Raw genomic sequence first — 57,671 nt, 5'->3', positions numbered from 1 at the left:
CCGGTTGCACGCCGAACATCGGGCGAGTGGCGCAGCCCGGCTTGATCCGGCTGGCGCTGACCAGCGGGCTGAGCATGATGCCGCCGGTTTCGGTCTGCCACCAGGTGTCGACGATCGGGCAGCGCTGCTCGCCGACGGCATTGAAGTACCACTCCCAGGCTTCCGGGTTGATCGGCTCGCCAACGCTGCCCAGCAAGCGCAGGCTGCTGCGCGAGGTCTGCTGCAGCGGCCCGGGGCCTTCGCGCATCAGGGCGCGCAAGGCGGTGGGCGCCGTGTAGAAGATATTCACCCGATGCTTGTCGATGACCTCCCAGAAGCGCGAGCTGCTCGGGTAGCTGGGCACGCCCTCGAAGATCAGGGTGGTCGCGCCGTTGGCCAGCGGGCCGTAGACGATATAGCTGTGGCCGGTGACCCAGCCGACATCAGCGGTGCACCAGAAGACTTCGCCGTCGCGGTAGTCCAATACGTATTTGAAAGTCATCGCCGCTTGCAGCAGGTAACCGCCGGTGGTGTGCAGCACACCTTTGGGTTTGCCGGTACTGCCGGAGGTATAGAGGATGAACAGCGGGTCCTCGGCATCCATCGGCTGTGGCGGGCAGTCGTCTTCGACCCCGCGCAGGGTCTGGTGGTACCAGAGGTCGCGGCCTTCGATCCAGTTCACCGGGTTCTGGCTGCGCTCGACCACCAGTACCGTGCTGACGTCCGGGCAGCTCAGCAGGGCTTTGTCGACGTTGTTTTTCAAGGGTACGAATTTGCCGCCGCGCACGCCTTCGTCGGCGGTGATCACCGTGCGGCAGTCGGCATCGAGAATGCGGTCGCGTAGCGCGTCCGGGGAGAAACCGCCGAAGACCACCGAATGCACAGCGCCGATGCGGGTGCAGGCGAGCATGGCGTAGGCCGCCTCGGGAATCATCGGCATGTAGATGCACACCCGGTCGCCTTTCTTCACGCCGCGACTTTTCAGGACATTGGCCAGGCGACAGACGTAATGGTGGAGTTTCTTGTAGGTGATTTGCAGGGATTCGGCAGGGTCGTCGCCCTCCCAGATGATCGCTACCTGATCGCCGCGTTTTTCCAGATGCCGATCGATGCAGTTGTAACTGACGTTCAACTGGCCGCCGGCGAACCAGGTGGCGGCGCCGGTCTTCAGGTCATAACGCTGCACGGTTTGCCAGGGGGCGCTCCAGTCGAGAAAGCGTGTGGCCTGCTCGGCCCAGAACGTGCTGGGGTGCTCGATGGATTCGCGGTAAAGCCGCTGATAGTCGTCTTGACTCAGTTGCGCAGCCCGGCGGACGGCATCGGCTTTGGGGAACGTGCTGATATCGAACATGACGGTTCCTTATTCTTGTTTTCGCGACAAGTAATAAAGATGCGCCTTGCTGGGGAGGGGTTCAAGGGGGGGCGGTCGCGGGCGACCGATCGCGAGCAAGCGTGCTCCTGTAGGAGCGAGCTTGCTCGCGAAGCGTGTTTCAGCTCGTGATCAACCGCGATGGCGACCGCGGAAGTAGTTGATCAGGCCCTGGGTCGAAGCATCTTCGGCCGGAGTTTCCTCGCTGCCGACCAGGCGGTTGTAGACGCCCTTGCCCAGTTCCTTGCCCAGCTCCACGCCCCATTGGTCGAAGGCGTTGATGCCCCAGATCACGCTCTGCACGAACACCTTGTGTTCGTACATGGCCACCAGCGCGCCCAGGCGGCGCGGGCTGATGCGCTCGACCACCAGGGTGTTGCTCGGGCGGTTGCCGGGGATCACCTTGTGCGGCGCCAGCTTCTGCACTTCGGCTTCGCTCAGGCCTTTTTCACGCAGCTCGGTTTCGGCTTCGGCGCGGGTCTTGCCGAGCATCAGCGCCTGGCTTTGCGACAGGCAGTTGGCATACAGCCACTGATGGTGGTCGGCGACCGGGTTGAAGCTGACGATCGGCACGATGAAGTCCGCCGGGATCAGTTGAGTGCCCTGGTGCAGCAACTGGTGGTACGCGTGCTGGCCGTTGCAACCCACGCCGCCCCAGATCACCGGGCCGGTATCGGTGGAAACCAGCGTGCCGTCCTGGCGCACGCTCTTGCCATTGGATTCCATGTCCAGTTGCTGCAAGTGCTTGGTGATGTTGCGCAGGTAGTGGTCGTACGGCAGGATCGCGTGGCTTTGCGCGCCCCAGAAGTTGCCGTACCACACGCCCAGCAGCGCCAGCAGGACCGGCATGTTCTGCTCGAACGGCGCGGTCTGGAAATGCTGGTCCATGGTGTAGGCGCCGGACAGCAGTTCCTTGAAGTTGGACATGCCGATGGCCAGGGCGATCGGCAGGCCGATGGCCGACCACAGTGAGTAGCGCCCGCCGACCCAGTCCCACATCGGGAAGATGTTCTCTTCGCGGATCCCGAAGGCCACGGCGGCGGCGTTGTTGCTCGATACCGCGATGAAGTGGCGATACAGCTCAGCCTCGGAGCCGCCCTGGGCCAGATACCAGGCGCGTGCGGCCTGGGCGTTCTTCAGGGTTTCCAGGGTGTTGAAGGACTTCGACGAAACGATGAACAGCGTGGTTTCGGCGCGGATCTTCGACGACAGTTCGTGGAATTCGCTGCCGTCGATATTGGCCAGGTAATGGCAGCGAACGCCTTTCTGGGCATAAGACAGCAGGGCTTCGGACACCAGCTCAGGGCCGAGGAACGAGCCGCCGATGCCAATGTTCACCACGTCGGTGATCGGCTTCTCGGTGTAGCCGCGCCACAGGCCGTCATGGATGCGCCCGACCAGCTCGGTGATCTGATTCAGCACCTTGTGCACTTCCGGCATCACGTTGACGCCGTTGACCGACAGCTTGTCGCCCACCGGACGGCGCAGGGCGGTGTGCAGGGCCGGGCGGCCCTCGGAAGAGTTGACCAACTCGCCGGCGAACAACGCCTTGATCGCCTCCTGCAGGCCGGCTTCGTTGGCCAGGCCCACCAGCAGGTTGCGGGTTTCGGAGGTGATCAGGTTCTTCGAGTAATCGAGAAAAAGCCCGCAGCCGCTGAGGCTGAATTGATGAAAGCGTTGCGGGTCGGCAGTGAAGGCCTCGCGCATGCTGAAATCCTGCATGGCTTGGCGGTGGTCATTCAACGCTTGCCAGGCGGGCAGAGCGGTAACGTCGTGAGGAGTGCGGTAGTACGCCATCGCTGCGGTTTTCCTTTTACTTGAACTGCCTGTTGGACACTGAAAAGCCCGGAACGTCCTGCTCGAAGGATAACGTTCGGTCAAGCTGCGCTGACACGATTAAGCACGCAGGGCGTTTACAGTAACTCTCGCGTGCTGATCTGTCTTGGCTTTGTCTGACCTGTGGCCGGTACTTTTTTATATTGGCGCCTCGGAACCGCGTACGCGATCGAAACTGCACAGGGAGAAATGACTGTGCCGCAGGGCCCGCAGCATGGCTGCAGGCCCCGGGCGGCGGCAGTTTGCCCGAAGGTTGGACTTCGGGCAATCGGCCTTTGGGGGCTAGGCGTCGAGGTCCAGATGCAGGTTGTCGATCAGACGGGTAGCGCCCAGATACGCAGCCGCCAGGATCACCAGGTCGCGGTCGCCCGCGGTGGCCGGGCGCAAGGTCAGGGCATGCCGGACTTCCAGGTAGTCCGGACGGAAACCGGCCGCTTCGAGTGCCTGTTTCTGCGTGCCCAGTAGCTGTGCATAGTCGCGTTCACCCCGGCCGATGGCTTGGGCGATATGGCTCAGGCTGCTATAGAGGGCGGGGGCGATGGCACGCTGTTCGTCGCTCAGGTAGCCGTTGCGCGAAGACAGCGCGAGACCGTCGTCGGCGCGTACGGTAGGTTCGCCGATGATCTGGATCGGCATGTTCAGGTCATGCACCAGAGCGCGGATCACCGCCAGTTGCTGGAAGTCTTTCTGACCGAAGACCGCGAGGTCCGGCTGCACCATGTTGAACAGTTTGCTGACCACCGTGGCCACGCCTTCGAAATGCCCGGGACGGCTGGCGCCGCACAGGCCTTCGGAGAGTTGCGGCACGCTGACGCGGGTCTGGCCGGCCATGCCGTCGGGGTACATCTCTTCGACGGTCGGGGCGAACAGCAGATGGCAACCGGCCTGCAGGAGTTTTTCCTGGTCGGCGGCGAGGGTTCGCGGGTACTTGTCGAGGTCTTCGCCGGCGCCGAACTGTAGCGGGTTGACGAAAATGCTTGCGACTACGAAATCCACGCGTTGGGCGGCCTTGGTCACCAGGGCGGCATGGCCGCTATGCAGGTTGCCCATGGTCGGCACGAAGCCGATGCGCTTGCCCTCGCTGCGGGCACGAGCCACGGCGGCCCGCAGTTCGCGGACGGTTTTTACGGTATTCATGCAGAGAACCCGTGTTCGGCGCCAGGGAAGGTCACGGCCTTGACCTCGTTGACGTAGGCGCTCAGGGCTGCCTGGATGTTGTCCTGGCCGGCCATGAAGTTCTTCACGAACTTCGGCGCCCGCCCGGTCAGGGACAGGCCCAGCATGTCGTGCAAGACCAGCACCTGGCCGTCGGTAGCGCTGCCGGCGCCGATGCCGATTACCGGGATCTTCACCGCCTGGGTGATTTCCGCCGCCAGCTCGCTCGGGACGCATTCGAGCAGCAGCATCGCCACGCCGGCCTGTTCCAGGGCAATGGCGTCGGCGCGCATCTGCCGGGCCTGGTTCTCGTTGCGCCCCTGGACCTTGTAGCCGCCGAGGATGTTCACCGCTTGCGGGGTCAGGCCCATGTGGGCGCAGACCGGAACGCCGCGCTCGGCCAGCAGGCGGATGGATTCGGCCAGCCAGACCGCGCCTTCGACCTTGATCATGTGCGCGCCGGCCTGCATCAACTGGGCGCTGTTGTTCAACGCCTGTTCGGTCGTCGCGTAGGCCATGAACGGCAGGTCGGCGAGGATCAGCGCGCCACTGTTACCGCGCTTGACCGCGGCGACGTGGTAAGCCATCTCGGCGGTGGTGACCGGCAGGGTGCTGTCGTGCCCTTGCAAGACCATGCCGAGGGAGTCGCCCACCAGCAATACTTCGACGCCGGCCTGGCAACAGGTGTGGGCGAAGGTCGCGTCATAGCAGGTCAGCATGGTGATCTTTTCACCTTTCTGCTTGAGGCTTTGCAGGGTGGTCAGGGTAATGTCTGGCATGAAAAAAGATCCTCATTCAGGCGCTCTGGAAACTACTGCGAGTAACGCGCGTGATTCTTTGTGGTCTCAGGCGCACGCTCTGTGGTCGTGCTTATAAGGCCTGGATTGCGCCCTTTAGTGCCGTGTTGGCGGCAACGGGACGCCTATAGTCGTGAGGAGAACTCGGGAAGTCAATTGCATGTGTTACCGCATTGTTACGGCGTGAGTGTTACCGCCGTAACTGATGCGTTTCAGCAGTCAGGCCAGACGTTCCAGGCCGACAAATGGGCAGGCGGCGAGCAGGTCGCGCAGGTGGCGGCCGTCGGCCAGTTGCAGGTCGGGGGGGGCCAGTTCGGCGAGGGGATAGAGGACAAAGGCCCGGGCCTGCATGTGGTAATGCGGAACCTTGAGCCGCGGTTCGTCGATCAACCGATCGCCGAACAGCAGGATATCCAGGTCCAGCGTGCGCGGGCCCCAGCGCTCGAGACGCTCGCGGCCCTGGCCGTTCTCGATGGCTTGCAGGGCATCCAGCAGGTCGAGAGGCGCAAGGCTACTGTCCAGCGCGGCCACGGCGTTGGTGTAGCGCGGTTGGCCGGGCAACAGAGAGTCGCTTTGATAGAAGGCCGAGACGCCTGCCAATTGGCTGTGCGGCAACTGCGCGAGCGCGTCGACCGCGTTGCGCAATTGCTCTGCCGGGGCCGCCAGGTTGCTGCCCATGCCGATGTAGATACGTTCCATCGGCTTATTCGTCGGACTCGCTCGTGGCCCGCTTGCGCTTGGCGCCGCTGCTGCGACGACGCTTGCGCGGCCCGGTACCGGCTTCGTCCTTGCCGCTGAGATCGCGGATCATGTCGCGGCGCCCGGCGTCGTTGGCGTCCTGGTAATCGGTCCACCATTCGCCCAGGCCGTCGGTCTGCTCGCCGGCGCTTTCGCGCAACAACAGGAAGTCATAACCGGCGCGGAACCGCGGGTTGTCCAACAACTGGTCGGCGCGCTTGCCGCTGCGGCGCGGCAGGCGTTCCTGCATGTCCCAGATTTCGCGGATCGGCATGGTGAAGCGTTTTGGAATGGCGATGCGCTGGCACTGTTCGCTGATCAGCTCGTGAGCCGCTTCCTGCATGGCCGGAATCGGTGGCATGCCGCGTTCCTGAAGGCGCAGCACGCGCGCCGGGAGGGCAGGCCACAACAGCGCGGCGAACAGGAAGGCCGGGGTGACCGGTTTGTTCTGCTTGATGCGCAGGTCGGTATTGACCAAGGCTTCGCTGATCAGCGTATGGGTGTAGGTCGGGTTGTACTCCAGGGCCTCGGCGCTGGCCGGGAACAACGGGTCGAACAGTTGCAGGTCGACCAGCATCTCGAACGTGTCGGCGGCATGCCCGGAGAGGAACAGCTTGAGTACCTCCTCGAACAGGCGCGCCGAGGGGATTTCCCGCAGCATGGGGGCCAGGTCGCGGATCGGCGCGGCGGTGTGTTTCTCGATGCCGAAATCCAGTTTGGCGGCAAAGCGCACGGCCCGCAGCATGCGCACCGGATCTTCCTGATAGCGCTGACGCGGATCGCCGATCAGGCGGATCAGGTGATTACGGATGTCGTGCACGCCATTGGCGTAGTCGAGGATGCGCTCGCTGACCGGATCGTAATACAGGGCATTGATGGTGAAATCGCGGCGCTGAGCGTCCTCTTCGAGGGTGCCGTAGACGTTGTCGCGCAGGATGCGCCCGCTTTCGTTGCGCGAAGACTGGTTGCTGTCTTCCTCGTCATCGTTTTGCGGGTGATTGGCGCGGAAGGTCGCGACCTCGATGATTTCCCGGCCGAAGTGGATATGCACCAGCTTGAACCGGCGGCCGATGATCCGCGCGTTGCGGAATTCGGCTCGCACCTGCTCCGGCGTGGCGCTAGTGGCGACGTCGAAATCCTTGGGAGTGATATTGAGCAACATGTCGCGCACGCAACCGCCGACCAGGTAAGCCTGGTAACCGGCGTTCTGCAGGCGTTCGACGATGTTCACCGCATAACGGCTGAACTGGGCGCGTTGCAGCGAATGTTGGCTGCTGTTGAGCACTTCAGGCGTGCTGCGTTTGTGTTGCGTACGACGCAAGGGAGAACGGAATGACTGGAACAACTTCTTCAGCATGGGATGCACTGTTTGAAGGAATGTTCGGCCATAACGAAGAATGACCGCATGATGGCCGGGGATTCTAGCATTTAGTCGGGGGATGGTGTAGGAGGCTGCGGCGAGTCGTGCGCGGCGCTTTGGAACGCGGGTTTGCCGGGTAAAACCGTAATCGCGGAAACCACAAGGGGAGCCGAAGCTCCCCCAGAAGTAGTTGCGTGCTCTATTTTTATTATTGGTTTCGGGCTTCTTGTTTTTGTTTAACGCCCTTGTCACCTGGTTAACCCAGAATGACCCTCCCAATCGGGAGCCAAGAGCAAACGGATTGCTTTGGTCGCTGTGCTGTGATGATCGACGATCCAACCAGTTCAGGCTCTGCCTTAGGGCAGTTTTTGTTGTTCTCGGCCTGGTTGTGGGGCAAGCCCCAATGACAACGCCTCTCCAAAAGAATCAGTTAGCTGCGCCTCCGCCGTGTTGTTTTTATTGTGCGTGAGTCGATTCGTCTTATTTTTATTGTCTTGTGCATTGCTTGTTATTGTTCTTGTACCAGAGATATAGCAGGTGCCGTGCCAACTTTTGCGAAGCCCAGTAAAACAAGGGGTTAGGCGCGACAATGAGGTTTTGGCAGGCGAAAAAAAGCCGGGGTTTCGTTACCTTTAGCCCCGGCTTTTGTTACGTGAAATGACTGAGGTAACAGTTTTTTCACAACTTCGCGTGTTACCCACGCAGGTTTTCAGCTTTCGCTAGCCACACCGGTCTTGCGCCGCGGGATGCCCAGGCGCTGGCGACGTTCCCACAGGCATTTGCGGCTGACGCCCAGTTTGCGTGCCAGCTCCGTCTCGGTCATGTGGTCCTGGTGCTCGAGAACGAAATGCTGGAAATAATCCTCCAGCGACAGATCTTCGGTCGGCTCATGGCTGGTGTTGTTGCCATTGGCGGCCTGAGGCGTCAGGTTGGTGAATTCGTCGTCTTCCAGATCGCTCAGTTCGATATCGATACCCAGCAGTTCCGCAGAGATTTCCGGGCTTTCGCACAGGATGACCGAGCGCTCGACGGCGTTCTCCAGCTCGCGGACGTTGCCCGGCCAGGAGTAGTGGCGAATGGCTTGTTCGGCGTCCGGGGCGAACTTCAGGTCCGTGCGACCCACGCGCGCGCTCTGACGGGCGAGAAAGGCATTGGCGATTTCGTTGACGTCGGCGCCGCGCTCGCGCAGGGCTGGCAGTTTCAGGGCAATCACGTGCAGGCGGTAATAAAGGTCTTCACGGAACTGGCCAATCTTGGCCAGGCTCTTGAGATCGCGGTGGGTCGCGGCGATCAGGCGTACGTCGACTTTCTGCGATTGCACCGAGCCGACCCGGCGGATTTCGCCTTCCTGCAGAACGCGCAGCAGGCGGGCCTGTGCTTCAAGGGGCAATTCGCCAATTTCGTCGAGGAACAAGGTGCCGCCGTCCGCCGCCTCCACCAGGCCGGCACGCCCGGCGCTGGCACCGGTAAAGGCGCCTTTTTCGTGGCCGAACAATTCGGACTCGATCAGGGTTTCCGGAATGGCCGCGCAGTTCACCGAGATCATCGGCGCCTTGGCGCGCCGGGACAGGTTGTGCAGGGCCCGGGCCACCAGTTCCTTGCCGGTACCGGACTCGCCCTGGATCAGTACATTGGAGTCCGTCGGGGCCACCTTGCGGATCTTGCTGTACAGATCCTGCATCGGCGGGCAGGAGCCAATGATGCCGATTTCGCCGTTGCTGTTGTTGGCGCCCACCTTGTCCGCGCCATTGCCGGCCTTGGTGGTCGGGCGCTCGGCCGGGCTGCTCTGCGCGGTCTGGCGATCGCGCAGGATGCGTGCCACGGCCTGGAGCATTTCGTCGTGGTCGAAAGGCTTGGCGATGTAGTCCACCGCGCCCATCTTCATCGAGTCGACCGCCGAGCGCAGGCTGGCGTAGCTGGTCATGATCAGCACCGGAGTACCCTGGCCGAGCTTGATCAGCTCCGTGCCGGGGGCGCCCGGCAGGCGCAGGTCGCTGACGATCAGGTCGAACGTGGGAATGCTGAAACGCTCTTGTGCTTCTTGCACGGAACCGGCTTCGCTGACCTGGTACTGGTTGCGTTCCAGCAGGCGGCGCAAGGCGGAGCGGATAATTGTTTCGTCTTCGACGATCAAAATGTGCGGCATTGATTCAGTTCTCTCGACGGTCTCAGTTCACAGCGGACGTCGCTTCGACATGACGCGGTAAGGTCACCCGGATGCGGGTGCCGCGTTGGCTTTCGGTGTCAGCCGGGCTGTCGATGGTGATTTGTCCATAATGCTCTTCAACGATGGAATAGACCAGTGCAAGGCCCAGTCCGGTACCTTCGCCAGGATCCTTGGTGGTGAAGAAGGGTTCGAACAACCGGTCCATGATGTTCTTCGGAATACCGCTGCCTTCGTCTTCGACGATCAGGTCGATCGTGTGTTCGCCGGCTTCGCTCTTGACCCGTACCGCGCTGCCCGCCGGGGAGGCGTCGCGGGCATTGGACAGCAGGTTGATCAGCACCTGGGCGAGCCGCTGCGGATCGCCGTCGACCCAGTGGTCCGGGTCGCACAGGTTGAAGAACTGCACTTCGAAATTGCGCCGGTTCAGCGCCAGCAGACCAATGGCATCCTGCGCCACCTCGGCCAGGCATACGGCCTCGTCGTTGTGCTGATGGCTGCCGGCGTGGGCGAAGCTCATCAGCGACTGGACGATGCGTGACACCCGCTTGGTCTGTTCCAGGATCTGGCCGCTGATTTCGGTGAGTTCGCCGTCCTCCTCGCGCTCTTCGCGCAGGTTCTGCGCCAGGCAGGCGATACCGGTGATCGGGTTGCCGATTTCGTGGGCTACGCCGGCCGCCAGGCGGCCGATGCTGGCCAGGCGCTCGGAGTGCACCAGTTTGTCTTCGAGTGTCTGGGTTTCGGTCAGGTCTTCGACCAGTAGCACCAGACCGCTGTTGCCCGGGGCCAGGGGTTCGTCGATGGCGGCCTTGTGCAGGTTCAGCCAGCGGGTCTGGCCGTCGAGGGCCAGGTGCTGTTTATGCAGGTGCTCGTCGGGAATGTTGATGAAGCCTTGGAGCAGCTCTTTCCAGGGATCGGCGATGGTGCTCAGGCGCGACCCGACCACATGTTGCGCCGGAATGCTGGTCAGTTCCTCCATGGCTTTGTTCCACATCAGGATTTCCTGATCCTTGGCCAGGGAGCAGACACCCATCGGCAGTTCCTGCAGGGTCTGGCGGTGATATCGGCGCAAGGCGTCGAGTTCGGCGGCCAGGCCGGTCAGGCGCGAGTGGTAGTCCTCAAGACGACTTTCGATGAAGTGGATGTCTTCGGTTACATAGTTTTCGCCGCCTGCCTTATAGGGCAGGAAGGTTTCCACCATGTCCTGGGCCACGCTGGGGCCCATCAGGCCGGACAAATTAGCCTCGATCCGGTCGCGCAAGCGGCGCAGGGCATAAGGCCGGCGTTCGTCGAACGGCAGGTACAGATCGCGCAGCGCCTGCTCGACTTCTTTCTGCGCCGCCTTGGCGCCCAGGGGCTTGGCCAGTTGGGTGGCGAACTCCTGGGGCGAGGCGGCATGCAATTCCCGGCGTTGCGGCCGACGCACGTTGTCCACCGCACAGGCTTCGGCGGCGCTGGCTTCTTCGGCGCTGGCGTTGGTGAACAGCGAGATCAGAGTGAACATCAGGACGTTGGCGGCCAGGGACGCGATGGCTGCCATGTGCCAGCTGGTGTCGTCCAGGACGTAGATCATGTTCAGCAGCGGTATATAGAAGCCCTGCAGATTGCCGACCAATGGCAGCAACATGGTCACCAGCCAGACCAGCGTGCCGGCCAGCAGCCCGGCGATGAAGCCGCGGCGGTTGGCGGTCGGCCAGTACAGTACCGAGAGCACGCCGGGGAGGAATTGCAGGGTTGCGACAAAGGCCACGATGCCGAGGTTGGCCAGGTCCTGTTCGGCCCCCAGCAACAGGTAAAAGGCATAGCCGGCCATGATGATCGCTACGATCAGCGCACGGCGGGTCCATTTCAGCCAGCGGTAGATGTTGCCTTCGGCCGGAGGCTGATACAGCGGCAGTACCAGGTGGTTGAGGGCCATCCCCGACAGCGCCAGGGTGGTGACGATGATCAGGCCGCTGGCGGCGGAAAGCCCGCCGACGTAGGCCATCAGGGCCAGGGCCGGCTTATTGGCGGCGATCCCGATGCCGAGGGTGAAATATTCGGGGTTGGTGGTGGCGCCCAGCTTCAGGCCCGCCCAGAGAATCAACGGCACCGCCAGGCTCATCAGCAACAGGAACAGCGGCAGCCCCCAGCTGGCGCTGACCAGCGAGCGCGGGTTGAGGTTTTCGGTGAAGGTCATGTGGTACATGTGCGGCATCACGATCGCCGAGGCGAAGAACACCAGCAGCAAGGTACGCCACGGTCCTTCCTGCAGTGGCGTATGCAGGGCCGCGAGGGCGGTCTGGTTTTGCAGCAGCCAGAGCTCCAGCTGTTGTGGGCCGTCGAAGACGCCGTACAGGGCGTAGAGGCCGACGCCGCCGATGGCGATCAGTTTGATCACCGACTCGAAGGCGATGGCGAACACCAGGCCTTCGTGCTTCTCCCGGGTAGCGATATGCCGGGAGCCGAAGAAGATGGTGAACAGGGTGATCAGCGCGCAGAAACTCAGGGCCACCCGATGTTGTACCGGTTCGCGGGTGAGGATGCCGATGGAGTCCGCCACCGCCTGGATCTGCAAGGCCAGCAGCGGCAGCACGCCGAACAGCATGATGACCGTGGTCAGCGCGCCGGCCCAGGTGCTGCGAAAGCGGAAGGCGAACAGGTCGGCCAGCGACGACAGTTGGTAGGTCCGGGTGATTTTCAGGATCGGGTACAGCAGCACCGGGGCCAGCAGGAAGGCGCCGGAAACCCCGAGGTAACTGGAAAGAAAACCGTAGCCGTACTGATAGGCCAGGCCGACCGTGCCATAAAACGCCCAAGCGCTGGCGTAGACCCCCAGCGACAGGGTGTAGGTCAGCGGGTGGCGGATGATCGAGCGCGGAATCATGCCGCGTTCACTGATCCAGGCCACCCCGAACAGCACCAGCAGGTATGCGGCACTGATCAGGATCATCTGGGTCAGGCTAAAGCTCATCGGCATCTTTTTGGCTCTGCAGGATGAAGGTCACGACGATCAGGATCAGCCAGAGCAGATACGGGCGATACCAGGCGCCCGTAGCGTCGATCCACCAATCCATGATGGCGGGGGAGAACAGATAGATCCCCACTACCAGGAGCAGGACCAAGCGATAGATGTACATCTCGGTCTCTCTTTATTGTGTGCGTGCCCGAAAACGTGCGGCGATGGTAACGGATGGGCGCCAACCTGCAAGGGGCGTCAGTGTATTTGCGCTTCGGGCATGCTCAATGTCCGTGGGATCAGTAAAGCATCCCAGTGTTCGATGCCCCAACGCAGCACTTCCTGCGGGCTGGCGTGGAGCAGGGCGCTGTCGGTCTTCTGTCCGAGGGCGCGCAGGGCCCGCAGTAACAGAGGGGTGGCCTGGTCAGCGGCCAAGGGCGGGGAACGGTAGGATTTTCCCAGTTTGTGCCCGTCGGGCTGAGTGATCAGCGGTACGTGTAGATAGCGCGGTTGCGGCAGGCCGAGCAGCTCCTGCAGGTACAGCTGGCGCGGTGTGGAGTCGAGCAGGTCGGCGCCGCGCACGATATCGGTCACGCCTTGCCAGGCATCGTCGAGTACCACCGCCAGTTGATAGGCATACAGACCATCGCGGCGACGGATCACGAAGTCGCCGACATCCCGACCCAGGTGCTGACGGAACTCGCCCTGGACCCGATCGGTGAAGCGATAGTCCAGCTCCGGCACGCGCAAGCGGATGGCCGCATCCTCCTGAGGGTGGCCGGCATTGCGGCACAAGCCCGGATAAATGCCGTGATAGGGCTCCAGCTGTTTGCGCGAGCAGGTGCAGGCGTAGGCCAGGCCCTGGCTGAACAGGCGGTTGAGAACTTCGGCGTAGGCCGCGTGCCGATCGCTCTGGCGGACCATCTCGCCGTCCCACTCGAAGCCGTAGCTTTCCAGCGCCTTGAGGATCGCAGCCTGGGCGCCGGGTTCTTCCCTGGGCGGATCGAGGTCTTCCATACGCACCAGCCAGCGGCCGCCGACGGCACGGGCATCGAGATAGGAAGCCAGGGCGGCGACCAGCGAGCCGAAATGCAAGTGTCCGCTGGGGGTTGGGGCGAAACGCCCGATGTAGGACGAGCTAGGGGAGGCGGTCATGGCGAGGAGATTACTGGGTCTGGTCTTGTAGGCGCGAGCTTGCTCGCGATCGCGTTCTTGAAATCGTCATCGCGAGCAAGCTTCGCTTCTACAGGGATGAGGCGTCAGAAACAAAAACGGAGCGTTCGCACGCTCCGTTCTTCGTTCAGGCCAGCTATTACTTGCCGACTTGCTTTTCCTTGATTTCCGCCAGGGTCTTGCAGTCTACGCACATGTCGGCAGTAGGGCGGGCTTCCAGGCGGCGAATACCGATCTCGACGCCGCAGGATTCGCACCAGCCGTATTCTTCGTCTTCGATCAGTTGCAGCGTCTTGTCGATCTTCTTGATCAGTTTGCGCTCGCGATCACGGGCACGCAGTTCAAGGCTGAATTCTTCTTCCTGGCTGGCACGGTCGGCCGGGTCGGGGAAGTTGGCTGCTTCGTCTTTCATGTGATCAACAGTGCGGTCGACTTCCTGCATCAAGTCCTGTTTCCACTTGTTCAGGATCTTGGTGAAGTGCTCGCGCATGGGCTTGCCCATGTACTCTTCGCCCGCGGATTCAACATAAGGCTCGAAGCCGCTGATCGATTGATTCTGTTGCTTTGCTTGGGTGGGCATGAAATGGACCGCCTCTACTCATGTAATCCATTGCGCAGGATTGCTCCATCACCGGCACATGCCGGCCCTGCGACTGCAAGCGGGCGAACTTACCAGATCAAATCGGGCGGCGCTACTCCCGGTTGTCGAGCCCGCGTCCGGCGCTGCTCGCAAAGGTCGATGCCGCCTGGCCTGGTCAGTTTGGGGGCCTGGTCAATTAATGATTTTAGCCAAGCCTGGGCCGGGTGCCGTTCTTCTTTGAACGAACAGGAGGGTCGGGCTTGAGGGCTTTGGGCTCTCTCTTGTCCGCGGGGTTGGGTAGAATCGGTTTTTTGCTCACTTCAATGAAGGAAGGCTAATGGCTCAGCCCTACAGTGCGCGCAGCCGCGCTATCGAACCTTTCCATGTGATGGCCCTGCTGGCCCGTGCCAATGAGCTGCAAGCCGCCGGGCACGATGTGATTCACCTGGAAATCGGTGAACCGGATTTCACCACGGCTGAGCCGATCATCAAGGCCGGTCAGGCCGCGCTGGCTGCGGGCAAGACCCGCTACACCGCCGCGCGGGGGATTCCCGAGCTGCGCACGGCCATTGCCGGCTTCTATAAGCAGCGCTACGGGCTGGAGGTCGACCCCGAGCGCATCATGATCACTCCCGGCGGTTCCGGGGCATTGCTGCTGGCCAGCAGCTTGCTGGTCGATCCAGGCAAGCACTGGTTGCTGGCTGACCCGGGTTATCCCTGCAACCGGCATTTCCTGCGGCTGGTGGAAGGCGCGGCGCAATTGGTGCCGGTCGGGCCGGACGTGCGGTATCAACTGACCCCAGACCTGGTGGAGCGTTATTGGGACCAGGACAGCGTCGGTGCCCTGGTGGCGTCGCCGGCCAACCCTACCGGCACCTTGCTGACCCGCGACGAGCTGGCCGGACTGTCGACGGCGGTGAAGGCGCGTAACGGGCACCTGGTGGTGGACGAGATCTACCACGGCCTGACTTACGGCAGTGATGCCGCCAGTGTTCTGGAGGTCGATGACAGTGCCTTTGTCCTCAACAGCTTCTCCAAGTATTTCGGCATGACCGGCTGGCGCCTGGGTTGGCTGGTGGCGCCGCAGGCGGCGGTCGGCGAGCTGGAGAAGCTGGCGCAGAACCTCTACATCAGTGCCCCGAGCATGGCGCAATACGCTGCGCTGGCCTGCTTCGAGCCGCAGACCATCAGCATTCTCGAGGAGCGTCGCAACGAATTTCAGCGTCGTCGCGACTTCCTCCTGCCCGCCCTGCGCGAGCTGGGGTTCGGCATCGCGGTCGAGCCGGAAGGGGCGTTCTATCTGTATGCGGACATCAGTGCCTTTGGCGGCGATGCCTTTGCCTTCTGCCGACACTTCCTTGAAAACGAGCACATCGCTTTCACTCCGGGGCTGGACTTCGGTCGCCATCAGGCCGGCCACCATGTGCGGTTTGCCTACACCCAGAGCTTGCCGCGCCTGCAGGAAGCGGTGGAGCGAATTGCCCGTGGCTTGCGGAGTTGGCAAGGCTGATGCGTTTTCATCCTCCCCTCGAAGAAGGTCGCCTGCTACGGCGCTACAAGCGGTTTCTCGCTGATATCGAGACCCGCGACGGCGAGTTGCTGACCATTCACTGCCCCAACACCGGCTCCATGTTCAATTGCATGGTCGAAGGCGGGCAGGTCTGGTTCAGCCGCTCCAATGACCCCAAGCGCAAGTTGCCCGGGACCTGGGAAATCAGCGAGACGCCCCAGGGGCGGCTGGCCTGCGTCAACACCGCCCGGGCCAACGCCCTGGTGGAAGAGGCGTTGCGGGCGGGGCTGATCGCCGAGTTGAGCGGTTTCACCGCGCTCAAGCGGGAAGTGCCTTACGGCCAGGAAAACAGCCGTATCGATTTTCGCCTGGACTACCCGGACGGCCCGGCGTTCGTCGAGGTCAAGAGCGTGACCCTGGGCTTCGACGGTTCCGCCGTCGCGGCGTTTCCGGACGCGGTGACCCAACGTGGGGCCAAGCACCTGCGGGAGCTGGCCTGCCTGGCGCGAGACGGGGTGCGGGCGGTGCAGTTGTATTGCGTCAACCTGTCGGGTATCGACGCGGTACGACCGGCCGAGGAGATCGATCCCGGTTATGCCGCGGCGCTGCGCGAGGCCGTGGCTTGCGGGGTCGAGGTGCTGGCTTACGGGGTGCGTTTGACCGCCGAGGAAGTCCGTATCGATCGGCGCCTGGACGTGCTGCTCAACGGCTAAAGCTGGACCCAGATGCCCTGGCTGTCTTCCCGGCAGGGGATGGCCGTCAGGGATTCCCCGGCGCAGGGGCCGGCCACGCATTCGCCGTTTTCGATCAGAAACAGCGCGCCGTGGGTCGCGCACTGAATCAGGCTGGCGCTTTGATCGAGAAATTGATCGGGCTGCCACTCCAGCGCGACCCCGCGATGGGGGCAGCGGTTGGCGTAGACATACGCTTGATGGGCGCGCCGCACGGCGAACAACGGCTGGCCTTCAAGGTGAAAACCTCGGCTGGTAGCCTCCGGCAGATCGCCAGAGGCGCAAAGAAATTTCATGTCTATCCTCAGTGGCCGACGGCTCTGGGCTCAGGCTGTCACAGTTTTCTTCCGGGCGCTTGGTGAAACATGTCTGTGCTTGACGGTCAAATGCAAACAATTATCAAATGGCCGCTTCGCCTGTCGGGCGCTTGCTCATTTCGATGCCTGGGTTGCAGGGCATGTCACATGTACGGCGGCTTCCGCGGGCTCACTCTCTGAAGGAAATGCTCTTATGCGTTCGAGTGCCCGCGCAATTGCGCTCTGTGTCGGACTTTTGGCCAGCCATGCCGCTGCTGCCGCCGAGTTACCGCAACGCTGGGTGAGCGCCGGCGGCGCCTTGTCCGAATGGGTGAGCGCGTTGGGGGCCGAGTCCAGGCTGGTTGGGGTCGACACCACCAGCCAGCATCCCGAATCCCTGAAGAGCTTGCCGAGCATCGGTTACCAGCGTCAGTTGTCGGCGGAGGGCATCCTCAGCCTGCGTCCACAAATTCTGGTGGGCACCGAGGAGATGGGGCCGCCGCCGGTCATTTCGCAGGTGCGTAGCGCCGGGGTCCAGGTTGAGTTGTTCTCGGCCCAGGCCGACCTGCCGACCTTGCAGGGCAACCTGCAGCATCTGGGCAAGCTGCTGGGCAAGGAAGATCAGGCTGCACAGCTGTTCGAGCACTATAAACAGCAACTGGAGCAACAGCAGGCCTGGATCAGCCTGGCGCGGAAAAAACAGGCTGCGCCAGGTGTACTGCTGTTGCTCGGGCACGCAGGCGGCAAACCGTTGATCGCCGGCAAGGGCACGGCCGCCGACTGGCTGTTGCAGCAGGCCGGCGGGCGCAATCTTGCCACGCACACAGGTTACAAGCCCTTTTCTGTGGAGGTATTGGCGGAGCTGAACCCCGACGTGCTGGTATTTGCCGATCGCAGCCTGAGCGGCGATGCGGCCCGCGCCGCGTTGTTCAAGGAAAACCCGATCCTGGCCTCCAGTGGCGCGGCCAAGGCCGGGCGAGTCTTCGAGATCGATCCGACCTTGCTGGTAGGAGGCCTGGGGCCGCGTTTGCCACAGAACCTGAAAACCCTGTCGGCCGGTTTCTATCCCGCTGAATCGGGCCAGGCCAGCTCCGCCCAATGACCCCTTTGCTCAAACCCCGTACGTTGTTCATCGGCCTGAGCCTGTTGTGCCTGTTGGCGATCTGGTTGTCCTTGGCGCTCGGACCGGTCAGCCTGCCGTTGCTCGATACCCTGCGGGCCTTCCTGCGCTTGCTGGGCTTGCCCATTGAGGGGCAGGGGCTGGAACAGGCCGAGCTGATCCTCGGGCAGATTCGCCTGCCGCGGACCTTATTGGGCCTGGCGGTGGGCGGTGTGCTGGCCTTGTCCGGCGTGGCCATGCAGGGGTTGTTTCGCAACCCATTGGCCGACCCGGGCCTAGTGGGCGTCTCCAGCGGCGCGGCCCTGGGGGCGGCGTTCGCCATCGTCGGTGGCTCGCTGTTTGGCGGGGTGCCGGAAGCGTTCGCCCCCTATCTGCTGTCGCTGTGTGCCTTTCTCGGTGGCCTGGTGGTCGCGGCGCTGGTCTATCGCCTGGGGCGGCGCAACGGCCAGACCCATGTGGCGACCATGCTGCTTGCCGGGATCGCCCTGACCGCCCTGGCCAGTTCGGCGGTCGGTCTGTTCACCTACCTGGCCGATGACGCGACCTTGCGCACCCTGACATTCTGGAACCTGGGCAGCCTCAACGGTGCCAGTTATTCGAGATTGTGGCCGCTGCTGCTGATCAGCGCCGTCGTCGCGTTGTGGCTGCCGCGCCGGGCCAGGGCCTTGAATGCCCTGCTGCTGGGTGAGTCGGAAGCCGGTCATCTGGGGATCGATGTCGAACGGTTGAAGCGCGAACTGGTGTTCTGTACGGCGTTGGGTGTCGGAGCGGCGGTGGCGGCTGCCGGGCTGATTGGTTTTGTCGGGCTGGTGGTGCCTCATCTGGTGCGCCTGCTGGCGGGCCCGGATCACCGTACCCTGTTGCCGGCGTCGATACTGGCCGGGGCCAGCCTGCTGTTGCTGGCGGATCTGGTCGCGCGTCTGGCGCTGGCGCCGGCGGAGCTGCCCATTGGCATCGTGACCGCCTTTATCGGCGCGCCATTCTTTCTGTTTTTGTTGTTGCGAGGGCGCGCCTGATGCTGCGAGCAGAAAACCTGACGGTGCGCCGGGGCAGGAAAACCGTGCTGGAGGGCATCGACCTCGAACTCAAGCCAGGTGAAGTGCTGGGCGTGCTGGGCCCCAATGGCGCCGGTAAAAGCACCTTGCTGGCGGCCTTGTGCGGTGAGCTGAAGGCCGATCAGGGCCAAGTCCGGCTCGATGAGCGCGAACTCCCTCGGTGGGACGGCGGCCAGAAAGCGCAACGGTTGGCAGTGCTGCCGCAGAGCTCGACGCTGGAGTTTGCCTTTCGGGTCGAGGAAGTCGTCGGCCTGGGACGCCTGCCTTATCAGAGCGGCCGGGTGCGGGACGACGAGATTGTCATGCAGGCCCTGCATGCCGCGGATGCCGGGCATTTGCACGGCCGCAACTATGTGGCCTTGTCGGGTGGCGAACGTCAGCGCGTGCACCTGGCTCGGGTGTTGGCGCAACTATGGCCGGGCGCGGTCGGCCAGACCCTGTTGCTCGACGAACCGACCTCGGCCCTCGACCCGCTGCACCAGCACGTCACCTTGCAGGCCATCCGTGCGTTTGCCGACCGCGGGGTCGCAGTCCTGGTGATCCTGCATGATCTGAACCTTGCCGCGCGATATTGTGATCGCCTGTTGCTGCTCGAGGGTGGGCGCGCCCATTCGCTGGACAGCCCGGCGCAGGTGTTGCGCCCCGAACCGCTCAAGGCGGTGTTCGGCCTGGAGGTCTTGGTGCAGGTCCATCCCGAGCGCGGACACCCCTTGATCATCGCCCGCTGAGGCGGTTCGCGGAGAGGCTGAATGCGTGTGCTATTGATCCTGGCTCTGTTGTTAGTGGCAGCCTGCCAGGGCACGGCGGTGATGCCCGTGCTGCCCGTTCTGCAGGAGCGCGGGACGATCCAGGATCTGCGCAGTGGCAAGGTCCTGACGCCTGAGGAGTTGGTCGTGCGCCTGGCCAAGGCGCCACGCGTCATTGTCGGCGAGCAGCATGACCATCCCGAGCACCATGCCTTGCAGCTGTGGTTGCTGCAGGCCATGGCGACTCAACGGGGGCAAGGCAGCCTGCTGTTGGAGATGCTGACCCCGGTTCAGCAGCCGAAAGTCGATTCGATCCGTCTGCACAGGGTGGCGCAGGGGTTGCCGGAGGACCTGCCAGCGGCGCTGGCCTGGGAGCCGGGTTGGGACTGGGCGTTGTACGGGCCTGTGGTGCGCTATGCGTTGTTCCAGCCTTATCCACTGTTGGCCGCCAACCTGGATGCTTTTGAAGTTCGCGCTATCTATCGTCAGGCGCCTGTATTGAGCGGCGAGCACTCGAGTGCCGCGTCGGTACGCAAGGCGTTGTTGCAGCAGATCCGTGACTCGCATTGTGGCTTGCTGCCCGAAAGCCAGATGCCGGCGATGCTGGCGGTTCAGCAGCAGCGTGACCGGCGCATGGCCGAGCGCTTGCTGGCGGCGCCGACACCGGCGTTACTGTTCGCTGGGGCCTTTCACGCACGCAAGGATGTCGGAGTACCTGTTCATCTGTCGGATCTTGCGCCGTCGAGCACTACCCTGGTCTTGATGTTGGCGCAGAAGGGCACCCCCGTGCCGGCGCAAAGCGCGGACTATGCATGGTACGGCGCGCGGTTGGCGGATAAGGATTATTGCGCCGAGATGCGCCGCTAGTCAGATAGCCAATAGAACACTTTTTACGGGCAAAAAAAGACCCGGCAAGAGCCGGGTCAAATAACCGTGATTAGCCTGATGAGGAGATAATCTGAGAGTCCGAACCACTGGTCTTCCAGGTTATCGACTGATCTCGCGACCAGTTGTGATAATCATAACGATTCTCATTTCCAAGTCAACAAGGTTTTTCCTGTTTCTTTGAAAATCGCCAAACGCTCGTTTGGATTGCCTGTAGGCAGGGGCTTAAAGATTGCTGCTCAGGGTATGCAGGCGGCTGACTTCCTTGTTCAACAGATCGATTCGCCGCGCCATGCTTTCGATCAAGCTCTGGGTGATACGCGGGTCGCTCTGGGTCAAGCTGAGAAACTGATTCCTGGGAATCAGCATCAGGGTGCATGGTTCGCTGGCAATCACGCTGGCGTTGCGTTTTTCCCCAGTGAAAATGGCCATTGCGCCAAAGATCTCGTCCTTGGGCACATCACCGACCTTATGCCCGTCGACAAACGCTTCGGCGTGTCCTTCGATAATCACAAACACATGATCGGCGTCGTCGCCCTGGCGTATCAGCACCTCGCCTGTGGCTACGCGTTGAAAGCCGTTGCTGTTACGCAACTCGGGTTGTTTGAGGCGGGCAATGGCATCGGACAGCAGGGCGGTCTGCCCGATCAGGTACTGCAGGAACAGTTCCGAGCGCTGTTCGTCGGCATATACGTGCTGGAACACCGCCGAGCGCTGATAGGGGATCAGGCTCAAGGGCTGGTCACTGCTGAGCTGCCAACGCGGCAGCTCCACGCCGCGACGCAGCCCGAGCAAGTCGCCCTGATGCAGATAAAACAGCGGGCGCTCATCGACGCTGGCCTGTACCTGGCCGCTGTCGAGCAGAAACAGCTGGTTGTCGGCGAGCGTGCTTGTGAGGTCCCGGGAAGGAGCGACTGCCAACGCCTCGCCGGATGGCGCCAGGCCTTCGAGCAGGCGGAGCGGGATGCTTTGCAGTCGATTGGTCAAGGCGTCGGCGTAAGCCGGCTGTTCCCCCAGTAAGTACATAAAGAGTCTGCCAAGTCAGTTCTTGTGGCGTGAAGAAATGGCTTCCAGCTGTTTATTGAGCGCGTCTTTGCGTTCTGCCGGAATGTCATTCCAGTGCACATCCATCAATGCGCCTTCGATGGCATACAACAGTACCTTCGAGGCCCGAAACCCCCGGGTACGCACCGCCCGATAGGCATCCACTGCCCCCAGGCGACGCAAGTCCGAAGCGCTATGGATGCCCACCGCATGCAGCCACTGTGCCGACGTCTTGCCAAGGTTCTTCAGGTGTTGCAGTTCATCATTCATCAAGCCTCCTTGCGACGGCCGAATGGTGCGTGGGCAAGTCTCAAAGGAGTGTAGCGCTCAGTAGGAAATGCGCTGTTCTTTGGTCGGTTTTGGCGCAAAAGCTTCTAAGGCGACAGAGGAACTCATGTCAGAAGCAGAGAAGAAGGGGGAGGGGAAAAGCCAAGTCCAGCGTAAGGCGGAGGGCGCCGGACCTCGGGGCAACGGAGCGCTTACTTGGTACGGTAGCGCAGGCGGGTACCGAAATTGACGGACATCAGGATTTCATCGGCCGTCAGTTCGGGCGGGAAATAGGCGCCGGAGATCTGTGCGTGGGCCAGGCTGGCGCCTTCCATGGCGGAGTTGCGCAAGTCGAGACCGCGCAGGTCCGCAGAGCGGAAATAGGCGTCGGTGAAATCGACGCCGTCGGCGTTCAGCTCGCGCAGGTCGAGGCCACGGAAATCACCGCCGCGCATGTCGACTGTCTGGTCTTTCGGGCGCTCCCGATTGAAGCCGTCGATGTCGTCTTTGTGCAGCAAAGCGTAAAGGGGGGTATCGAGAAGTGTGGGCTGACTCATGGGGGCGTCACCTGCTGGAATTATGACGCCAGTATAGTGCCACTATTTTTCAGCCGTGAAACCTTTGCGGTTTCACAGCTGAAATAGTTGATTACAAGCCTGGGAGACGCTGCCGAATGTTCGCGACCAGGGCGTCGAGGCTCCCGCTTTCATTGGTCTCGACACGCTTGCTGCGCAGGATCTCTTCGGCGCTCAAGGCTTCGCGATGGGCTTGCTGCTGCTCGATCACGGCCAGGGTCGCGTCCGATGGGTCATTGCGGTCGGCCTGACGTTGCGCCAGCCAGCTGGCGATCACGGCCTGCGGCGCATTGCAATCGACGATCAGGCTGGGAGTACCGGTCGCTTCGGCGACCTTGGCCGCGGCATCGCGCTGCTCGCGCTTGAGGTAGGTCGCATCGATGACCACCGGGAAGCCGGCGCGCAGGACGATTCCGGCAATCTCGTGCAGGCGGTCATAGGTCGCGGAGTTGGCCTGGGCGTTATAAATGCCGACGTTCGGGTCGTTCTGCACCTTCTGCTCGCCGAACAGACGCTTGCGCTCGACGTCGGAACGCAGGCGCACGGCGCCCAGGGCTTCCACCAGGCGCATCGCCACATGGCTTTTGCCAACGGCGGAAACGCCCGAGGTAATGGCCAGGAAACGTGACGGAATGGTGCTGTAGCTTTCTGCCAGGTTGGCGTAGTTGCGGTACTGGCGCAGGGTCGTCGCGCGCTGCACGGGGGAGGCGTCGGCCGGCATGCTGAACAGGCTGACCTTGGCGCGGACCAGGGCGCGATAGGCTTTATAGAAATTCAACAGTTCCAGGCCCTGATAGTCGCCGGTCTGTTCCAGGTACTGGCTGATGAAGCGGCGGGCCAGGGATTTCAGGCCGCGGTCTTCCAGGTCCATGGCGAGGAAGCCGGTATCGGCGTAGACGTCGGTGAAGCGGAATGGCTCGTTGAACTCGATGCAGTCGAAGATCACCACGCTGCCATCGATGATCGTCGCGTTACCCAGGTGAATATCGCCATGGCATTCGCGGATGAAACCTTCGGCCTTGCGCTGGGCGAACAGCGGCTTGAGGCGTTCGAAGCTGCTTTCGGCCCAGGCTTGCAGCGCTTCGAGCTGTTGCAGGTCGGCCTTGTCGCTGAGGAACGGACGGATCTGCTCGAAGTTCTGGCGTACCGGCGCCATCACGCTTTCCGGGGTGCCTGCCTCGTGTGCCGCTGGTACCCGTGGAGCATCGAGGTGGAATCGGGCAATCTGCCGGGCCATCTCGTCGATGTGCGTGGTGGTCAGTTCGCCGTTGGTTTGCAAGGTGCTGAGTAGTTGGCTTTGCGGGAACTGGCGCATTTTCAGCGCGTATTCGATGACTGGGCCGTCGCCGCCAATCTGTGGTGCTTCGGCGCTGCCAGTGATCGGCAACACGTCCAGATACAAATCATCGGTCAGGCGCTGGTTGAGGCGCAGCTCTTCGCCGCAGAAGTGCCCGCGAGCTTCAAGGCTGGTGAAATCGAGAAAGCCGAAGTTGACCGGCTTCTTCAGCTTGTAGGCATAGGAACCGGTGAGCAGGACCCAGGAAATATGGGTCTCGATGACCTGGAATCCGTCTACGGGATGCGGGTAGAGGGCCGGGTTTTGCAGGGCGGCGATCAGGGACTGGCTCACAGGCGATCCTTCAGAGTCGGGGAAAATTCAAGGGCGTCATTATGGCGGCTGGTGGGGCTAACGCAAACCTCGGGCGGCTCCTGTTGACTATGAATAAAGTGCGTATAATCCGCCGCCATGACTCGTACCCGATCCCCCCGTTCCGCTAAAAAACCTCCGTCTGGTGGCCTGCGCCCCTGGCTGGGCTGGGCCCTGAAGCTCGGCCTGGTCGGCCTGGTGGTGCTCGCCGGCTTTGCGGTTTATCTCGATGCCGTGGTCCAGGAGAAGTTCTCCGGCAAGCGCTGGACCATCCCGGCCAAGGTCTATGCGCGCCCGCTGGAGCTGTTCGTCGGGCAAAAGCTCAGCAAGGAAGACTTCCTCACTGAACTCGACGCCTTGGGCTATCGCCGTGAAAGTGCGGTCAACGGCCCAGGCGCCGCCTCGGTCAATGGCAATACCGTGGATCTCAATACCCGCGGTTTCCAGTTCTATGAGGGCATGGAACAGGCTCAGCCGGTGCGGGTGCGTTTTTCCGGCGACTACGTGGCCGAGCTGTCAGGCAGCAAAGGCGCGAAACTGGCTGTGGTACGGCTGGAGCCGCTGCTGATCGGCGGCCTGTATCCGAAGAACCTCGAGGACCGGATCCTGATCAAGATCGATCAGGTGCCGCCTTATCTGCTGGAAACCCTGGTGGCGGTCGAGGATCGGGACTTCTATAGCCATTTCGGCGTGTCGCCCAAGTCGATCGCCCGGGCGGTCTGGGTCAATACCTCGTCGGGGCAGATGCGCCAGGGCGGCAGTACCCTGACTCAACAGCTGGTCAAGAACTTCTACCTCACCAACGAACGCAGCCTGAGCCGCAAGCTCACCGAGGCGATGATGGCGTTGTTGCTGGAGTTGCATTACGACAAGCGTGAGATCCTCGAGGCGTACCTCAACGAGGTGTTTATCGGCCAGGACGGCCAGCGCGCCGTGCATGGTTTTGGTTTGGCCAGCCAGTTCTTCTTCAGCCAGCCATTGGCCGAGCTGAAGTTGCATCAGGTCGCCTTGCTGGTGGGCATGGTCAAGGGGCCGTCCTACTACAATCCGCGCCGTTACCCGGAGCGTGCGCTCGAGCGGCGTAACCTGGTCCTCGATCTGCTGGCGCAACAGGGCGTGGCAACGCCGGAGCAGGTCGAGGCGGCGAAGAAAATGCCTCTGGGCGTGACCAAGCGCGGCAGCCTGGCAGACAGCTCGTTCCCGGGCTTCCTGGACTTGGTAAAACGTCAGTTGCGCGAAGACTACCGCGACGAAGACTTGACCGAGGAAGGCCTGCGTATCTTCACCAGTTTTGACCCGATCCTGCAGATGAAGGCCGAAGCGTCGGTCGGCGATACCTTCAAGCGCCTGGCCGGCCGCAAGGGGGCGGACGAAGTCGAGGCGGCAATGGTGGTGACCAACCCGGAAACCGGCGAAGTCCAGGCCATGATCGGCAGTCGCCAGGCCGGTTTTGCCGGTTTCAACCGTGCGCTGGATGCGGTGCGGCCGATCGGCTCGCTGGTCAAGCCGGCGGTCTATCTCACCGCGCTGGAGAAACCTAGCCAGTACACCTTGACCAGTTGGCTCTCCGACGAGGCGTTCTCGGTGAAAGGTGGCGACGGACAGGTGTGGAAGCCCCAGAACTATGACCGCCGCTCCCACGGTACGGTCTTCCTTTATCAGGGGTTGGCTCACTCTTATAACCTGTCGACCGCGCGCCTCGGGCTGGAAGTCGGTGTGCCGAATGTGCTGAAGACCCTGGGCCGCCTTGGTGTCACCCGCGAATTCCCGGCGTTCCCTTCGATGCTGTTGGGGGCGGGGGGCTTGAGCCCGATGGAAGTCGCCACCATGTACCAGACCCTGGCCAACGGCGGTTTCAACACGCCGATGCGCGGGATCCGCAGCGTGCTGACCGCCGAGGGTGAACCGCTCAAGCGTTATCCGTTCCAGATCCAGCAGCGTTTCGATCCGGGTTCGATCTACCTGATCCAGAGCGCGATGCAGCGAGTGATGCGCGAAGGTACGGGCAGCTCGGTCTATAACGTGTTGCCGCGTTCCCTGGCGCTGGCGGGCAAGACCGGTACCAGTAACGATTCCCGCGACAGTTGGTTCGCCGGTTTCAGCCAGGACCTGCTGGCGGTGGTCTGGCTGGGCCGCGATGACAATGGCAAGACACCGTTCACCGGCGCCACCGGCGCGCTGCAGGTCTGGACCAGCTTCATGCGCAAGGCCGACCCGCTGCCGCTGGACATGCCGCAACCGGATAATGTGGTCCAGGCGTGGGTCGACTCGCGCACCGGGCAAGGCTCCGATGCCAACTGTCCGGGCGCGGTACAGATGCCGTATATTCGCGGCAGCGAACCTCCTCCCGGTCCGGCATGCGGTGGCGAAAGCCCGGCGTCCGGCGAGTCGGTGATGGATTGGGTCAAGGGCTGGATGAATTAAGCAAAGAGGGTTTGACGTGAACAAGTGGTGGATTCCAGCTATTACAGCTCTGGCTTTGCTCAACGGTTGCGCCAGCGTGCAGCGTGGCTCGATTCCTGTGGTGGATTCCGGCACTGCCGTGTCCAATGGCGAGCGGATTTCGGCCAATGGCGGTTTCCGCCAGACGACCATCAAGCGTCCGGCGCAAGCGCAGACTCAAAGCATTCCGCAGGACTCGGGTGTGGTGGTGATGGTGCCGGGCGGTGCTGCAGCGACTGCCGCGCCGATCAGCAGTGCCCCCATCACCCCAGGGCCGATCACGCCTGGGCCTATCGACACTTCGCCGATCCAGCCTGCGCCGATCAACCAGGGCAACTACAGCCTGCCGCCGACGCCGAGCGGTGTTCCTTCGGCCAGCGCCGGCGGTTTATCTGCCGACGAGCAACTGGACGGCCCGGTGCTGGCCCTGTTGACCACGGCTCAGCAGCAACAGGCTAGTGGCGATCTGAACGGTGCGTCCTCCAGCCTCGAGCGCGCTCAGCGCGTTGCCCCGCGCGAACCGCAGGTGCTGTATCGCCTGGCCCAGGTGCGTATGGCCCAGGGCGATGCTCCGCAGGCCGAGCAGTTCGCTCGTCGCGGCCTGAGTTTCGCCAACGGTCGCCCGGATCTGCAGGCCAGCCTGTGGGGGTTGATCGCCCAGGCACGTGAGAAGCAGGGCGATGCCGCCGGCGCGGCTCAAGCCCGGCAGAAAGCCAAGGTCTCGCTGTGATGGACGCGCGTTTTCCGAAAATTGCCGAACAGTTGCTGCTGATCGAGCGTGAGTTACGCCTGCAGGCGCTGTGGGACGACACTCCGCCGAGTGCTACAGCACTGGCCAGCGTCGAGCCTTTTGCCGTGGATACCCTGGAGTTCGAGCAATGGCTGCAGTGGATTTTCCTGCCGCGGATGAAGGAGATTCTTGAGCAGAATCTGCCTCTGCCCAGCGCTTCGGGCATCCAGGAAATGGCCGAGGTGGTGTTTGCCGGACGAGTGATGCAGGGCCGCGATCGTCAGTTGCAGGTTCTGCTCAAAGAGTTCGATCAACTGATAGTCGCCACCCGCTAAACCCTGGGGAGCTGCTACCTAGTGGCAGTGGTTCTCCAGTGCCTTGCGTGTTTCCGTGATGCGCTGCTGACGCTGTTCTTCGTTCAGGCGGCGCACTCCTCCCTCTACGTTTTCACTCAGGTGCGGGTTGTTCTGCAGTTGCGCCAGGTTGCTCCGTGCCTGTTCGCAAAAGCTCCTGCGTTGCGCCTCCTGCCTGGCGAGCTGTTGCTTGACCTGGGTGTCCGCGAGTTGTTGTCGAGGGTCCGGTTGGGCAGGCGCTGACGTACTGCTGGTGGCTCTCGCGGTCTTTGGCAGGGTGAGGGCGGTACTGGCCGCATCCCGAGGCGGCTGGGCCTCGAAATGAGTGACGCCCTGGGCGTCGACCCATGTGTAAATCTGCCCGGCCTCGACCGGAAGGTTCAAGGCGAATAACAGGCCTGCGGCGATGGCGATGGTTCGCATTTATGAATTCCTTATCCGCGATTGCGCAATTGGAGCGTAGACACTCGCTGTTTAGAGGTTTTTTCTTGCGTTCTCATGCGCTTAGTTCGAATTAGGCACATTGACGTCTTGACTTGCAGAGGGCGAAACAGAAGAATCCAAAGTCCGCTGTAGAGGGACTGCCAGAAGCAGACCCACTCGGTAGAACATGAGGCGCACATCCGCGCCGACCTGCTACACCCGCAACGCGTTACCTCGCGCTGGGTGGGAAAACCCCGCAACACTTGGGGCACTCCCAATACTTGCTCAGTCAGTGCTGACGTAGTCGGCGACCACCGTCGCTCATGCTCTGCTGAGAAGTAAACCTATTAAGACCCGTCCCCTTTCAAGAGGGCGGTATTCTGGCGTTTTAGAGGTGAACAACGTGGAGCTTTTATCTGGCGGTGAGATGCTCGTCCGCTTTTTGCGCGACGAAGGCGTCAAATATATCTATGGGTACCCGGGTGGTGCTCTCCTTCATGTTTACGATGCCCTGTTCAAAGAACCGGAAGTGACCCACATTCTGGTTCGTCACGAGCAAGCGGCTACCCATATGGCTGATGGCTATGCCCGTGCCACCGGCAAAGCCGGCGTGGTTCTGGTGACTTCCGGCCCTGGCGCGACCAATGCCATCACCGGTATCGCCACTGCCTATATGGACTCCATCCCAATGGTGATCATCTCCGGTCAGGTGCCTAGCACCATGGTCGGTACCGATGCGTTCCAGGAAACCGACATGATCGGTATCTCCCGGCCGATCGTGAAGCACAGCTTCATGGTCAAGCACGCTTCGGAAATCCCGGAGGTCATGAAGAAGGCGTTCTACCTGGCGCAATCCGGTCGTCCGGGGCCAGTGGTGGTCGATATCCCCAAGGATATGACCAACCCGGCTGAAAAGTTCGAATACGTTTTCCCTAAAAAAGCGAAGCTGCGCTCCTACAGCCCGGCTGTTCGCGGTCACTCCGGGCAGATCCGCAAGGCGGCAGAAATGCTCCTGGCGGCCAAGCGTCCTGTGCTGTACGCAGGCGGCGGCGTGATTCTCGGTGGTGGCTCCGCGCCGCTGACCGAGTTGGCGCAGATGCTCAATCTGCCGGTCACCAACACCTTGATGGGGTTGGGCGCCTATCCGGGCACTGATCGGCAGTTTGTCGGCATGCTCGGCATGCACGGCAGCTACACCGCCAACCTGACCATGCACCATGCCGATGTGATCCTGGCAGTTGGCGCGCGTTTCGATGACCGGGTTATCAACGGTGCACCGAAGTTCTGCCCGAATGCCAAGATCATCCATGTCGATATCGATCCGGCCTCCATCTCCAAAACCATCAAGGCCGACGTGCCTATCGTCGGCCCGGTCGAGAGCGTCCTGACCGAAATGGTCGCGGCCCTCAAGGAAATCGGCGAAACCCCGAACAAGGACACCGTCGCCAGCTGGTGGAAGCAGATCGACGAGTGGCGCGGCGATCGCGGCCTGTTCCCTTACAACAAGGGCGACGGCAGCATCATCAAACCACAGACCGTGATCGAGACCCTGTGCGAAGTGACCAAGGGCGATGCCTTTGTGACTTCCGACGTGGGGCAGCACCAGATGTTCGCGGCGCAGTACTACAAGTTCAACAAGCCCAATCGCTGGATCAACTCCGGTGGCCTGGGCACGATGGGCTTCGGTTTTCCTGCGGCCATGGGCGTCAAGCTGAGCTTCCCCGATAGCGATGTCGCTTGCGTGACGGGCGAGGGCAGCATCCAGATGAACATCCAGGAGCTGTCTACCTGCCTGCAGTACGACCTGCCGGTCAAGATCATCAACCTGAACAACGGCGTGTTGGGTATGGTGCGTCAGTGGCAGGACATGAGCTACGGCAGTCGTCACTCGCATTCCTACATGGAATCGCTGCCTGATTTCGTCAAGCTGGTCGAAGCCTATGGGCACGTGGGCATGCGCATCACGGATCTGAAGGATCTGAAGCCGAAGATGGAAGAGGCGTTCGCCATGAAGGATCGTCTGGTGTTCCTCGACATCCAGGTCGATACCAGCGAGCACGTCTATCCGATGCAGATCAAAGACGGCTCCATGCGCGATATGTGGCTGAGCAAGACGGAGCGTACTTAATCATGCGGCACATTATCTCCTTGCTTCTGGAAAACGAACCGGGCGCCTTGTCTCGTGTGGTGGGTCTGTTTTCGCAGCGTAACTACAACATCGAAAGCCTGACCGTGGCCCCGACCGAAGACCCGACCCTGTCGCGCCTGACGCTGACCACTGTTGGCCATGATGAGATCATTGAGCAGATCACCAAAAACCTGAACAAGTTGATCGAGGTGGTCAAGCTGGTCGACCTCTCGGAAAGCGCTCACATCGAACGCGAACTGATGCTGGTCAAGATCAAGGCCACTGGCGCCCAGCGCGCCGAGGTCAAGCGCACCACCGATATTTACCGTGGGCAGATCGTCGACGTCAGCGCTAGCGTGTATACCGTTCAATTGACCGGCACCAGCGACAAGCTCGACAGTTTCATCCAGTCGATCGGCACCGCTTCGATTCTGGAAACCGTACGCAGTGGCGTCACCGGCATTGCCCGTGGCGATAAAGTACTCAGCATCTAACTCAAATTAGCGAATGGCCGGAACGGCCTGATATAGGGGAAATTCATGAAAGTTTTCTACGATAAAGACTGCGATCTCTCGATCATCCAGGGCAAGAAAGTCGCCATCATCGGTTACGGTTCCCAGGGCCACGCTCAAGCGTGCAACCTGAAAGACTCCGGCGTTGACGTGACTGTTGGCCTGCGTAAAGGTTCGGCTACCGTTGCCAAGGCCGAAGCCCATGGCCTGAAAGTGACCGACGTTGCCAGCGCTGTTGCTGCTGCCGACCTGGTCATGATCCTGACTCCAGACGAGTTCCAGTCTTCGTTGTACAAGAACGAAATCGAGCCGAACATCAAGAAGGGCGCCACTCTGGCCTTCTCCCATGGCTTCGCGATCCACTACAACCAGGTTGTTCCGCGCGCCGACCTCGACGTGATCATGATCGCGCCGAAAGCTCCGGGCCACACCGTGCGTTCCGAGTTCGTCAAAGGCGGCGGTATTCCTGACCTGATCGCGATCTACCAGGACGCTTCCGGCAACGCCAAGAACGTTGCTCTGTCCTACGCGGCCGGTGTGGGCGGCGGTCGTACCGGCATCATCGAAACCACCTTCAAGGACGAGACTGAAACCGACCTGTTCGGCGAGCAGGCTGTTCTGTGCGGCGGTACCGTGGAGCTGGTCAAAGCCGGTTTTGAAACCCTGGTCGAAGCTGGCTACGCGCCGGAAATGGCCTACTTCGAGTGCTTGCACGAGCTGAAGCTGATCGTTGACCTCATGTACGAAGGCGGTATCGCCAACATGAACTACTCGATCTCCAACAACGCTGAGTACGGTGAGTACGTGACCGGTCCGGAAGTGATCAACGCCGAATCCCGTCAGGCCATGCGCAACGCCCTGAAACGCATTCAGGACGGCGAGTACGCCAAGATGTTCATCAGCGAAGGTGCTACCGGCTACCCTTCGATGACCGCCAAGCGTCGTAACAACGCCGCTCACGGTATCGAAATCATCGGCGAGCAACTGCGCTCGATGATGCCGTGGATCGGTGCCAACAAGATCGTCGACAAAGCCAAGAACTAAGTTCGGTTCTTGTCAGGGAAAACGCGGCTTAGGCCGCGTTTTTTCGTTTGGATAGACAGGTTCTGGTATAAAGCGGGATCCTTTGTGGCTGAATCCTGCCCTGGGTATCGTCGAAACTTTTCACACCGTTGCAAGGTAATGTCCATGAGCGAACGTCCCGAAGAGCCAAACCAGGCCTCTGACGCCGAAAGCCTGCTACCCATCGATGAGCATGTCGAAGAAGGGCATGACGCTGAAGGCCGTAAAGTCCGGCATCGTGGTATCTATCTGTTGCCGAACCTCTTCACCACCGCGAACCTGTTCGCTGGTTTCTACTCGATCATCAATTCCATGAGCGCCCAGAGTGCATTGAGCGCTGGCGATGCGGCGGGGGCGAGCAAGTATTTTGCGTTCGCGGCCATCGCGATCTTTGTCGCAATGGTGCTCGATGGCCTGGACGGGCGTGTAGCCCGCATGACCAACACGCAAAGTGCGTTCGGCGCTGAGTATGATTCGCTGTCCGACATGGTTGCCTTCGGTGTTGCTCCTGCGTTGCTGGCATTCGGTTGGGCGCTGGGTGACATGGGCAAGGTCGGCTGGATGGTGGCCTTCATTTATGTCGCTGGTGCGGCTTTGCGCCTGGCTCGTTTCAATACCCAGGTTGGAACGGCCGACAAGCGTTATTTCATCGGCCTGGCCAGTCCGGCGGCGGCGGGTGTGGTGGCCGGTATTGTCTGGGCATTCAGCGATTACGGTATCCAGGGTTCGAAAATGTCGTTCCTGGTGGCGCTGATGGTGGCGGCAGCCGGCATGTTGATGGTCAGCAATATCAAGTACAACAGCTTCAAGGAGCTGGATCTCAAAGGGCGTGTGCCATTTGTGGCGATCCTGGCAGTGGTGCTGGTTTTTGCCGTGGTGTTCAGCGATCCACCGCGAATCCTGTTGTTGGTATTCCTCGCCTATGCCGCCTCCGGTCCGGTGCAATACTTGCTGCATCTTCGCCGACGCAAAACGTTGCCTTAATGTAATTTCCCCCATACTCCGCAGTCTATTGGTGCATCAGTCCTCCAATGCTGCGGAGTTGCCATGTTGATCAAAATCCCCAAGTCGTCTGATTGCAAAGAGTCGGACGTCACGCCTGAATCCTTCTATTTCTCTCGCCGTAGCCTGTTGGGCGGGGCCGTTGCCAGTCTTGCGGTCGGCAGCCTGCCGCGTTGGGCCAGTGCCGAAGAGCCTGGTCGTTATCCTGATGTCGAGCCGGGCAAGGCGCCGGGATGGTTTGCACAGAAGCTTCCGGGAACCAAATGGCAGGCGGTTAACGTCAAGGACGAGGCGATCACACCATTCAAGGATGCCACCCACTACAACAACTTCTATGAGTTCGGTACCGACAAGGGTGACCCAGCCGCCAATGCCGGCACGTTGAAAACCGAGCCGTGGAGTGTGGTGGTGGACGGGGAGGTAGGTAAGCCCGGTCGTTATGCGCTGGAAGACTTCATGAAGCCTTATCAGTTGGAGGAGCGGATTTATCGGCTGCGTTGTGTCGAGGCCTGGTCCATGGTGATTCCCTGGATCGGATTCCCGATCTCCGAGCTGCTCAAGCAGGTCGAGCCAACATCGAAGGCCAAATACATCCGTTTTGAAACGCTTCAGGACCCAAAAACCATGCCGGGGCAACGCTCGGGTTTTGCCCTGATCGATTGGCCTTATGTGGAGGGTTTGCGTTTGGATGAAGCCATGCATCCGTTGGCGATTCTTGCCGTGGGGATGTATGGCCGTGAGTTGCCTAATCAGAACGGTGCACCGTTGCGATTGGTCGTGCCATGGAAGTATGGCTTCAAGAGCGTCAAATCCATCGTGCGTATCAGTCTGGTAGAGGAGCAGCCGAAAACCACCTGGCAAAGCATTGCCGCCAATGAGTACGGTTTTTACGCGAATGTGAATCCCACGGTCGACCACCCTCGCTGGACTCAAGCCCGCGAGCGCCGCTTGCCCAGCGGCCTGTTCAGCCCGAATGTGCGCGAAACGCAAATGTTCAACGGCTACGCGGATGAGGTCGCTTCTTTATATACGGGCCTGGATCTGCGGAAGAACTATTGATGCGCTATCCACTGTGGCGTCTTGGCGTCTTTGTCGTTGCGGCTATCTGGCCTCTGTTCTGGTTGTACCAGGCGTGGGCTTCAGTTCTTGGGCCCGATCCAGGGAAGGTGCTGGTCGATCGATTGGGCTTGGGTACGCTGATTTTCCTGCTGATCACACTGAGTATGACGCCCTTGCAGAAACTGACGGGGTGGGCAGGGTGGATCGCGGTACGGCGGCAGCTTGGTTTATGGTGCTTTGCTTATGTGGTGCTGCATCTGAGCGCCTACGCCATATTTATCCTTGGGCTCGACTGGTCCCAGCTGGGGGTAGAGTTGCGTAAGCGACCCTACATTATTGTAGGAAGCCTGGGGTTCCTCGGATTACTGACCCTGGCAGTGACGTCCAATCGATACAGCCAGCGCCGTCTCGGCAGTCGTTGGAAGAAACTGCATCGTCTGGCGTACCTCATTCTTGGGTTGGGGCTGCTGCATATGCTCTGGATTGTCCGGGCGGATCTTAAGGAGTGGGCGGTTTATGCTTCTATTGGCGCATTGTTGTTATTGCTGCGGATACCGCCGGTGATGCGTCGGATACCCCGGTTACCGATGAAAAGAACAACGTCTGCAACAAAAGCGTAATTAGGGGTTGACGGCAGATTCCAGAGGTCTATAATTCGCCCCACTTCCGGCGCAGTCGAAACGGAAAACTCCTTGATATTCAACGAGTTATACGGTTTTCGACAGCGGTTACGCTTCAGTTCATCGAAGCCCGAAGGAGTTGATAAGGCAGTCAGTTTTCGCCTTGTTAACGATTCGATCGTCTCGGTCGAAAGCGGAGAAAAAGAGGTGTTGACAACAGTGTGTAACGCTGTAGAATTCGCCTCCCGCTGACGAGAGATCGGAAGCGCAAGTGGTTGAAGTTGTTGAGGAAATCTTCAAAAACTTCTGAAAATAATCACTTGACAGCAAATGAGGCTGCTGTAGAATGCGCGCCTCGGTTGAGACGAAAGACTTAACCAACCGCTCTTTAACAACTGAATCAAGCAATTCGTGTGGGTGCTTGTGGAGTCAGACTGATAGTCAGAAAGATTATCAGCATCACAAGTTACTCCGCGAGAAATCAAAGATGTAACCAACGATTGCTGAGCCAAGTTTAGGGTTTTCTCAAAACCCAAAGATGTTTGAACTGAAGAGTTTGATCATGGCTCAGATTGAACGCTGGCGGCAGGCCTAACACATGCAAGTCGAGCGGTAGAGAGAAGCTTGCTTCTCTTGAGAGCGGCGGACGGGTGAGTAATGCCTAGGAATCTGCCTGGTAGTGGGGGATAACGTTCGGAAACGGACGCTAATACCGCATACGTCCTACGGGAGAAAGCAGGGGACCTTCGGGCCTTGCGCTATCAGATGAGCCTAGGTCGGATTAGCTAGTTGGTGAGGTAATGGCTCACCAAGGCGACGATCCGTAACTGGTCTGAGAGGATGATCAGTCACACTGGAACTGAGACACGGTCCAGACTCCTACGGGAGGCAGCAGTGGGGAATATTGGACAATGGGCGAAAGCCTGATCCAGCCATGCCGCGTGTGTGAAGAAGGTCTTCGGATTGTAAAGCACTTTAAGTTGGGAGGAAGGGTACTTACCTAATACGTGAGTATTTTGACGTTACCGACAGAATAAGCACCGGCTAACTCTGTGCCAGCAGCCGCGGTAATACAGAGGGTGCAAGCGTTAATCGGAATTACTGGGCGTAAAGCGCGCGTAGGTGGTTCGTTAAGTTGGATGTGAAATCCCCGGGCTCAACCTGGGAACTGCATCCAAAACTGGCGAGCTAGAGTATGGTAGAGGGTGGTGGAATTTCCTGTGTAGCGGTGAAATGCGTAGATATAGGAAGGAACACCAGTGGCGAAGGCGACCACCTGGACTGATACTGACACTGAGGTGCGAAAGCGTGGGGAGCAAACAGGATTAGATACCCTGGTAGTCCACGCCGTAAACGATGTCAACTAGCCGTTGGGAGCCTTGAGCTCTTAGTGGCGCAGCTAACGCATTAAGTTGACCGCCTGGGGAGTACGGCCGCAAGGTTAAAACTCAAATGAATTGACGGGGGCCCGCACAAGCGGTGGAGCATGTGGTTTAATTCGAAGCAACGCGAAGAACCTTACCAGGCCTTGACATCCAATGAACTTTCTAGAGATAGATTGGTGCCTTCGGGAACATTGAGACAGGTGCTGCATGGCTGTCGTCAGCTCGTGTCGTGAGATGTTGGGTTAAGTCCCGTAACGAGCGCAACCCTTGTCCTTAGTTACCAGCACATAATGGTGGGCACTCTAAGGAGACTGCCGGTGACAAACCGGAGGAAGGTGGGGATGACGTCAAGTCATCATGGCCCTTACGGCCTGGGCTACACACGTGCTACAATGGTCGGTACAAAGGGTTGCCAAGCCGCGAGGTGGAGCTAATCCCATAAAACCGATCGTAGTCCGGATCGCAGTCTGCAACTCGACTGCGTGAAGTCGGAATCGCTAGTAATCGCGAATCAGAATGTCGCGGTGAATACGTTCCCGGGCCTTGTACACACCGCCCGTCACACCATGGGAGTGGGTTGCACCAGAAGTAGCTAGTCTAACCTTCGGGAGGACGGTTACCACGGTGTGATTCATGACTGGGGTGAAGTCGTAACAAGGTAGCCGTAGGGGAACCTGCGGCTGGATCACCTCCTTAATCGACGACATCAGCTGCTTCATAAGCTCCCACACGAATTGCTTGATTCATTGAAGAAGACGATAGAAGCAGCTTTAAGCTCCAAGCTGATAGCTCCAAGCTAACAGTTACAAGCTCGAAATTGGGTCTGTAGCTCAGTTGGTTAGAGCGCACCCCTGATAAGGGTGAGGTCGGCAGTTCGAATCTGCCCAGACCCACCAATTTTGTTATGGGGCCATAGCTCAGCTGGGAGAGCGCCTGCCTTGCACGCAGGAGGTCAGCGGTTCGATCCCGCTTGGCTCCACCATAAACTGCTTCGGAAAGCTTAGAAATGAGCATTCAAATTGAATGTTGATTTCTAGTCTTTTGATTAGATCGTTCTTTAAAAATTTGGGTATGTGATAGAAAGATAGACTGAACGTTACTTTCACTGGTAACGGATCAGGCTAAGGTAAAATTTGTGAGTTCTCTTTTAATTAAGAATGCAAATTTTCGGCGAATGTCGTCTTCATAGTATAACCAGATTGCTTGGGGTTATATGGTCAAGTGAAGAAGCGCATACGGTGGATGCCTTGGCAGTCAGAGGCGATGAAAGACGTGGTAGCCTGCGATAAGCTTCGGGGAGTCGGCAAACAGACTTTGATCCGGAGATCTCTGAATGGGGGAACCCAGCCATCATAAGATGGTTATCTTGTACTGAATACATAGGTGCAAGAGGCGAACCAGGGGAACTGAAACATCTAAGTACCCTGAGGAAAAGAAATCAACCGAGATTCCCTTAGTAGTGGCGAGCGAACGGGGACTAGCCCTTAAGTGGCTTTGAGATTAGCGGAACGCTCTGGAAAGTGCGGCCATAGTGGGTGATAGCCCTGTACGCGAAAGTCTCTTAGTCATGAAATCGAGTAGGACGGAGCACGAGAAACTTTGTCTGAATATGGGGGGACCATCCTCCAAGGCTAAATACTACTGACTGACCGATAGTGAACTAGTACCGTGAGGGAAAGGCGAAAAGAACCCCGGAGAGGGGAGTGAAATAGATCCTGAAACCGTATGCGTACAAGCAGTGGGAGCAGACTTTGTTCTGTGACTGCGTACCTTTTGTATAATGGGTCAGCGACTTATATTCAGTGGCGAGCTTAACCGAATAGGGGAGGCGTAGCGAAAGCGAGTGTTAATAGCGCGTTTAGTCGCTGGGTATAGACCCGAAACCGGGCGATCTATCCATGGGCAGGTTGAAGGTTGGGTAACACTAACTGGAGGACCGAACCGACTACCGTTGAAAAGTTAGCGGATGACCTGTGGATCGGAGTGAAAGGCTAATCAAGCTCGGAGATAGCTGGTTCTCCTCGAAAGCTATTTAGGTAGCGCCTCATGTATCACTGTAGGGGGTAGAGCACTGTTTCGGCTAGGGGGTCATCCCGACTTACCAAACCGATGCAAACTCCGAATACCTACAAGTGCCGAGCATGGGAGACACACGGCGGGTGCTAACGTCCGTCGTGAAAAGGGAAACAACCCAGACCGTCAGCTAAGGTCCCAAAGTTATGGTTAAGTGGGAAACGATGTGGGAAGGCTTAGACAGCTAGGAGGTTGGCTTAGAAGCAGCCACCCTTTAAAGAAAGCGTAATAGCTCACTAGTCGAGTCGGCCTGCGCGGAAGATGTAACGGGGCTCAAACCATACACCGAAGCTACGGGTATCACGTAAGTGATGCGGTAGAGGAGCGTTCTGTAAGCCTGTGAAGGTGAGTTGAGAAGCTTGCTGGAGGTATCAGAAGTGCGAATGCTGACATGAGTAACGACAATGGGTGTGAAAAACACCCACGCCGAAAGACCAAGGTTTCCTGCGCAACGTTAATCGACGCAGGGTTAGTCGGTCCCTAAGGCGAGGCTGAAAAGCGTAGTCGATGGAAAACAGGTTAATATTCCTGTACTTCTAGTTATTGCGATGGAGGGACGGAGAAGGCTAGGCCAGCTTGGCGTTGGTTGTCCAAGTTTAAGGTGGTAGGCTGGAATCTTAGGTAAATCCGGGGTTCTAAGGCCGAGAGCTGATGACGAGTTACCTTTTAGGTGACGAAGTGGTTGATGCCATGCTTCCAAGAAAAGCTTCTAAGCTTCAGATAACTAGGAACCGTACCCCAAACCGACACAGGTGGTTGGGTAGAGAATACCAAGGCGCTTGAGAGAACTCGGGTGAAGGAACTAGGCAAAATGGCACCGTAACTTCGGGAGAAGGTGCGCCGGTGAGGGTGAAGGACTTGCTCCGTAAGCCCATGCCGGTCGAAGATACCAGGCCGCTGCGACTGTTTATTAAAAACACAGCACTCTGCAAACACGAAAGTGGACGTATAGGGTGTGACGCCTGCCCGGTGCCGGAAGGTTAATTGATGGGGTTAGCTAACGCGAAGCTCTTGATCGAAGCCCCGGTAAACGGCGGCCGTAACTATAACGGTCCTAAGGTAGCGAAATTCCTTGTCGGGTAAGTTCCGACCTGCACGAATGGCGTAACGATGGCGGCGCTGTCTCCACCCGAGACTCAGTGAAATTGAAATCGCTGTGAAGATGCAGTGTATCCGCGGCTAGACGGAAAGACCCCGTGAACCTTTACTATAGCTTTGCACTGGACTTTGAATTTGCTTGTGTAGGATAGGTGGGAGGCTTTGAAGCGTGGACGCCAGTCTGCGTGGAGCCATCCTTGAAATACCACCCTGGCAACTTTGAGGTTCTAACTCAGGTCCGTTATCCGGATCGAGGACAGTGTATGGTGGGTAGTTTGACTGGGGCGGTCTCCTCCTAAAGAGTAACGGAGGAGTACGAAGGTGCGCTCAGACCGGTCGGAAATCGGTCGTAGAGTATAAAGGCAAAAGCGCGCTTGACTGCGAGACAGACACGTCGAGCAGGTACGAAAGTAGGTCTTAGTGATCCGGTGGTTCTGTATGGAAGGGCCATCGCTCAACGGATAAAAGGTACTCCGGGGATAACAGGCTGATACCGCCCAAGAGTTCATATCGACGGCGGTGTTTGGCACCTCGATGTCGGCTCATCACATCCTGGGGCTGAAGCCGGTCCCAAGGGTATGGCTGTTCGCCATTTAAAGTGGTACGCGAGCTGGGTTTAGAACGTCGTGAGACAGTTCGGTCCCTATCTGCCGTGGACGTTTGAGATTTGAGAGGGGCTGCTCCTAGTACGAGAGGACCGGAGTGGACGAACCTCTGGTGTTCCGGTTGTCACGCCAGTGGCATTGCCGGGTAGCTATGTTCGGAAAAGATAACCGCTGAAAGCATCTAAGCGGGAAACTTGCCTCAAGATGAGATCTCACTGGAACCTTGAGTTCCCTAAAGGGCCGTCGAAGACTACGACGTTGATAGGTTGGGTGTGTAAGCGCTGTGAGGCGTTGAGCTAACCAATACTAATTGCCCGTGAGGCTTGACCATATAACACCCAAGCAATTTGCGAACTCGAAAGAGGCCAGATTGCGGTGTGTGAAGACGATACAAACCGAAAGTTTGCACAACACACAAAGCTATTACATACCCAATTTGCTGAAGCGAGGCCATCCGGTCACGAGTCAGTACCCGAATTTCTTGACGACCATAGAGCATTGGAACCACCTGATCCCATCCCGAACTCAGAAGTGAAACGATGCATCGCCGATGGTAGTGTGGGGTTTCCCCATGTGAGAGTAGGTCATCGTCAAGATTAAATTCCGAAACCCCAACTGCGAAAGCGGTTGGGGTTTTGCTTTTGGGCGACAAAAAATGCTTCTTATCTCCAAACAATTTTGCACAGTTATTTTCGGGACGGACCTCTAGAATAGCCCCACGCCTTTTAGAGCCAGAACCTTATATGTCAGAGACGGTTGACGCCCCCGGACTGTCGGAGTTACCGCTGGACGACCTGGTGGCCTGCCACGAGTGCGACTTGCTGATGCGCAAGCCAGAGTTGGCCCACGGAGAAAAAGCCCAATGCCCGCGCTGTGGGTATGAGCTCTACGCCCATCGCCACAATGTCGTGGATCGCAGCCTGGCATTGGTGATTGCCGCGCTGCTGTTATATGTCCCCGCGAACTTTTTACCCATCATGCAGCTCAATCTGCTCGGACAATCCTCGGAGGACACCGTGTGGAGCGGTGTCGTCGGTTTATTCAATACCGACATGCAAGGCGTGGCAGTGGTGGTGTTTCTGTGCAGCATGGGTATTCCACTGCTCAAGTTGATCTGCCAGTTGCTCGTGCTCCTGAGCATTCGCCTGGACATCGGTCGTAGTTACGGGCTTTTGCTGTATCGCATTTATCACCATTTACGAGACTGGGGCATGCTCGAGGTCTACCTGATGGGCGTCTTGGTCGCCATCGTCAAACTGGCGGACCTTGCATCCATGACGGTCGGTTTGGGGCTGGTGTGTTTTGTCAGCCTGTTGCTGGTCCAGGTCGGATTGGAAGTGGTCATGTCGCCCCATCAGATATGGGATGCCCTGGCGGGAGAGGATGCACATGCGGGCAATTGATGCAGGCATTCTGGTGTGTAATGAATGTCATGAGTTGAACAGGCAGGAACCCGACACCGATGAGCAGACCTGCACCCGTTGCGGGGCTCTGGTCCATGCTCGTCGTCCCAACAGCATCATGCGCACCTGGGCGCTGCTGATTACCGCGGCGATCCTGTACATCCCTGCCAATGTGCTGCCAATCATGACGGTGACCTCACTGGGACAAGGCGATCCCAGCACCATCATGTCGGGGGTCATCGTCCTGATGCAGCACGGCATGATCCCAATTGCGGCGGTGGTGTTCATCGCCAGCATCCTGGTGCCGACCTTCAAGCTGGTGGGGATCGCCCTGCTGCTGTTTTCGGTTCAGCGCCACCAGCCCTTGTCCGCACGGCAGCGCATTCTGATGTACCGCTTTATCGAGTTCATCGGCCGCTGGTCGATGCTGGATATTTTTGTGATTGCCATCCTGGTGGCGGTAGTGAATTTTGGCCAGCTTGCCAGCATCGAGGCCAATCTCGGCGCAGTAGCCTTTGCCAGTGTGGTGATCTTGACGATGCTCGCCGCAGTAACTTTTGATCCCCGACTGATCTGGGATAACACGGAGTCGGACGACGACAATGAGTGATTTGCCTAAAGCTAAAACCCGTCCGGCGTCGAACTGGTCGGCCATCTGGGTCCTGCCCTTGATCGCGTTGCTGATCGGCGGATGGTTGGGCTGGCGTGCCTACAGCCAGACCGGTATCGAGATTCAGGTACGCTTTGAAAGCGGCGAGGGTATCCAGGCCAACAAGACTGAAGTGGTCTACAAAGGGATGTCGGTGGGCAAGGTCAAGACTCTGGCCCTGGACGACGAAGGCAATAGCAGAGGGGTGATTGCCACCGTCGAGATGAACAAGGACGTCGAGCAATACCTGAAGAACAGCACCCGCTTCTGGCTGGTGAAGCCGAGTGTGACGCTGGCCGGGATCACCGGTCTGGAGACGCTGGTTTCGGGGAATTACATCGCCATCAGCCCGGGGGAGGGCGAGCCGGCGCGCAAGTTCAAGGCGCTGGCCGAGGAGCCGCCGCTGTCGGACGCCAAGCCGGGCCTGCACTTGACCATCAAGGCTGATCGCCTGGGCTCGCTGACCCGCGGCAGCCCAGTGTTCTACAAGCAGATCCAGGTCGGCCAGGTGAAGAGCTACCTGCTCTCCGAGGATCAGAACACCGTCGAGATCAAAGTCTTTATCGAGCCGACCTACGCCAATCTGGTGCGCAAACATACGCGCTTCTGGAATGCCAGCGGCATCAGCATCGACGCCAACCTGTCGGGGGTAAAAGTGCGCAGCGAATCCCTGGCCAGTATCGTGGCCGGCGGTATCGCCTTCGCTACCCCGGAGAATCGCCGGGACAGCCCGCCCACCGACCCGACGCTGCCATTCCGTCTCTATGAGGACTTCGATGCGGCGCAGGCGGGCATCCGGGTCAAGGTCAAGCTGAGCGATTTCGAAGGGCTCCAGGCCGGTCGGACACCGGTCATGTACAAAGGCATCCAGGTCGGTAACCTGAAGGCCCTCAAGGTCGACGCGGACCTGTCCAGCGCCACGGCGGAGCTGACCCTGGACCCATTGGCCGAGGATTACCTAGTGCAAGGCACCCAATTCTGGGTGGTCAAGCCTTCGATCTCCCTGGCGGGTATCACCGGCCTGGAAGCGTTGGTGAAGGGTAATTACATCGCGGTCCGCCCCGGTGACAAAGGCAGCGCTCCGCAACGCGAGTTCGAAGCGCGACCCAAGGCGCCGCCGCTGGACCTGCGCTCTCCGGGCCTGCATCTGGTGCTGTTCACCGAGAACCTTGGTTCGCTGGAGGTCGGCAGCCCGATTCTCTACAAGCAGGTGAAAGTTGGCTCCGTGCAAAGCTACCAGTTCTCGCGGACGCGCAAACAGCTGGTCATCGGGGTGCACATCGAGAAGGAATACGAAGGCCTGGTGAACGGTTCGACGCGCTTCTGGAACGCTAGTGGCGTCACCTTGACCGGTGGCCTGACCGGTGGCATCCAGGTCAAGAGCGAGTCGTTGCAAAGCCTGATGGCCGGCGGTATCGCCTTCGATACGCCGGAGCCCAACGTGCCGCTGAAAAAGCGTATTCCGCGCTTCCGCCTGCATGCCGACAAGGAAGAGGCGACGCAGAAGGGCACCATGATCAGCATCAAGGTCGATCGCGCCGATGGTTTGCGTTCGGGGACGCCTATCCGCTTCAAGGGGCTGGACGTCGGCAAGGTCGAGGACGTCGACCTGAGCAGCGATCTGCAGTCGGTGCTGCTCAAGGCGCGGATCACCGAGGTGCCCGAGCGGATCGCCCGGGCCGGCAGCCAGTTCTGGGTGGTCAAGCCGGAGCTTGGCTTGATCAAGACCGCCAACCTGGAAACCCTGGTGACCGGGCAGTACATCGAAGTACAGCCGGCGACCAAGAGCCTCGGTGCGCAAACCAGCTTTGTCGCCTTGCCCCAACCGCCGGAAACCGCGGTCGCGGAGGCGGGCCTGAGCCTGGTATTGAGTGCCGCGCGCCGTGGTTCGCTGAAAGTCGGCGTGCCGGTGACCTATCGCGAAGTGACGGTGGGCAAGGTCACGGGCTATGAGTTGGGCCAGACCGCCGACCGGGTGTTGATCCGTATCCTGATCGAGCCCAAGTACGCACCGCTGGTGCGTGGCGGCACGCGCTTCTGGAACAGCAGCGGCTTCGGTATCGACATTGGTCTGTTCAAGGGTGCGACGGTGCGTACCGAGTCGCTGGAAACCTTGATCCAGGGCGGTATCGCCTTCGCCACGCCGGACGGCGAGCGCATGGGCAACCCGGCGCGGCCGGAGCAGACCTTTGCGCTGTTCGACAAGTTCGAGGACGAATGGCTGACCTGGGCGCCGAAAATCCCCCTGGCCAAATAACCTCCTACAGAAAAGCAAAAGGCCGCGATCTTGAGATCGCGGCCTTTTTTGTTTCACCGTGGGGGAGTCAGACTTCGTCCAACTCCGCCTCGGCTTGCGGCTCGACGTTCAGGGTGGCCTTGACCTGATCGTGGCGACGGATGTACTTCCAGTCCGCCTCGTCGATATAGATACCGTTCGGGCCGCTGCCGCCTTCCAGGTCGATGGCGACCTGGGCCGACACCTGCGGCTTCACACTGGCCAGGATCGGCACGAAGCCCAGTTGCAGGCTGGTTTCCAGCAGCGCCGCCTGGTTCTTCTCGTCGATGTCCGCGGCTTCGTCGAGGTAGTACGGCAGGCGCACGCGGCCGGCCTGGTCGCGGTCCATCAAGTGCAGCAACAGGTACATGTTGGTCAGCGCCTTGATGGTCATGGTGGTGCCGTTGGACGCCGCGCCGTCGATGTCGGTGTGGATCACCGGCTGGCCATTGACCTTGGTGATCTCGAACGCGAGTTCGAACAGGTCCTTGAGACCCAACTGGTTGTGGTTGGCCGCGACCAGGCGGGCCAGGTATTCCTTGGCCTCTTCGTTCTTGTTGTCCTGCTCGGCGCTCTGGCTCAGGTCGAACACCGACAGGGTCTCGCCTTCCTCGTACTGGCCGGCGCTGTGGATGATCTGGTCGATGTGCTTGAGCGCTTCCTTGTTCGGCGCGAGGACGATGCGGAAGCTCTGCAGGTTGGACACCTGGCGTTTGTTGATCTCGCGGTTGAACAGCGCCAACTGGTGCTCGAGGCTGTCGTAGTCGCTGCGGATATTGCGCAGGGTCCGGGCGATGTCGGTGACGGCGGCGCGGCGCGCCTTGCCCAGGGTCAGGGCTTCTTCGGTGCGGTGCGAGTAAGCGTTGATCAGCAGCTGCAGACGACGCTCCATGTCGTCTTCGCTGTCGAACTTGGCCACGCCCTTGAGACGGACCTGGGCATACAGCGCTTCGATCTGGCCGTCGACCCGCTGCAAGCCCTGCCAGCTGTCCTGGTAGTCGTTGAGCAGCGGCAGCAGGTTGTCCATGGAGTCGTCCACCGGGTCCATGAACGGCGTACCGAACGGCAGGTCCGCGGGCAACAGCTGGCGACGGCGCAGGGCGTCGTCGAGGGTGCGTTGCTTGGCTTCCATGTCGGCGATCTGCCGGCCCACCAGTTGCAGCTTGGCCGACAGCTGCTGGACGCGTTCGGTGAAGGCGTCGCTGGAGCGCTTGAGTTCGTCCTGGGCGGCTTCCATCTGCGCCAGCTGTTCCAGCTTCTCGCCTTCCTCGGCGCTCAGGGTCTGGGCACGGCGGAAGTCTTCCAGGGCTTTCTGCGCATCCAGCACTTGCTGGTACAGCGCTTCGGTCTGGGTCTTGCTCGCGGCCCGGTCGGCGGCCACTGCCTGTTGGGTCTTGAGCTGCTTGAGTTCTTTCTCCAGGCGCTCCTTCTGGTCGCGCAACGCCGCGCGGTCGGCCAGGGCCTGCAAGGCTGGCGGTTCGATGTGGGAGATGTCGATGGACAGGCCCGGCACCTCGAAGCGCTCGCCCTTGAAGCCATCGAGAATCAGCTCCACGGATTTGACCCAGTCGCCGTTCTCGTCGAGGGCGATGCCGTGTTCGCCCAGCGGCAGGCTGAACAATTGGCTGTTGAACAGGCGCATCAGGCGCTCGACGTCCTGCTGGGAGAACTCCTCGCGCAGGCGCGCATAACTGTTGTTGTCGGCGTGGTCAAGTTGCTGCTTGACCGACTTCAGGCGTTTTTCCAGGTCGCGCAGACGTTCTTCCAGGTCTTCGGCGGAGAACTGCCGGGACTGGGCCAGGGCGCCGGCCAGTTCGTCGTGGGCATCCTTGGCCGCCAGCAGTTGCTGTTCCAGGACCTTGACGTCGTCCACCAGGGCGAAGCGGTGCTTGAGCACCGACAGCTCGCCGAGCCAGCGCTGGGTGCCGGTGATTTCCCGTTCCAGGCGCATCATTTCCTGGGTGCTGCTGCGCTGGTCGTTCTGCAGCGCATCCTGTTCGTTGCGGTAATGCTCGGCCTGGATGGTCAGCTCTTCCTTGCGCGCACCGGCGTAGTCGGACCAGGTGCCCAGCAGCGAGTCGAGCAGCGGCGACAGGCGATGCAGTTTGCCGCGCAGGATATCGCGCTGCTTCACGCCGTTGGCCAGGGCTTCCACCAAGGGGCCAGCGGCCACCAGCGAGTTGTAGTCCTGCTCCATGCGGCGCACGTCGCGGAAGGCTTCTTCGCAGGCGGCGATGTAGTCGACGCTGCCGGAGCGCAGGCTGTGCTCGAAGGCGTCGAGGAACAGCTGCTTGAGCTTGGCCGCGGTGATTTCGCGCATGTGCAGCAGGTTGATGAACAGGGCGCGGAAGGTCTTCAGGCTCTGTTCGCTGGTGGAGCGCAGCGGGATCAGGGTCAGGTCCAGCGGGATCGAGGTATGCCCGCCGACCAGCAACCGGCGCAGTTCGTCCGGCTTGAGTTCATAGGCCTTCAGGCCCTGGCGCTCGAGGTTGGTGAACAGCTCTTTCTGCCGCAGGCAAGTGTCGTCCTTCTGGTAATGCGCCAGGTCCAGCTGGCCGGCGTAGGCGAAGAACTGGTGGCCGAAGCCGCCGCCCGGGCCGCGTCCGGCCACGCCGATCACGTGCGGGCCGTGGGGCAGGGAGACTTCCACGAGGATGTAGCTGGTGTCGGACGCAAAGTAGAAACGCCGCGATTGCTCCAGGCTGTACTTGCCGAAACTCATGTCCGACATGCGCGCCAGAATCGGGAATTGCAGGGCGTTGATCGACGCGGACTTACCCAGGTTGTTCGCACCGTAGACCGACAGCGGTTCTTCCAGCGGGAACAGGCCCAGGCTGTAGCCGGCGGTGTTCAAAAGGGCAAAGCGGCGGATGCCGTAGCGTTCCTTGCTCATGCGTCGAGCTCCTGTTCTTCGGCAATGGCGCGGGCCAGTGCGTCTTCTTCACTTTCCTGCTCGCCTTCGGCGAATTCGCTGAGGTCCAGCGGGTCGTCGGTCTGCAGCAGTTTTTCGTCGCTGTCTTCGTCGATCAGCACTGGCGTCGGCAGCGGCAGCACGCTGTGCAGGCTGGCGGCCAGGTCGCGGTCCTGCTGCACCGACAGGCACACGTCGAGGAAGCGGTGCATTGGCGGCAGGAAGCGGTAGATGCCCGGCTCCTCGCCGGCAAAACCCAGTTGGGTCATGCGGCGCATGATTTTTTCTTCCAGCTCCTCAACGGTCTGCACTTCGGCCTGGATGAAAAGGTCGCGGTACTTCTCCAGCAGGGACGGCAACTCGTCGCGGCCCAGGCTGCCGCCGTCGAGCACGGCGATCGGGTCGCGGCCCTGGTCGGCCAGGTGTTCCACCAGGATGAAGGTGAACAGCGCCAGGCGCTGGGCGGTCTTGTTCACCTGGGCGGCTGCGTTTTCCGGTACGAAGTAATAGAAGCCGCGGGTATCGCAGACCAGCTCGAAGCCCAGGGCCTTGAACAGGGTGCGGTACTGGTCCTGGAAGTTCGACAGTTGGGCATACAGCTCCGGGTCACGGCGGCTGACGTGATAACCCTTGAATAGCTCGCGAAAGATCGGCGCCAGCTGGGACAGTTCGGAAAGATCAAGATGCATGTGGGGTGCTCGCAGAATTCTCAGGCTGGTCGTCGCGGGCCGAGAGCAGGGCGAAGGAGCGCAGGCTGACCTGGTGCTCGTGGGTATGGTAGTCGCGGCGTTCCAGACGCTCGCGCTTGAAGCGTTTTTCCCGCGAGAGGCGGGAGAACCAGTACAACAGCTCGTCGGTGGCGCCGTTCGGTTCCTGCTCCAGCAGCCAGGTCATCAGGTCTGGCATCGGCAGGGCGTCTTCGCAGCGATCGAGCATCTCGCGCACTGTGCGCGGCGCTCGCGGCGCATCGCCAGCCTTGTGGGTCTTGTGCGCCTTGGGGAAGCGCGTCGGCTTCGGCTCGAAGCGGGCCAGGGCGTAGACATAGGCTTCGACCTGGCCGGCGCTGCCGAGGAAGGTGCTTTGCGGACGGGTGAACAGCGGCATCGCCGCTTGCGGCACCGCGTCGATGCCCTTGCGCCGGATGGCCGACAGGGCCAGGGCCGCGCCGCGGGTCACGGCGTTGTGCCGGCGGGCTTCCTCGCGCAGCGGCAGCAGCAGTTCCCGGGCGTGGCGCAAGGTCAGCTGGGCGCTGGTCTGCATTTCCAGGATCCGCGCGTGGGTGCGCAGCAGCATGTCGTCGTCCACCAGGTGGCCCAGGCGCTGCTGCTCGGTGAGCATGCGCAGCAGGACGTTCTCGACCTTGCGCACGCCCTGCTCGAAGGCGCCGTCGGCGTTCACCAGCTGGATCATCGGCTCGACGTATTCGTCCCAGGTGGCCAGGACCTCGGCGTAGCGCTGGCGCAGGGGGATCTGTCGGTCGCTGGTTTTGGCCCGCTCGGCGACCGCCACCAGGGCCTGTTCGTCGTTGGCGAGTTTTTTCAGCACATCGCGCACGCGCATATCCAGCAGGCGCAGCTGGCGGGCCAGGTCATGGCCGTCGCGGATGTCGAAGGCGTCCTGGATATAACCGGCCAGGCGCTCGAGGTGGCGCAGATAGGCTTCGATTTCCAGGCACAGGCCCAGACGGTGCTCGCGGCGCAGGTAGGCGAGGAAGTCGTGGATCTGCGCGTTGAGTTCGAAACGGTTCGGGCTCTTCGCCACCGGAACCAGGATGTCCAGGCGGATCCATACGTCCAGCAGGCTGGTGATGTCCTGCGGGGTACTGTCGATTTGCTGGGCGGCCAGCTGTGAACGCAGTTCGGCGAGGCTCAGGGTGCCTTGGTCGAAGTGCTCGCACAGTGGCTCCAGAAGTGCCCAGTGTTCGGCGAGGGCGCGCAAGACGCGCTTGGGTTCGATCATCGGAATGGCCGGCTGGTTGGCAATGAAAAGCAGCGATTGTACTGCATCGCAGGGCTGACTATTCACCCCTCGGTCAGGACTGCTGCATTTGTGGCCAATCAACTGCGGGCGATCTTCGGCGAAGGACGGTAGAATCCCCCCACTTCAGTTATCCACAAGTGGCCGACCCTTGCTTATCGAGTCCCGCCGTCGCGCTTATCTGTCCGCCATGCAGGTGGTCAGCTGGCTGCCGCGCACCGAATTGCCCTTTGCCGCGCCTTCGCGCCCCGAGTTGCTGGTGATTGAGCAGCCCGTGGTCGAGGCGCCGGTTGCCCCGGCAGCTGTGGCCAGAACGGTTGTCGAGCCGGTGGCCAGGCCCGCCGAGCGGCCGAAAATCGAAGTGCCGCGCCCGGGCAGCGCTGCCGTTCGTCCGGCGAGCAAGCCCGTAGAAGAGGTCGAGGAGACGCCGGTGCCGGTCAAGGCCCCGGTGGTACCGCCGCCGCGTTTCGCCCTGCAATTGCTGCGGGCCGGCGACTGCCTGCTGCTGGTGGAGTTACCCACAGGCGAAGCCTTCCAGCGCCGCGATCCGGCCTATCTGCTGCTCAAGGACATGCTGCGCGCCGCCGGGCTGCCGGACAGCCCGCAGATCGTCGCCGAGCCGGTGCGCTGGCCGATGCTGACCCGCGGCAACCTCGACCAGGGACCGGAGGCGGCGCGGGATTTTGTCCAGGCCTTTGTCGGCGCGCGGGTCGAAGAGAGTCCTTGCGTGTGCCTGTGGCTGGTCGGCCTGCCGGCGGTGCGTTTCGCCGGCGAGGCGGACGCCGAGTCGTATAACCGTGAACTCCAGGTCGAAGGCCTGGGTTCGGCCTGGGCGCTGCCGGGGCTGGAACTATTAATGGAAGAGCCACAGCGTAAGGCTGATGTCTGGCAAGCCATGCGTCGGCTGATGGCGCGCTGGAAAAGTAGCAATGAGTGACGCTTTATCGTTCCGCCCGGCCACCGAGGCGGATCTGGATGCCATCCTGAAAATCGAATACGCGGCGTTCAGCCACCCCTGGACCCGCGGCATTTTTACCGACGCCCTGAAATCCTATGAAGTCTGGCTGATGTTCGAAGGCAGCCAGCAGGTCGGCCATGGGGTGATCCAGGTGATCATCGACGAAGCCCACCTGCTCAATATCACCGTCAAGCCGGAAAGCCAGGGCCGCGGCCTGGGCCTGTGCCTGCTGGAAGAATTGATGAAACGCGCCTACCAGAAAGACGCGCGCGAGTGTTTCCTCGAGGTGCGCTCCAGCAACCAGACGGCGTATCGACTGTACGAGCGTTACGGTTTCAACGAAGTCGGCCGCCGCCGCGACTATTACCCGGCGGTGGGCGGGCGCGAAGATGCGCTGGTGATGGCCTGTACCCTGGTCGACTGATCGAGCGGCGTGTGCAGAAGCCAGGCTGGCCGGAGAAATCCAGCTCCTGCTCTTCGTTGTCGTCGGTGGGAGCGTCGTGATTCGGTCATGGCCAGTGCCCATGCTTGTGGGCCTGCAAGGCTGGATCGACAGGCCCGGCAAGATTCCTGGAGCTGGAAGCGGTATCTGCATCGACACGCGTGACCTCGAACGGCGGTCGTCTGTCACAACAACGCATCAATCCTGAGGCTGCACAGCATGAACGAACTACAAGACCTGATTGATAACAACGAGCGTTGGGCCGAAGCGATCAAGCAGGAAGATCCTGACTTCTTCTCCAAGCTGGCGCGCCAGCAAACGCCGGAATACCTGTGGATCGGTTGTTCGGACGCCCGGGTACCGGCCAACGAGATCGTCGGCATGCTGCCGGGCGATCTGTTCGTACACCGCAACGTGGCCAATGTGGTGCTGCACACCGACCTCAATTGCCTGTCGGTGATCCAGTACGCGGTCGACGTGCTCAAGGTCAAGCACATCCTGGTGACCGGCCACTATGGCTGCGGCGGGGTGCGCGCCTCGATGCAGGATCGCCAGCTGGGCCTGATCGACGGTTGGCTGCGTTCGATTCGCGACCTGTACTACGAGCATCGCGAAGCGCTGGGGCAACTGGCCACCGAGGAAGAGCGGGTCGACCGTCTCTGCGAGCTGAACGTGATCCAGCAAGTGGCCAACGTCGGCCATACCAGCATCGTGCAAAACGCCTGGCATCGCGGGCAGAGCCTGTCGATCCATGGGTGCATCTATGGCATCAAGGACGGTCGCTGGAAGAGCCTGAACGCGACCATCAGCGGCTCCGAGCAGTTGCCGCCGCAGTATCGCCTGCGTCCGGTCGGGGCGCCTTGAAGCCCTGAAAGCCCCTCGCGAACAAGCCCGTTCCTACCGGTAGGAGCGGGCTTGTTCGCAAGGGGATGTTGCCGTTAGCGCTTATCGGTCAGATATGCGGCGCCTCGATGCTCATCGACGGGGCCGGCGCTTTCAGCTGCTTGAGCTGGGTCTTCACCGGCGCGGTGGTGCATTTGGCCTGGGCCTGCTCCGGGGTCAACTTGCGGACCGAGGTGTAGAACAGCACGCAGGTCTGCTCTTTCTGGGTCACCTGCCAGGTCTGGGTGCAGCTTTTGAGCTGCGCCGCCGGATCGTTGGCCGGCTTGCTGCCCATCCCGGCCTGCCAGCAGGCAGCGCTCAAGTCCTGCCCCATCACTTTCAAGCCCGCGGCGTCGGCCTTGGCCTGGTCGCCGTCGTAGTTTTCCGGGTCCGCCGCGTACCAGATATAGCTCGGGTGGTTGGAGCCCAGCACCGGCACTTTCACGCCCGCGCTCGGGCTGATCTGCGCCAGGCCCAGCACGTTCACCGTGACGTTGTACTGCTGCTTGACCCAGTTGCGCACCGGCGCGCCGAACGCCACCATCGGCAAGGCTGCGCCGCTGGCGTTCTGGCTGACTTCCTTGACCATGGTGGTCTGGTAGCTGTTGAAGTAGCCGTAGACGCCTTCCAGGTCCTTGCCGGCGCTGGCGGGCGCGGCGATGGGCGCGATGTCGACGATGGTCTGGTATCCCGGGGTCTGCTCGGCCGGAATGCCGTTGACCGTCAGCAGTGTGGCCCAGCGGTCGGTGGTCGCCGATTCCAGGTAGTCCTGGGCCTGGGTCAGCGAATAGTCCGGCGGGAAGTGCAGCAGCTCGACGCTCTTGCGGTTCTCCAGGGCCATGCCCAGGGGCAGGAACAGGTACCAGTTGTAGGCCCATTTGCCGTCGGCGTTGAGCTTGCTCGCGCCCTGGTAGGCCAGGTCGCCGGCATCCAGCAGGGCGCTCAACGGCTTGTCATACCCCTTCGGGACCCCGCTGATGCTGGCGTACAGCTGGTCGTTATCGGTTTTCACCTCGACCTTGGCGGTGCTGTAGCCATCGCGCTGCACACTTTGGGTCAGGTAGTGCTCGACGGTCTGCTCCAGCGTCCAGTTGCGGAAGCAGATCACGTTGCAGTTGTTGGGGTAGGCGAAGAGCTGGGTGACGCGCTGGGTGCTGCCCAGCTTCAGGTCGACATCGGCCTGGGCCGTGGTGCTCAGGCTGCCCAGGGTCAGGGCGGCGAAGGCGAGGGGTAGGGAAAGTCCTGCGGGTTTCAACATGCTTGGCTCCTTGTCAGCGTTGGCCTCGTCTGTGCGAGGTGAGTTCCATACTGGAACAGTAGCGGGTGACAAGGAAACCGCCGGGACAAATCTTTTTTGGCCTGGGCGGCGACCGCTTCGGCCGCCGCCATCGGCTCAGGCCGGGAAGTGCAGGGCGTTGCTCAGGTCACCCATGGGCGCCTGCCCGCGAGCGATCATCGCCGCGTCGCGCTGCTTGAGGCCGTCGAGCTGTTCCAGCTGGAACACCCGGGTGATCAGGCGCAGGATCGACGCGGTGTCGTAGACGGTATGGTCCACCGTGCCCTTGCGGGCGAAGGGCGACACCACCAGCGCCGGAACGCGGGTTCCCGGGCCCCAGCGGTCGCCCTTGGGCGGGGCGACGTGGTCCCACCAGCCGCCGTTCTCGTCGACCGTGACCACGACCACCATGTTCTGCCACTGCGGGCTTTCGCGCAGCACCTTCAGGGCACGCACGATATGCCGGTCGCCGGCGGCCACATCGGCATAACCGGCGTGCATGTTGAGGTTGCCCTGGGGTTTGTAGAACGCCACCGGCGGCAGCTTGCCGGCTTCGGCATCGGCGAGGAAACGGTTGCTGGACGACTCGTCGCCCAGGCCGCCGTCGCGCAGGTGGTGGTGGCGTTCGTCCGGATGCTCGGGGCCGAACTGCACGAAGTAGTTGAACGGCTGGTGGTGGTACTGGAAGTTGGGGATCTTCGGAATGCCCGCGGAATCCTTGTAGGCGTCCAGCGTCACTTGCCAGGCGCCGGCATACCAGGCCCAGTCGATGTCCTTGCGCGAGAGCTTGTCGCCGATGGTGTCGTGGCGCTGCGGCACCAGCACGTTGGGCAGGTCGGGCTTGGCGTAGGCCGGGCGCTGCGGGTCGCGGATCCAGGTCGGCCAGTACGGGGGGGCCATGGTATTGACCGCATAGCCGTCCGGGGTCAGCAGGCTCGGGCCGAATTGCGGCGGGCCGCTCATGGCGCTGGCTGGGGATTGCTCCAGCGGTTTGAGGCGAGTGTCGGCCGGGTCGTCGCTTTGCAGGACGGCGATCTGCGGCTTGGCCACCGAGTTGGCCGCGTCCGGATAAAACGGCGTGGCGGCGCTGATCAGGTACTGGTGGTTGAGAAACGAGCCGCCGAAGGTGCCCTGGAAGAAGTTGTCGCAGAGCACGAATTCCCGCGCCACGTCCCACAGGCGCAGCGCGTAGCGGCTCTGGGCGTAATAGCCCATGGGCAGGCCGCCGGCGTCGGCCCAGGCGACGAACGCGTCGTTCTTGCCGCCGTTGATCTGCATCTGGTTCTGATAGAACACGTGCCACAAGTCGCGGGTGACCAGGCCCAGGGGCAGGTCTTCGCCGTCGGGGCCCTTGAGGGCGAAGGGCGCGTTGGGCAGATGTTCCTGGTACTGGCTGCCGACCGGGTAGGTCACGCCGTCCAGCGCCTGGGGCCCGACCTGGGTAAAGCCGCCCCACACCGGCGGCAAGGCCGGCAACAGGCTGCCGTCGCGGTCGCGTTGCTGATAGTCGGAGGGCTTGAGGGCCGAGAGCGGCTTTTCCAGGCCGGGGAAATCGGCGAACAGGTTGTTGAAGCTGCGGTTCTCGGCATAGATCACCACCACGTTCTTGACGTTGTCGCGCAGCGCCCGGTCCAGCTCCGCCGGGGACAGTGGGCGCTCCGCCGGCGTGCCCGGCGTCTGCTCGCCATGCCCGCAGGCACTGAGCGTCGCGCCGACCCCGAGCACCGCCACGCCCCCGAGAAAGCGCCGGCGGCTGCTGTCGGTGGGCTGGCCCGTGATGTTGGGATTCATGGGGTCGGGATTCGTGGGGTCTTTCGGGGTGTCGTCGCTCATGCCGGGTCCCTGATTGCCTGCTGGTCAATTCGTAACAAAGTATTTCGGTCGCACGGTAGCAATCGAATATGACGAAAAGGCTACAGGAAAGGCTCTGGGACGGGGCTTTTAAGGTGGTAGGGGGACGCTGGGAAGGCTGTAGGGATTGTTCGGGGAGCGGCTGCCGAGGCTCGGGCGGGGGAATGAACGAGCCTGGGCCTGGCGCTCTATCGCGAGCAAGCTCGCTCCTACAGGGGGGAGCGAGTGGCTCGCAAAGCGGTCAGGGGGCTACGGGCGGCAGGTAGCTCAGGGTGGTGCCCAGCGCCCACAGCAGCACCAGCACCAGCGGCGCGTGCACCAGCAACTGGACGAAGGAGAAGCCGATCAGGTCCCGGGCCTTGAGCCCCAGCACCCCGAGCAGCGGCAGCATGTAGAAGGGGTTGATCAGGTTCGGCAGCGCTTCGGCGGCGTTGTAGATCTGCACCGCCCAGCCCAGGTGGTATTGCAGGTCGTTGGCCACCTGCATCACGTAGGGCGCCTCGATGATCCACTTGCCGCCGCCCGACGGAATGAAGAAGCCCAGCACCGCCGAATAGACGCCCATCAGCAGCGCGTAGGTGTCGTGGGAGGCAATGGAGGTGAAGAAGGTCGAGATATGGTGGGCCAGGGTCTGGCCGTCGACGCCCTTGACCACGGTCATCAATGCCGCGATCGAGCCGTACAGCGGGAACTGGATCAGCACCCCGGTGGTGGTCGGCACCGCACGGGCCACGGCATCGAGGAAGCTGCGCGGGCGCCAGTGCAGCAAGGCGCCGACCATCAGGAACAGGAAGTTATAGGTGTTGAGCCCGGAAATCGCGGTGATCGCCGGCTTGCTGGCGAATTCGTGGTAGAGCCAGCCGGCCGCGAGCAGGGCCAGCAGGATCGTCAACAGCGGGCTGTGTTCCAGCCATTCGCCAGGACGGCTCGGCGGTGGCGGCTTGGGCAGGTTGAACGCCGGGTCGACCCCGCATGCCTTGGCATCGCGCGCGCTGTTCGGCCCCGGCGCGGTGGCGTAGGCGATGATCAGCGAGACCACGATCAGCGCCAGCAGCAACACGCCGGACTGCCAGAGAAAAATGGTCTCGGTGAAGGGGATCACCCCGGTAATCGCCAGGATCGACGGCGGCAGGCTGGCCGGGTTGGCTTGCAGTTGCGCGGCCGACGATGACAGGCCCAGGGCCCAGACGGCGCCCAGGCCCAGGTACGCCGCGGCCCCCGCGGCGCGGTAGTCCATGCGCAGGTCGGTGCGGCGGGCCAGCGCCCGTACCAGCAGGCCGCCGAACACCAGGGACAGGCCCCAGTTGAGCAACGAGGCGACCATCGAGATCAGCGCCACCCAGGCCACGGCGGAGCGGCCGTTCTTCGGGATGCGCGCCAGGCGGTCGATCAGCTTGACCGCGGGCGGCGAACTGGCGACCACGTAGCCGCCAATCACCACGAAGGCCATTTGCATGGTGAAGGGGATCAGGCTCCAGAATCCGTCGCCGAAGGCCTTGGCGGCCTCGGTCGGGGCGGCGCCCATGCTCAAGGTCGCCACGCTGACAATGATCACGGCGAGGGCGGCGAAGACCCAGGAGTCGGGAAACCAGCGCTCGGCGAAGTTCGAGCAGCGCAAAGCAAATCGGGCATAGCGGCTTTCTTCGATAGGGTCGGCCACGCTTCATTACCTCTTGTATTTATTATTGGAGCAGCCGTTTTTGCGTGCTGGCAGTCGCGCCAAGGCATTCGGGCTGCGAATCTACTGCGCCTTCATCGCGGCAGAGACCTGCCGGTCATCGCGATCTTCGTCACGAGGCCGCAGGCGGGCGATCAAGGTGGTGACGCGATGGACAGCTTGTCTGGATTCACCCTCGGCGTCGGGAAAGTGTCCATTCTTGCGTTTTCGGAGGGAGGGCGCGAGGGATCTTCGCCCAAGCGTATTCATTTGAGAATGTAGTAATTTTCATTGATCGATGAGTAAAGCCAATATATCGATGTGATTTGCCATGACCCGGCCCAGCCCATAATCTCTAAGCCATTTTGTTCGCCTGCCGAGTCTTTTTCATGACTGCCACCTCTTATCCAGCGCAGCGTTTTTCCCGCGCCGACTACAAGACCCTGGGCCTGGCGGCGCTGGGCGGCGCGCTGGAAATCTACGATTTCATCATCTTCGTGTTTTTCGCCCTGACCCTGAGCCAGCTGTTCTTTCCGCCGGAAATGCCCGAGTGGCTGCGGCTGTTGCAGAGCTTCGGGATCTTCGTCACCGGCTACCTGGCGCGGCCGCTGGGCGGTATTTTCATGGCGCACTTCGCCGACCGCCTGGGGCGCAAGAAGGTGTTCAGCTTGAGCATCCTGATGATGGCCCTGCCGTGCCTGCTGATCGGCATCATGCCGACCTATGCGCAGATCGGTTACTTCGCGCCGCTGTTGCTGCTGGCGTTGCGGGTGCTGCAAGGCGCGGCGGTGGGCGGCGAAGTGCCCAGCGCCTGGGTGTTCGTCGCCGAGCACGCGCCGGCCGGGCACCGCGGTTATGCCCTGGGCTTTCTGCAGGCCGGGTTGACCTTCGGCTACCTGATCGGCGCGCTGACCGCGACCTTGCTGGCGCAGTCGTTCACCCCGGAGCAAATCCTCGATTACGCCTGGCGCTACCCGTTCCTGCTCGGCGGGGCCTTCGGCGTGATCGGCGTCTGGCTGCGCCGCTGGCTCAGCGAAACCCCGGTGTTCATGGCCATGCAGGACCAGCGCGAAAGCGCCGTCGAACTGCCGTTGCGTACCGTGCTGCGCGAGCATCGCCTGGCCCTGTTGCCGGCGGCGATCCTCACCTGCGTGCTGACCTCGGCGGTGGTGGTGTTCGTCGTCGTGACGCCGACCATGATGCAGAAGACCTTCGGTATGAGCGCCAGCCACACCTTCGCCCTGAGCAGCCTGGGCATCGTGTTCCTGAACATCGGTTGCGTGCTGGCCGGGCTGATCGTCGACCGTATCGGCGCCTGGCGCACGGTGATGCTCTACAGCCTGCTGCTGCCGCTGGGGATCGGCCTGCTCTACGGCTGCCTGATCGGCGGCGGACAGTGGGTTGGCCTGGCCTATGCCGTCGCCGGTCTGTGCTGCGGGGTGGTGGGCGCGGTGCCGTCGGTGATGGTCGGGTTGTTTCCGGCGCGGATTCGCGTGTCTGGTATCTCCTTTACCTACAACATCGCTTACGCGTTGTGGGCGAGCATCACGCCGTTGCTGCTGATCGGCCTGATGCCCTGGAGCCCGTGGGTCAGCGTGATTTATTGCGCGGTGATGGGGGCGGTCGGGGTGCTCAGCGCAGGGTATTTCGGCGCGCGTATGCCCCGCCTGGCCGGTGCTGGAGTGCCTGGCGTTTGCGCGGGGTCTTGAGGGTTTTTCGTCGGTGGTCCGGCGCTCGCGCGAGTCGCCAGGCAGAAAATTTCTCCCGGCGAAACCCCCTGCCCAGGCGAGCTAGAGCCTTCGCCGGGCGCAGGGTTTTCTGCCGGCTGCAGGCCATTGAAGGTTGTGCTTAGCCAAGGCCGATTTACCCGCTAATCTCTCGAAAAAAAACGCGCGGCCCACGCGCCAGTTTCGGGAGCTGCCTTGATCCGGT

At 61.2% G+C, this 57,671-nt stretch carries 46 protein-coding genes, 2 tRNA genes and 3 rRNA genes (2 of these 51 cut by a window edge); 28 read left to right on the top strand and 23 right to left on the bottom strand.

What is annotated here, in order from left to right; genetic code table 11:
- The 11 genes from acs to dksA all read right to left on the bottom strand — a co-directional run.
- Positions 1-1,330: the 5' portion of an acetate--CoA ligase gene (acs, locus tag BTN82_RS25105; protein ID WP_075121757.1), read on the bottom strand. The gene continues 608 nt to the left of window position 1, outside the view; only the first 1,330 of its 1,938 coding nucleotides appear in the window; the start codon lies at positions 1,328-1,330; its stop codon lies beyond the left edge, outside the window.
- A gap of 150 nt (positions 1,331-1,480) precedes the next feature.
- Positions 1,481-3,145, bottom strand: coding sequence for a glucose-6-phosphate isomerase (pgi, locus tag BTN82_RS25100; protein WP_075121756.1), 1,665 nt, complete (start codon positions 3,143-3,145; stop codon positions 1,481-1,483).
- Positions 3,146-3,466: 321 nt separating this feature from the next.
- Entirely contained in the window at positions 3,467-4,321 is an 855-nt protein-coding gene (gene panC, locus BTN82_RS25095) for a pantoate--beta-alanine ligase (protein ID WP_075121755.1), read from the bottom strand.
- Complete coding sequence (gene panB / locus BTN82_RS25090) at positions 4,318-5,118, bottom strand: 3-methyl-2-oxobutanoate hydroxymethyltransferase (RefSeq protein WP_075121754.1); 801 nt, start codon at positions 5,116-5,118, stop codon at positions 4,318-4,320. The genes panC and panB overlap by 4 nt, the downstream gene beginning before the upstream one ends.
- Before the next feature lie 237 nt (positions 5,119-5,355).
- The gene (gene folK, locus BTN82_RS25085) at positions 5,356-5,835 is read right to left on the bottom strand and encodes a 2-amino-4-hydroxy-6-hydroxymethyldihydropteridine diphosphokinase (RefSeq protein ID WP_075121753.1); all 480 of its coding nucleotides are present in this window, start codon (positions 5,833-5,835) and stop codon (positions 5,356-5,358) included.
- 4 nt (positions 5,836-5,839) lie between these two features.
- Positions 5,840-7,231 (bottom strand): polynucleotide adenylyltransferase PcnB, encoded by a 1,392-nt coding sequence (locus BTN82_RS25080; RefSeq protein ID WP_075121752.1) that lies wholly within the window; start codon positions 7,229-7,231, stop codon positions 5,840-5,842.
- A 712-nt stretch (positions 7,232-7,943) separates the two neighbouring features.
- Entirely contained in the window at positions 7,944-9,380 is a 1,437-nt protein-coding gene (locus tag BTN82_RS25075; protein WP_075121751.1) for a sigma-54-dependent transcriptional regulator, read from the bottom strand.
- Positions 9,381-9,402: 22 nt separating this feature from the next.
- The gene (locus BTN82_RS25070; RefSeq protein ID WP_186828445.1) at positions 9,403-12,357 is read right to left on the bottom strand and encodes a sensor histidine kinase; all 2,955 of its coding nucleotides are present in this window, start codon (positions 12,355-12,357) and stop codon (positions 9,403-9,405) included.
- A complete protein-coding gene (locus tag BTN82_RS31235) occupies positions 12,341-12,517 on the bottom strand; it encodes a hypothetical protein (RefSeq protein WP_003176118.1) in 177 nt (58 codons plus the stop codon). Before BTN82_RS31235 ends, BTN82_RS25070 begins: the two co-directional genes overlap by 17 nt.
- A gap of 77 nt (positions 12,518-12,594) precedes the next feature.
- Entirely contained in the window at positions 12,595-13,491 is an 897-nt protein-coding gene (gluQRS, locus tag BTN82_RS25065; RefSeq protein ID WP_075121749.1) for a tRNA glutamyl-Q(34) synthetase GluQRS, read from the bottom strand.
- Positions 13,492-13,648: 157 nt separating this feature from the next.
- Positions 13,649-14,089 carry an RNA polymerase-binding protein DksA gene (dksA, locus tag BTN82_RS25060; RefSeq protein WP_044465094.1) on the bottom strand — a complete coding sequence of 147 codons (441 nt, stop codon included), beginning with the start codon at positions 14,087-14,089 and terminating at the stop codon, positions 13,649-13,651.
- 337 nt (positions 14,090-14,426) lie between these two features.
- On the opposite strand from dksA, the gene BTN82_RS25055 reads away from it, so the two are divergent.
- Positions 14,427-15,599 carry a pyridoxal phosphate-dependent aminotransferase gene (locus BTN82_RS25055; RefSeq protein WP_075121748.1) on the top strand — a complete coding sequence of 391 codons (1,173 nt, stop codon included), beginning with the start codon at positions 14,427-14,429 and terminating at the stop codon, positions 15,597-15,599.
- Positions 15,599-16,312, top strand: coding sequence for a DNA/RNA nuclease SfsA (sfsA, locus tag BTN82_RS25050; RefSeq protein ID WP_075121747.1), 714 nt, complete (start codon positions 15,599-15,601; stop codon positions 16,310-16,312). The genes BTN82_RS25055 and sfsA overlap by 1 nt, the downstream gene beginning before the upstream one ends.
- On the opposite strand, the gene BTN82_RS25045 is transcribed toward sfsA, so the two are convergent.
- Complete coding sequence (locus tag BTN82_RS25045; RefSeq protein ID WP_075121746.1) at positions 16,309-16,626, bottom strand: Rieske (2Fe-2S) protein; 318 nt, start codon at positions 16,624-16,626, stop codon at positions 16,309-16,311. The two genes, sfsA and BTN82_RS25045, sit on opposite strands and share 4 nt — an antisense overlap.
- Positions 16,627-16,840: 214 nt before the next feature.
- On the opposite strand from BTN82_RS25045, the gene BTN82_RS25040 reads away from it, so the two are divergent.
- From BTN82_RS25040 to BTN82_RS25025, 4 genes are read left to right on the top strand one after another with little or no spacing between them, the layout of a single operon-like run.
- A complete protein-coding gene (locus BTN82_RS25040; protein WP_075121745.1) occupies positions 16,841-17,728 on the top strand; it encodes a hemin ABC transporter substrate-binding protein in 888 nt (295 codons plus the stop codon).
- A 50-nt stretch (positions 17,729-17,778) separates the two neighbouring features.
- A complete protein-coding gene (locus tag BTN82_RS25035) occupies positions 17,779-18,762 on the top strand; it encodes a FecCD family ABC transporter permease (RefSeq protein WP_186828456.1) in 984 nt (327 codons plus the stop codon).
- Positions 18,762-19,529 (top strand): heme ABC transporter ATP-binding protein, encoded by a 768-nt coding sequence (locus BTN82_RS25030; RefSeq protein WP_075121743.1) that lies wholly within the window; start codon positions 18,762-18,764, stop codon positions 19,527-19,529. Before BTN82_RS25035 ends, BTN82_RS25030 begins: the two co-directional genes overlap by 1 nt.
- 21 nt (positions 19,530-19,550) lie before the next feature.
- On the top strand, positions 19,551-20,414 hold the full coding sequence (locus tag BTN82_RS25025; RefSeq protein ID WP_075121742.1) for a ChaN family lipoprotein: 864 nt from the start codon (positions 19,551-19,553) through the stop codon (positions 20,412-20,414).
- A gap of 243 nt (positions 20,415-20,657) precedes the next feature.
- Here the strand turns inward: BTN82_RS25025 and BTN82_RS25020 are convergent, their stop codons facing one another.
- The 4 genes from BTN82_RS25020 to BTN82_RS25005 form a co-directional block, all read right to left on the bottom strand.
- Positions 20,658-21,458: a Crp/Fnr family transcriptional regulator gene (locus BTN82_RS25020; protein WP_075121741.1), complete on the bottom strand. Its 801-nt coding sequence runs from the start codon at positions 21,456-21,458 to the stop codon at positions 20,658-20,660.
- A 15-nt stretch (positions 21,459-21,473) separates the two neighbouring features.
- Entirely contained in the window at positions 21,474-21,746 is a 273-nt protein-coding gene (locus BTN82_RS25015) for a TfoX/Sxy family protein (RefSeq protein ID WP_003228231.1), read from the bottom strand.
- A 209-nt stretch (positions 21,747-21,955) separates the two neighbouring features.
- Positions 21,956-22,300 carry a pentapeptide repeat-containing protein gene (locus tag BTN82_RS25010; protein ID WP_075121740.1) on the bottom strand — a complete coding sequence of 115 codons (345 nt, stop codon included), beginning with the start codon at positions 22,298-22,300 and terminating at the stop codon, positions 21,956-21,958.
- 91 nt (positions 22,301-22,391) lie between these two features.
- On the bottom strand, positions 22,392-23,948 hold the full coding sequence (locus tag BTN82_RS25005; protein WP_075121739.1) for an AAA family ATPase: 1,557 nt from the start codon (positions 23,946-23,948) through the stop codon (positions 22,392-22,394).
- Positions 23,949-24,065: 117 nt separating this feature from the next.
- On the opposite strand from BTN82_RS25005, the gene mrcB reads away from it, so the two are divergent.
- From mrcB to BTN82_RS24990, 3 genes are read left to right on the top strand one after another with little or no spacing between them, the layout of a single operon-like run.
- Positions 24,066-26,390 carry a penicillin-binding protein 1B gene (mrcB, locus tag BTN82_RS25000; protein WP_075121738.1) on the top strand — a complete coding sequence of 775 codons (2,325 nt, stop codon included), beginning with the start codon at positions 24,066-24,068 and terminating at the stop codon, positions 26,388-26,390.
- A 16-nt stretch (positions 26,391-26,406) separates the two neighbouring features.
- Complete coding sequence (locus BTN82_RS24995; RefSeq protein WP_075121737.1) at positions 26,407-27,138, top strand: tetratricopeptide repeat protein; 732 nt, start codon at positions 26,407-26,409, stop codon at positions 27,136-27,138.
- The gene (locus BTN82_RS24990; RefSeq protein WP_075121736.1) at positions 27,138-27,473 is read left to right on the top strand and encodes a YqcC family protein; all 336 of its coding nucleotides are present in this window, start codon (positions 27,138-27,140) and stop codon (positions 27,471-27,473) included. Before BTN82_RS24995 ends, BTN82_RS24990 begins: the two co-directional genes overlap by 1 nt.
- 18 nt (positions 27,474-27,491) lie before the next feature.
- Here the strand turns inward: BTN82_RS24990 and BTN82_RS24985 are convergent, their stop codons facing one another.
- Positions 27,492-27,914 carry a DUF4124 domain-containing protein gene (locus tag BTN82_RS24985; protein WP_075121735.1) on the bottom strand — a complete coding sequence of 141 codons (423 nt, stop codon included), beginning with the start codon at positions 27,912-27,914 and terminating at the stop codon, positions 27,492-27,494.
- A 403-nt stretch (positions 27,915-28,317) separates the two neighbouring features.
- Between BTN82_RS24985 and BTN82_RS24980 the strand changes: the two genes are divergently transcribed.
- The 14 genes from BTN82_RS24980 to BTN82_RS24910 all read left to right on the top strand — a co-directional run bounded on the left by BTN82_RS24980 (position 28,318) and on the right by BTN82_RS24910 (position 43,767).
- Positions 28,318-30,042 carry an acetolactate synthase 3 large subunit gene (locus BTN82_RS24980; RefSeq protein ID WP_075122015.1) on the top strand — a complete coding sequence of 575 codons (1,725 nt, stop codon included), beginning with the start codon at positions 28,318-28,320 and terminating at the stop codon, positions 30,040-30,042.
- A gap of 2 nt (positions 30,043-30,044) precedes the next feature.
- Positions 30,045-30,536 (top strand): acetolactate synthase small subunit, encoded by a 492-nt coding sequence (gene ilvN, locus BTN82_RS24975; protein WP_016964842.1) that lies wholly within the window; start codon positions 30,045-30,047, stop codon positions 30,534-30,536.
- Positions 30,537-30,581: 45 nt separating this feature from the next.
- The gene (gene ilvC, locus BTN82_RS24970) at positions 30,582-31,598 is read left to right on the top strand and encodes a ketol-acid reductoisomerase (RefSeq protein ID WP_003228216.1); all 1,017 of its coding nucleotides are present in this window, start codon (positions 30,582-30,584) and stop codon (positions 31,596-31,598) included.
- A gap of 144 nt (positions 31,599-31,742) precedes the next feature.
- On the top strand, positions 31,743-32,600 hold the full coding sequence (pssA, locus tag BTN82_RS24965; protein ID WP_044465078.1) for a CDP-diacylglycerol--serine O-phosphatidyltransferase: 858 nt from the start codon (positions 31,743-31,745) through the stop codon (positions 32,598-32,600).
- Positions 32,601-32,663: 63 nt separating this feature from the next.
- On the top strand, positions 32,664-33,677 hold the full coding sequence (msrP, locus tag BTN82_RS24960; RefSeq protein ID WP_075121734.1) for a protein-methionine-sulfoxide reductase catalytic subunit MsrP: 1,014 nt from the start codon (positions 32,664-32,666) through the stop codon (positions 33,675-33,677).
- Positions 33,677-34,297 (top strand): protein-methionine-sulfoxide reductase heme-binding subunit MsrQ, encoded by a 621-nt coding sequence (msrQ, locus tag BTN82_RS24955; protein WP_075121733.1) that lies wholly within the window; start codon positions 33,677-33,679, stop codon positions 34,295-34,297. Before msrP ends, msrQ begins: the two co-directional genes overlap by 1 nt.
- 544 nt (positions 34,298-34,841) lie before the next feature.
- Positions 34,842-36,378: ribosomal RNA gene (locus BTN82_RS24945) — 16S ribosomal RNA — on the top strand.
- 123 nt (positions 36,379-36,501) lie between these two features.
- Positions 36,502-36,578: transfer RNA gene (locus BTN82_RS24940), tRNA-Ile, on the top strand.
- A 10-nt stretch (positions 36,579-36,588) separates the two neighbouring features.
- Positions 36,589-36,664, top strand: a tRNA-Ala gene (locus BTN82_RS24935).
- Between the two features lie 233 nt (positions 36,665-36,897).
- A 23S ribosomal RNA gene (locus tag BTN82_RS24930) occupies positions 36,898-39,789 on the top strand.
- Positions 39,790-39,938: 149 nt separating this feature from the next.
- Positions 39,939-40,054, top strand: a 5S ribosomal RNA gene (rrf, locus tag BTN82_RS24925).
- The 16S, 23S and 5S rRNA genes sit together here with 2 tRNA genes alongside, the layout of an rRNA operon.
- 147 nt (positions 40,055-40,201) lie before the next feature.
- Positions 40,202-40,861: a paraquat-inducible protein A gene (locus tag BTN82_RS24920; protein ID WP_075121732.1), complete on the top strand. Its 660-nt coding sequence runs from the start codon at positions 40,202-40,204 to the stop codon at positions 40,859-40,861.
- A complete protein-coding gene (locus BTN82_RS24915; protein ID WP_075121731.1) occupies positions 40,848-41,471 on the top strand; it encodes a paraquat-inducible protein A in 624 nt (207 codons plus the stop codon). Before BTN82_RS24920 ends, BTN82_RS24915 begins: the two co-directional genes overlap by 14 nt.
- Positions 41,464-43,767, top strand: coding sequence for a PqiB family protein (locus BTN82_RS24910; RefSeq protein ID WP_075121730.1), 2,304 nt, complete (start codon positions 41,464-41,466; stop codon positions 43,765-43,767). The genes BTN82_RS24915 and BTN82_RS24910 overlap by 8 nt, the downstream gene beginning before the upstream one ends.
- 67 nt (positions 43,768-43,834) lie before the next feature.
- On the opposite strand, the gene mksF is transcribed toward BTN82_RS24910, so the two are convergent.
- From mksF to mksB, 3 genes are read right to left on the bottom strand one after another with little or no spacing between them, the layout of a single operon-like run.
- Entirely contained in the window at positions 43,835-46,678 is a 2,844-nt protein-coding gene (mksF, locus tag BTN82_RS24905; RefSeq protein ID WP_075121729.1) for an Mks condensin complex protein MksF, read from the bottom strand.
- Positions 46,675-47,385: an Mks condensin complex protein MksE gene (gene mksE, locus BTN82_RS24900; RefSeq protein ID WP_075121728.1), complete on the bottom strand. Its 711-nt coding sequence runs from the start codon at positions 47,383-47,385 to the stop codon at positions 46,675-46,677. The genes mksF and mksE overlap by 4 nt, the downstream gene beginning before the upstream one ends.
- Positions 47,375-48,655 (bottom strand): Mks condensin complex protein MksB, encoded by a 1,281-nt coding sequence (gene mksB, locus BTN82_RS24895; protein ID WP_186828444.1) that lies wholly within the window; start codon positions 48,653-48,655, stop codon positions 47,375-47,377. Before mksB ends, mksE begins: the two co-directional genes overlap by 11 nt.
- 208 nt (positions 48,656-48,863) lie before the next feature.
- Between mksB and BTN82_RS24890 the strand changes: the two genes are divergently transcribed.
- The 3 genes from BTN82_RS24890 to can all read left to right on the top strand — a co-directional run bounded on the left by BTN82_RS24890 (position 48,864) and on the right by can (position 50,937).
- On the top strand, positions 48,864-49,610 hold the full coding sequence (locus BTN82_RS24890) for an energy transducer TonB (protein WP_081375514.1): 747 nt from the start codon (positions 48,864-48,866) through the stop codon (positions 49,608-49,610).
- Positions 49,603-50,055: a ribosomal protein S18-alanine N-acetyltransferase gene (gene rimI, locus BTN82_RS24885; RefSeq protein ID WP_075121725.1), complete on the top strand. Its 453-nt coding sequence runs from the start codon at positions 49,603-49,605 to the stop codon at positions 50,053-50,055. Before BTN82_RS24890 ends, rimI begins: the two co-directional genes overlap by 8 nt.
- 237 nt (positions 50,056-50,292) lie before the next feature.
- The gene (gene can / locus BTN82_RS24880; RefSeq protein WP_075121724.1) at positions 50,293-50,937 is read left to right on the top strand and encodes a carbonate dehydratase; all 645 of its coding nucleotides are present in this window, start codon (positions 50,293-50,295) and stop codon (positions 50,935-50,937) included.
- An 88-nt stretch (positions 50,938-51,025) separates the two neighbouring features.
- Here the strand turns inward: can and BTN82_RS24875 are convergent, their stop codons facing one another.
- The 3 genes from BTN82_RS24875 to BTN82_RS24865 all read right to left on the bottom strand — a co-directional run bounded on the left by BTN82_RS24875 (position 51,026) and on the right by BTN82_RS24865 (position 55,742).
- Positions 51,026-52,213, bottom strand: coding sequence for a hypothetical protein (locus BTN82_RS24875; RefSeq protein ID WP_075121723.1), 1,188 nt, complete (start codon positions 52,211-52,213; stop codon positions 51,026-51,028).
- 135 nt (positions 52,214-52,348) lie between these two features.
- Positions 52,349-54,064 carry an acid phosphatase gene (locus tag BTN82_RS24870; protein ID WP_075121722.1) on the bottom strand — a complete coding sequence of 572 codons (1,716 nt, stop codon included), beginning with the start codon at positions 54,062-54,064 and terminating at the stop codon, positions 52,349-52,351.
- A gap of 259 nt (positions 54,065-54,323) precedes the next feature.
- On the bottom strand, positions 54,324-55,742 hold the full coding sequence (locus BTN82_RS24865; protein ID WP_075121721.1) for a short-chain fatty acid transporter: 1,419 nt from the start codon (positions 55,740-55,742) through the stop codon (positions 54,324-54,326).
- A 386-nt stretch (positions 55,743-56,128) separates the two neighbouring features.
- On the opposite strand from BTN82_RS24865, the gene BTN82_RS24860 reads away from it, so the two are divergent.
- Positions 56,129-57,448 carry an MFS transporter gene (locus BTN82_RS24860; protein WP_075121720.1) on the top strand — a complete coding sequence of 440 codons (1,320 nt, stop codon included), beginning with the start codon at positions 56,129-56,131 and terminating at the stop codon, positions 57,446-57,448.
- 213 nt (positions 57,449-57,661) lie between these two features.
- On the top strand, positions 57,662-57,671 hold the 5' portion of the coding sequence (locus BTN82_RS24855) for a hypothetical protein (RefSeq protein ID WP_261793019.1). The gene runs 512 nt beyond the window's last position; only the first 10 of its 522 coding nucleotides appear in the window; it begins with the start codon at positions 57,662-57,664; the stop codon falls past the right edge of the window.

Source organism: Pseudomonas chlororaphis (genome assembly GCF_001921865.1).
GTDB lineage: Bacteria > Pseudomonadota > Gammaproteobacteria > Pseudomonadales > Pseudomonadaceae > Aquipseudomonas > Aquipseudomonas chlororaphis_D.
Note: the sequence above shows the minus strand (reverse complement) of the source record. Positions and strands in the feature narration are given on the sequence as shown.

Coding starts and splice junctions, on each gene's coding strand:
- mksF (WP_075121729.1), bottom strand. CDS start 46,678: ATGAGCAAGGAACGCTACGGCATCCGCCGCTTTGCCCTTTTGAACACC.
- BTN82_RS25015 (WP_003228231.1), bottom strand. CDS start 21,746: ATGAATGATGAACTGCAACACCTGAAGAACCTTGGCAAGACGTCGGCA.
- sfsA (WP_075121747.1), top strand. CDS start 15,599: ATGCGTTTTCATCCTCCCCTCGAAGAAGGTCGCCTGCTACGGCGCTAC.
- rimI (WP_075121725.1), top strand. CDS start 49,603: ATGAGTGACGCTTTATCGTTCCGCCCGGCCACCGAGGCGGATCTGGAT.
- BTN82_RS24910 (WP_075121730.1), top strand. CDS start 41,464: ATGAGTGATTTGCCTAAAGCTAAAACCCGTCCGGCGTCGAACTGGTCG.
- can (WP_075121724.1), top strand. CDS start 50,293: ATGAACGAACTACAAGACCTGATTGATAACAACGAGCGTTGGGCCGAA.
- dksA (WP_044465094.1), bottom strand. CDS start 14,089: ATGCCCACCCAAGCAAAGCAACAGAATCAATCGATCAGCGGCTTCGAG.
- folK (WP_075121753.1), bottom strand. CDS start 5,835: ATGGAACGTATCTACATCGGCATGGGCAGCAACCTGGCGGCCCCGGCA.
- BTN82_RS25070 (WP_186828445.1), bottom strand. CDS start 12,357: ATGCCGATGAGCTTTAGCCTGACCCAGATGATCCTGATCAGTGCCGCA.
- pssA (WP_044465078.1), top strand. CDS start 31,743: ATGAGCGAACGTCCCGAAGAGCCAAACCAGGCCTCTGACGCCGAAAGC.
- mksB (WP_186828444.1), bottom strand. CDS start 48,655: ATGATCGAACCCAAGCGCGTCTTGCGCGCCCTCGCCGAACACTGGGCA.
- ilvC (WP_003228216.1), top strand. CDS start 30,582: ATGAAAGTTTTCTACGATAAAGACTGCGATCTCTCGATCATCCAGGGC.
- BTN82_RS24985 (WP_075121735.1), bottom strand. CDS start 27,914: ATGCGAACCATCGCCATCGCCGCAGGCCTGTTATTCGCCTTGAACCTT.
- BTN82_RS25080 (WP_075121752.1), bottom strand. CDS start 7,231: ATGCTGAAGAAGTTGTTCCAGTCATTCCGTTCTCCCTTGCGTCGTACG.
- BTN82_RS25045 (WP_075121746.1), bottom strand. CDS start 16,626: ATGAAATTTCTTTGCGCCTCTGGCGATCTGCCGGAGGCTACCAGCCGA.
- BTN82_RS25055 (WP_075121748.1), top strand. CDS start 14,427: ATGGCTCAGCCCTACAGTGCGCGCAGCCGCGCTATCGAACCTTTCCAT.
- BTN82_RS24860 (WP_075121720.1), top strand. CDS start 56,129: ATGACTGCCACCTCTTATCCAGCGCAGCGTTTTTCCCGCGCCGACTAC.
- mksE (WP_075121728.1), bottom strand. CDS start 47,385: ATGCATCTTGATCTTTCCGAACTGTCCCAGCTGGCGCCGATCTTTCGC.
- BTN82_RS25020 (WP_075121741.1), bottom strand. CDS start 21,458: ATGTACTTACTGGGGGAACAGCCGGCTTACGCCGACGCCTTGACCAAT.
- gluQRS (WP_075121749.1), bottom strand. CDS start 13,491: ATGACCGCCTCCCCTAGCTCGTCCTACATCGGGCGTTTCGCCCCAACC.
- panB (WP_075121754.1), bottom strand. CDS start 5,118: ATGCCAGACATTACCCTGACCACCCTGCAAAGCCTCAAGCAGAAAGGT.
- BTN82_RS24920 (WP_075121732.1), top strand. CDS start 40,202: ATGTCAGAGACGGTTGACGCCCCCGGACTGTCGGAGTTACCGCTGGAC.
- BTN82_RS25030 (WP_075121743.1), top strand. CDS start 18,762: ATGCTGCGAGCAGAAAACCTGACGGTGCGCCGGGGCAGGAAAACCGTG.
- BTN82_RS25040 (WP_075121745.1), top strand. CDS start 16,841: ATGCGTTCGAGTGCCCGCGCAATTGCGCTCTGTGTCGGACTTTTGGCC.
- panC (WP_075121755.1), bottom strand. CDS start 4,321: ATGAATACCGTAAAAACCGTCCGCGAACTGCGGGCCGCCGTGGCTCGT.
- pgi (WP_075121756.1), bottom strand. CDS start 3,145: ATGGCGTACTACCGCACTCCTCACGACGTTACCGCTCTGCCCGCCTGG.
- BTN82_RS24875 (WP_075121723.1), bottom strand. CDS start 52,213: ATGTTGAAACCCGCAGGACTTTCCCTACCCCTCGCCTTCGCCGCCCTG.
- mrcB (WP_075121738.1), top strand. CDS start 24,066: ATGACTCGTACCCGATCCCCCCGTTCCGCTAAAAAACCTCCGTCTGGT.
- BTN82_RS24990 (WP_075121736.1), top strand. CDS start 27,138: ATGGACGCGCGTTTTCCGAAAATTGCCGAACAGTTGCTGCTGATCGAG.
- BTN82_RS25025 (WP_075121742.1), top strand. CDS start 19,551: ATGCGTGTGCTATTGATCCTGGCTCTGTTGTTAGTGGCAGCCTGCCAG.
- BTN82_RS24870 (WP_075121722.1), bottom strand. CDS start 54,064: ATGAGCGACGACACCCCGAAAGACCCCACGAATCCCGACCCCATGAAT.
- msrQ (WP_075121733.1), top strand. CDS start 33,677: ATGCGCTATCCACTGTGGCGTCTTGGCGTCTTTGTCGTTGCGGCTATC.
- BTN82_RS31235 (WP_003176118.1), bottom strand. CDS start 12,517: ATGTACATCTATCGCTTGGTCCTGCTCCTGGTAGTGGGGATCTATCTG.
- msrP (WP_075121734.1), top strand. CDS start 32,664: ATGTTGATCAAAATCCCCAAGTCGTCTGATTGCAAAGAGTCGGACGTC.
- BTN82_RS25075 (WP_075121751.1), bottom strand. CDS start 9,380: ATGCCGCACATTTTGATCGTCGAAGACGAAACAATTATCCGCTCCGCC.
- BTN82_RS24915 (WP_075121731.1), top strand. CDS start 40,848: ATGCGGGCAATTGATGCAGGCATTCTGGTGTGTAATGAATGTCATGAG.
- BTN82_RS24890 (WP_081375514.1), top strand. CDS start 48,864: ATGCAGGTGGTCAGCTGGCTGCCGCGCACCGAATTGCCCTTTGCCGCG.
- BTN82_RS25010 (WP_075121740.1), bottom strand. CDS start 22,300: ATGAGTCAGCCCACACTTCTCGATACCCCCCTTTACGCTTTGCTGCAC.
- ilvN (WP_016964842.1), top strand. CDS start 30,045: ATGCGGCACATTATCTCCTTGCTTCTGGAAAACGAACCGGGCGCCTTG.